Origin of the sequence: Treponema bryantii NK4A124, from assembly GCF_000421345.1 — a bacterium.
Taxonomy (GTDB): domain Bacteria; phylum Spirochaetota; class Spirochaetia; order Treponematales; family Treponemataceae; genus Treponema_D; species Treponema_D bryantii_B.
Genome location: NZ_ATWV01000004.1, coordinates 1 through 57671 on the forward strand (window position 1 = coordinate 1; position 57671 = coordinate 57671).

At 42.2% G+C, this 57671-nt stretch carries 48 protein-coding genes, 2 tRNA genes and 1 rRNA gene (1 of these 51 running past the window's edge); 22 read left to right on the plus strand and 29 right to left on the minus strand.

Features of this window, described 5'->3' with window-relative positions; genetic code table 11:
* Positions 1-64, minus strand: a 16S ribosomal RNA gene (locus G626_RS0104650); the annotation flags it as partial.
* 332 nt (positions 65-396) lie between these two features.
* Here G626_RS0104650 and G626_RS0104655 point away from each other — a divergent pair.
* Positions 397-2979, plus strand: coding sequence for a homocysteine S-methyltransferase family protein (locus G626_RS0104655; protein ID WP_022931625.1), 2583 nt, complete (start codon positions 397-399; stop codon positions 2977-2979).
* 58 nt (positions 2980-3037) lie between these two features.
* Here the strand turns inward: G626_RS0104655 and G626_RS15425 are convergent, their stop codons facing one another.
* Positions 3038-4342, minus strand: a complete 1305-nt coding sequence (locus G626_RS15425; RefSeq protein ID WP_022931626.1) for an ABC transporter substrate-binding protein — start codon at positions 4340-4342, stop codon at positions 3038-3040.
* A complete protein-coding gene (locus tag G626_RS0104665; protein WP_022931627.1) occupies positions 4332-5621 on the minus strand; it encodes an aminotransferase class I/II-fold pyridoxal phosphate-dependent enzyme in 1290 nt (429 codons plus the stop codon). The genes G626_RS15425 and G626_RS0104665 overlap by 11 nt, the downstream gene beginning before the upstream one ends.
* A gap of 107 nt (positions 5622-5728) precedes the next feature.
* On the opposite strand from G626_RS0104665, the gene G626_RS0104670 reads away from it, so the two are divergent.
* The 6 genes from G626_RS0104670 to G626_RS0104695 are packed head-to-tail and all read left to right on the plus strand — an operon-like array spanning position 5729 to position 12965.
* Entirely contained in the window at positions 5729-6724 is a 996-nt protein-coding gene (locus G626_RS0104670) for an AAA family ATPase (protein WP_022931628.1), read from the plus strand.
* A gap of 46 nt (positions 6725-6770) precedes the next feature.
* The gene (locus G626_RS0104675) at positions 6771-7673 is read left to right on the plus strand and encodes a DUF58 domain-containing protein (RefSeq protein WP_022931629.1); all 903 of its coding nucleotides are present in this window, start codon (positions 6771-6773) and stop codon (positions 7671-7673) included.
* A gap of 10 nt (positions 7674-7683) precedes the next feature.
* Entirely contained in the window at positions 7684-8577 is an 894-nt protein-coding gene (locus tag G626_RS0104680; RefSeq protein ID WP_022931630.1) for a hypothetical protein, read from the plus strand.
* Positions 8570-11050, plus strand: coding sequence for a VWA domain-containing protein (locus tag G626_RS17835; RefSeq protein ID WP_022931631.1), 2481 nt, complete (start codon positions 8570-8572; stop codon positions 11048-11050). Before G626_RS0104680 ends, G626_RS17835 begins: the two co-directional genes overlap by 8 nt.
* The gene (locus G626_RS0104690; RefSeq protein WP_022931632.1) at positions 10999-12390 is read left to right on the plus strand and encodes an SH3 domain-containing protein; all 1392 of its coding nucleotides are present in this window, start codon (positions 10999-11001) and stop codon (positions 12388-12390) included. Before G626_RS17835 ends, G626_RS0104690 begins: the two co-directional genes overlap by 52 nt.
* Before the next feature lie 11 nt (positions 12391-12401).
* Positions 12402-12965 carry a Smr/MutS family protein gene (locus G626_RS0104695; protein WP_022931633.1) on the plus strand — a complete coding sequence of 188 codons (564 nt, stop codon included), beginning with the start codon at positions 12402-12404 and terminating at the stop codon, positions 12963-12965.
* Positions 12966-12978: 13 nt separating this feature from the next.
* On the opposite strand, the gene G626_RS0104700 is transcribed toward G626_RS0104695, so the two are convergent.
* The 3 genes from G626_RS0104700 to aroA all read right to left on the minus strand — a co-directional run bounded on the left by G626_RS0104700 (position 12979) and on the right by aroA (position 16634).
* A complete protein-coding gene (locus G626_RS0104700; RefSeq protein WP_022931634.1) occupies positions 12979-14007 on the minus strand; it encodes an endonuclease/exonuclease/phosphatase family protein in 1029 nt (342 codons plus the stop codon).
* Between the two features lie 115 nt (positions 14008-14122).
* Entirely contained in the window at positions 14123-15295 is a 1173-nt protein-coding gene (locus tag G626_RS0104705; protein WP_231365104.1) for a DNA adenine methylase, read from the minus strand.
* Positions 15288-16634 (minus strand): 3-phosphoshikimate 1-carboxyvinyltransferase, encoded by a 1347-nt coding sequence (gene aroA, locus G626_RS0104710; protein ID WP_022931636.1) that lies wholly within the window; start codon positions 16632-16634, stop codon positions 15288-15290. Before aroA ends, G626_RS0104705 begins: the two co-directional genes overlap by 8 nt.
* Positions 16635-16674: 40 nt before the next feature.
* On the opposite strand from aroA, the gene G626_RS0104715 reads away from it, so the two are divergent.
* Together G626_RS0104715 and G626_RS0104720 are read left to right on the plus strand one after the other, a co-directional pair.
* Entirely contained in the window at positions 16675-18333 is a 1659-nt protein-coding gene (locus G626_RS0104715; protein WP_022931637.1) for a hypothetical protein, read from the plus strand.
* A 21-nt stretch (positions 18334-18354) separates the two neighbouring features.
* The gene (locus tag G626_RS0104720) at positions 18355-19431 is read left to right on the plus strand and encodes an MraY family glycosyltransferase (RefSeq protein ID WP_022931638.1); all 1077 of its coding nucleotides are present in this window, start codon (positions 18355-18357) and stop codon (positions 19429-19431) included.
* A 78-nt stretch (positions 19432-19509) separates the two neighbouring features.
* Here the strand turns inward: G626_RS0104720 and G626_RS0104725 are convergent, their stop codons facing one another.
* From G626_RS0104725 to G626_RS0104735, 3 genes are read right to left on the minus strand one after another with little or no spacing between them, the layout of a single operon-like run.
* Positions 19510-20739, minus strand: coding sequence for a M20 family metallo-hydrolase (locus G626_RS0104725; RefSeq protein ID WP_022931639.1), 1230 nt, complete (start codon positions 20737-20739; stop codon positions 19510-19512).
* Positions 20739-21701 carry a UDP-glucose 4-epimerase GalE gene (gene galE / locus G626_RS0104730; RefSeq protein ID WP_022931640.1) on the minus strand — a complete coding sequence of 321 codons (963 nt, stop codon included), beginning with the start codon at positions 21699-21701 and terminating at the stop codon, positions 20739-20741. The genes G626_RS0104725 and galE overlap by 1 nt, the downstream gene beginning before the upstream one ends.
* Before the next feature lie 8 nt (positions 21702-21709).
* The gene (locus G626_RS0104735; protein ID WP_156003177.1) at positions 21710-22111 is read right to left on the minus strand and encodes a hypothetical protein; all 402 of its coding nucleotides are present in this window, start codon (positions 22109-22111) and stop codon (positions 21710-21712) included.
* 107 nt (positions 22112-22218) lie between these two features.
* Here G626_RS0104735 and G626_RS0104740 point away from each other — a divergent pair, with 107 nt between their 5' ends.
* Positions 22219-22638, plus strand: coding sequence for an outer membrane protein assembly factor BamD (locus tag G626_RS0104740; protein ID WP_022931642.1), 420 nt, complete (start codon positions 22219-22221; stop codon positions 22636-22638).
* Position 22639: 1 nt separating this feature from the next.
* Here the strand turns inward: G626_RS0104740 and G626_RS0104745 are convergent, their stop codons facing one another.
* On the minus strand, positions 22640-23953 hold the full coding sequence (locus tag G626_RS0104745) for a vWA domain-containing protein (RefSeq protein ID WP_022931643.1): 1314 nt from the start codon (positions 23951-23953) through the stop codon (positions 22640-22642).
* 121 nt (positions 23954-24074) lie between these two features.
* Between G626_RS0104745 and G626_RS0104750 the strand changes: the two genes are divergently transcribed.
* The 4 genes from G626_RS0104750 to G626_RS0104765 all read left to right on the plus strand — a co-directional run bounded on the left by G626_RS0104750 (position 24075) and on the right by G626_RS0104765 (position 28221).
* Positions 24075-25148 carry a hypothetical protein gene (locus G626_RS0104750; protein WP_022931644.1) on the plus strand — a complete coding sequence of 358 codons (1074 nt, stop codon included), beginning with the start codon at positions 24075-24077 and terminating at the stop codon, positions 25146-25148.
* Entirely contained in the window at positions 25126-25743 is a 618-nt protein-coding gene (locus tag G626_RS0104755) for a helix-turn-helix domain-containing protein (RefSeq protein ID WP_022931645.1), read from the plus strand. Before G626_RS0104750 ends, G626_RS0104755 begins: the two co-directional genes overlap by 23 nt.
* A 309-nt stretch (positions 25744-26052) precedes the next feature.
* Positions 26053-27414 (plus strand): citrate/2-methylcitrate synthase, encoded by a 1362-nt coding sequence (locus G626_RS0104760; protein WP_027726984.1) that lies wholly within the window; start codon positions 26053-26055, stop codon positions 27412-27414.
* Positions 27415-27477: 63 nt separating this feature from the next.
* Positions 27478-28221, plus strand: a complete 744-nt coding sequence (locus G626_RS0104765; protein ID WP_022931647.1) for a pseudouridine synthase — start codon at positions 27478-27480, stop codon at positions 28219-28221.
* Between the two features lie 25 nt (positions 28222-28246).
* Here the strand turns inward: G626_RS0104765 and G626_RS0104770 are convergent, their stop codons facing one another.
* Complete coding sequence (locus tag G626_RS0104770; RefSeq protein ID WP_022931648.1) at positions 28247-28774, minus strand: hypothetical protein; 528 nt, start codon at positions 28772-28774, stop codon at positions 28247-28249.
* Positions 28775-28935: 161 nt separating this feature from the next.
* On the opposite strand from G626_RS0104770, the gene G626_RS0104775 reads away from it, so the two are divergent.
* Positions 28936-30612 carry a formate--tetrahydrofolate ligase gene (locus G626_RS0104775; RefSeq protein WP_022931649.1) on the plus strand — a complete coding sequence of 559 codons (1677 nt, stop codon included), beginning with the start codon at positions 28936-28938 and terminating at the stop codon, positions 30610-30612.
* A 132-nt stretch (positions 30613-30744) separates the two neighbouring features.
* Here G626_RS0104775 and G626_RS0104780 read toward each other — a convergent pair whose 3' ends face one another.
* From G626_RS0104780 to G626_RS0104815, 8 genes are all read right to left on the minus strand, one after another.
* On the minus strand, positions 30745-32055 hold the full coding sequence (locus G626_RS0104780) for a cyclic nucleotide-binding domain-containing protein (protein ID WP_022931650.1): 1311 nt from the start codon (positions 32053-32055) through the stop codon (positions 30745-30747).
* A gap of 23 nt (positions 32056-32078) precedes the next feature.
* Positions 32079-32152, minus strand: a tRNA-Arg gene (locus G626_RS0104785).
* 7 nt (positions 32153-32159) lie between these two features.
* Positions 32160-33002, minus strand: a complete 843-nt coding sequence (locus G626_RS0104790; RefSeq protein ID WP_022931651.1) for an MBL fold metallo-hydrolase — start codon at positions 33000-33002, stop codon at positions 32160-32162.
* A 9-nt stretch (positions 33003-33011) separates the two neighbouring features.
* A complete protein-coding gene (locus tag G626_RS0104795; protein ID WP_022931652.1) occupies positions 33012-33686 on the minus strand; it encodes an HAD family hydrolase in 675 nt (224 codons plus the stop codon).
* Positions 33673-34755, minus strand: coding sequence for a carbohydrate kinase (xylB) (locus tag G626_RS15435; protein WP_022931653.1), 1083 nt, complete (start codon positions 34753-34755; stop codon positions 33673-33675). Before G626_RS15435 ends, G626_RS0104795 begins: the two co-directional genes overlap by 14 nt.
* A 6-nt stretch (positions 34756-34761) precedes the next feature.
* Entirely contained in the window at positions 34762-36000 is a 1239-nt protein-coding gene (prs, locus tag G626_RS0104805) for a ribose-phosphate diphosphokinase (RefSeq protein ID WP_022931654.1), read from the minus strand.
* A gap of 221 nt (positions 36001-36221) precedes the next feature.
* The gene (locus G626_RS15440) at positions 36222-37241 is read right to left on the minus strand and encodes a glycosyltransferase family 2 protein (RefSeq protein WP_196800460.1); all 1020 of its coding nucleotides are present in this window, start codon (positions 37239-37241) and stop codon (positions 36222-36224) included.
* Positions 37231-39030, minus strand: coding sequence for a hypothetical protein (locus G626_RS0104815; protein WP_022931656.1), 1800 nt, complete (start codon positions 39028-39030; stop codon positions 37231-37233). The genes G626_RS15440 and G626_RS0104815 overlap by 11 nt, the downstream gene beginning before the upstream one ends.
* Positions 39031-39152: 122 nt before the next feature.
* On the opposite strand from G626_RS0104815, the gene G626_RS15445 reads away from it, so the two are divergent.
* On the plus strand, positions 39153-39413 hold the full coding sequence (locus G626_RS15445; RefSeq protein WP_022931657.1) for a hypothetical protein: 261 nt from the start codon (positions 39153-39155) through the stop codon (positions 39411-39413).
* A 69-nt stretch (positions 39414-39482) separates the two neighbouring features.
* Here the strand turns inward: G626_RS15445 and G626_RS0104825 are convergent, their stop codons facing one another.
* The 3 genes from G626_RS0104825 to G626_RS17290 all read right to left on the minus strand — a co-directional run bounded on the left by G626_RS0104825 (position 39483) and on the right by G626_RS17290 (position 41811).
* Positions 39483-40901, minus strand: a complete 1419-nt coding sequence (locus G626_RS0104825; RefSeq protein ID WP_022931658.1) for an alanine/glycine:cation symporter family protein — start codon at positions 40899-40901, stop codon at positions 39483-39485.
* A gap of 190 nt (positions 40902-41091) precedes the next feature.
* Positions 41092-41163, minus strand: a tRNA-Cys gene (locus G626_RS0104830).
* Between the two features lie 48 nt (positions 41164-41211).
* On the minus strand, positions 41212-41811 hold the full coding sequence (locus tag G626_RS17290; RefSeq protein WP_081647489.1) for a TetR family transcriptional regulator: 600 nt from the start codon (positions 41809-41811) through the stop codon (positions 41212-41214).
* Positions 41812-41864: 53 nt separating this feature from the next.
* Between G626_RS17290 and G626_RS0104840 the strand changes: the two genes are divergently transcribed.
* Genes G626_RS0104840 through G626_RS0104855 form a run of 4 tightly spaced genes read left to right on the plus strand, consistent with a single transcriptional unit; the run spans position 41865 to position 48742 of the window.
* Positions 41865-42983 carry an efflux RND transporter periplasmic adaptor subunit gene (locus G626_RS0104840; RefSeq protein ID WP_022931660.1) on the plus strand — a complete coding sequence of 373 codons (1119 nt, stop codon included), beginning with the start codon at positions 41865-41867 and terminating at the stop codon, positions 42981-42983.
* Between the two features lie 3 nt (positions 42984-42986).
* Positions 42987-46175 carry an efflux RND transporter permease subunit gene (locus G626_RS0104845; RefSeq protein WP_022931661.1) on the plus strand — a complete coding sequence of 1063 codons (3189 nt, stop codon included), beginning with the start codon at positions 42987-42989 and terminating at the stop codon, positions 46173-46175.
* Complete coding sequence (locus G626_RS0104850; protein ID WP_022931662.1) at positions 46172-47311, plus strand: hypothetical protein; 1140 nt, start codon at positions 46172-46174, stop codon at positions 47309-47311. Before G626_RS0104845 ends, G626_RS0104850 begins: the two co-directional genes overlap by 4 nt.
* Positions 47312-47329: 18 nt before the next feature.
* Positions 47330-48742 carry a TolC family protein gene (locus G626_RS0104855; RefSeq protein ID WP_022931663.1) on the plus strand — a complete coding sequence of 471 codons (1413 nt, stop codon included), beginning with the start codon at positions 47330-47332 and terminating at the stop codon, positions 48740-48742.
* Here G626_RS0104855 and G626_RS0104860 read toward each other — a convergent pair.
* Genes G626_RS0104860 through G626_RS0104885 form a run of 6 tightly spaced genes read right to left on the minus strand, consistent with a single transcriptional unit; the run spans position 48732 to position 54489 of the window.
* Positions 48732-49220: a hypothetical protein gene (locus G626_RS0104860; protein WP_022931664.1), complete on the minus strand. Its 489-nt coding sequence runs from the start codon at positions 49218-49220 to the stop codon at positions 48732-48734. The genes G626_RS0104855 and G626_RS0104860 overlap by 11 nt on opposite strands.
* 47 nt (positions 49221-49267) lie before the next feature.
* On the minus strand, positions 49268-49837 hold the full coding sequence (locus G626_RS0104865) for an NUDIX hydrolase (protein ID WP_022931665.1): 570 nt from the start codon (positions 49835-49837) through the stop codon (positions 49268-49270).
* Positions 49834-52107 (minus strand): energy-coupling factor transporter ATPase, encoded by a 2274-nt coding sequence (locus tag G626_RS0104870; RefSeq protein WP_022931666.1) that lies wholly within the window; start codon positions 52105-52107, stop codon positions 49834-49836. The genes G626_RS0104865 and G626_RS0104870 overlap by 4 nt, the downstream gene beginning before the upstream one ends.
* A gap of 7 nt (positions 52108-52114) precedes the next feature.
* Positions 52115-52855 carry a FecR family protein gene (locus G626_RS0104875; protein ID WP_022931667.1) on the minus strand — a complete coding sequence of 247 codons (741 nt, stop codon included), beginning with the start codon at positions 52853-52855 and terminating at the stop codon, positions 52115-52117.
* Between the two features lie 18 nt (positions 52856-52873).
* Positions 52874-54010, minus strand: a complete 1137-nt coding sequence (locus G626_RS0104880; protein ID WP_022931668.1) for a hypothetical protein — start codon at positions 54008-54010, stop codon at positions 52874-52876.
* On the minus strand, positions 54007-54489 hold the full coding sequence (locus G626_RS0104885; RefSeq protein WP_022931669.1) for a hypothetical protein: 483 nt from the start codon (positions 54487-54489) through the stop codon (positions 54007-54009). Before G626_RS0104885 ends, G626_RS0104880 begins: the two co-directional genes overlap by 4 nt.
* Positions 54490-54555: 66 nt before the next feature.
* On the opposite strand from G626_RS0104885, the gene G626_RS0104890 reads away from it, so the two are divergent.
* Both G626_RS0104890 and G626_RS0104895 read left to right on the plus strand, forming a co-directional pair.
* Positions 54556-55587, plus strand: coding sequence for a LacI family DNA-binding transcriptional regulator (locus G626_RS0104890; protein WP_022931670.1), 1032 nt, complete (start codon positions 54556-54558; stop codon positions 55585-55587).
* Between the two features lie 79 nt (positions 55588-55666).
* Positions 55667-57019, plus strand: a complete 1353-nt coding sequence (locus G626_RS0104895) for an aminopeptidase (RefSeq protein ID WP_022931671.1) — start codon at positions 55667-55669, stop codon at positions 57017-57019.
* 169 nt (positions 57020-57188) lie between these two features.
* On the opposite strand, the gene G626_RS0104900 is transcribed toward G626_RS0104895, so the two are convergent.
* Positions 57189-57671: the 3' portion of a class I SAM-dependent methyltransferase gene (locus G626_RS0104900; RefSeq protein ID WP_022931672.1), read on the minus strand. It continues 780 nt past the right edge of the window; only the last 483 of its 1263 coding nucleotides appear in the window; the start codon falls outside the window, past its right edge; it ends in the stop codon at positions 57189-57191.

Here is a 57671-nt window from a genome sequence, read left to right on the forward strand (position 1 = left end):
CGACTTGCATGCTTAAGACGCGCCGCCAGCGTTCGTTCTGAGCCAGGATCAAACTCTCCATGATTATTTCAATAGCCCGAAGGCTAATGATTTCATAAACAGTTCAATTCCCAACTATTATATTAATTAAGTTGAAATTGATTTTAGGTCAGTTTTATAAAAACTGATAAAATGTAGTCAATTGCTTACAGAACGAAACCAGCGATTTCTCGCTTATTTCGTTTTTAGAACCTTACTTGTTCTATTCTTTCCTTCCCTGTTATGTCAAAAAACTGTTTTGCTTTTGTCGCTCTGTGTTGCGACGGTGAAAATGAATATATATCTAAAACAAAAACTTGTCAACAGAATTTTTCATTTTTTTTGATTTTTTTTTAAAAATTTTATATAATTTTTTTCATGAAAAAACTTTGTGATATTTTAGGAAAAGAACTTTTATTTTTTGACGGCGGAACAGGTACTGTTTTACAGGGCATGGGCCTAAAGCCAGGTGAACTCCCTGAAACCTGGAACATAAAATACCCGGACCGCATTGTGCAGCTGCATTACAATTATTTTGCAGCCGGCTCTAATATTGTAAACACAAACACCTTTGGAGCCTTTATCACAAAGTTTCCGCTGGAGCTTGAACGCCTTATTACAGCTGCTATTGATAATGCCAATGCAGCCCGCGACAAGATTCTGGCAGAAAACCCGAACGGCAATTACTATATAGCCTTTGACATTGGTTCCTGCGGAAAACTGCTCAAGCCAATGGGCGATCTTGATTTTGAAGACTGTGTAAAACTTTTTAAGAAAACCTTTAAGGCTGCCTTTGATAAAAAAATCGATTGTGTAATGATAGAAACAATGAACGACGGCTATGAATCTAAGGCTGCCGTTCTTGCTGCAAAAGAAACCATGGAAGAACTGGGAATTGCCGAAGGTACTCTCCCAATTATTGTAAGCAACGTTTACGACAAGGAATGCCGTACTCTAAGCGGTTCCTGCCCTGAAACAATGGTTGCCATGCTGGAAGGTCTTGGAGTTTCTGCGGTTGGTGTAAACTGCAGTCTTGGTCCTCTGGAAATGAAGCCGACTGTTGAACGCCTTTGCCGGGCAGCAAGCGTGCCGGTGTTAGTAAAACCTAACGCAGGTCTCCCTAAGGTTGTAGATGGCAAAACCGTTTTTGATGTTAAAGCACCTGAGTTTGTTGAAGCAATGAAGGAGCTTGCTGCCCTGGGACCTATGATTCTTGGCGGCTGCTGCGGAACTACACCGGAGTATATTAAGGGGATTGCGGAAAATGTGGTTTCGATACGGCCTGCGGCCTACTCAACCACCGGTAGTGACGGAGAGGCGGTGGTTGAGTGCCCGCAAAGCGGGTGTATCGAAACCACCGTTACCGGAGGCTGTATCGGCTGCGTATCTTCAAACACAAAAGTCGTATACTTTGGCGGACCTAACAGACCGGTTCTCATTGGTGAACGAATTAACCCGACCGGAAAAAAGAAGTTTAAGGAAGCCCTGCGTGCAGGAGACATTCCTTACATTATTCACCAGGGAATGGAACAGGAAGAAGCCGGAGCCCAGGTACTGGACGTAAACGTAGGTCTTCCTGAAATTGACGAAAAAGAAATGATGCTACGCGTTCTCGAAGAACTGCAGAACGTAACTACCCTGCCCCTTCAGATTGATACAACCAAGCCGGATGTTATGGAGGCAGCTCTGCGCCGATACAACGGAAAGGCAATGATAAACTCTGTAAACGGCAAGCAGGAAATTATGGATACTGTATTCCCGCTTGTAAAAAAATACGGTGGCCTTGTAGTTGCCCTTACTCTGGATGAAGACGGTATTCCTGAAGACAGTGCCCGCCGTGTAGAGATTGCTAAAAAGATTTACAAAGAAGCAGAAAAATACGGAATTAAAAAATCTGACATCATCATAGACCCTCTTGCCATGGCTGTTAGCTCAGACTCACGAGCCGGCATTGCAACAATGGAAACTGTCCGTGCCATTCACGAAATGGGAGGACTTACAAGTCTTGGTATTTCAAATGTTAGCTTTGGCTTACCACTCCGCGAATTTGTAACTGCAAGTTTCTTTACGCTTTGTATGGGGGCGGGACTTTCTGCCGCAATTATGAATCCTCTTCAGGGAGAAATGATTAAGGCATGGAGGTGTTACAACCTGCTTTCGGGCCGCGATGAAAACTGTACGGATTATATTGAGTGGAGCACGGTGGAAGCAGAACGTCTTGCCAACATGGTGGTTTCGACAGGCTCAACCACCGGCGGAAATGCCGGGGGCGTTGCGGGGGTGTCCCCCGCTGGAGGGGGTAGCGAGCAACGAAGTGCGAGCGAGGGGGAGGCTTCCCCCACCTCTAGTTTAAGCAATGCAATTATCCACGGACTTAAGACAGATGCCGCTGCCGCCACCCGTGAACTTCTCAAAAGCACCGAATCGCTGACAATTATCAACGAACACCTTATTCCGGGACTGGACTACGTTGGAAAGCGATTTGAGAAAAAGACCATGTACCTGCCCCAGCTTTTAATGGCGGCAGAGGCGGCTAAGGCGGCTTTCGGCGAGATCCGTGAGTTTATGGAGAAGTCGGGAAAGAAGGGTGCACCTAAGGGAAAGATTATTATCGCAACTGTAAAGGGCGACATTCACGACATTGGCAAAAACATTGTGAAGGTTCTGCTGGAAAATTATGACTTTGAGGTAATTGATCTGGGCAAGGACGTGCCGCCGGAAGTTGTTGTTGAGGCCTGCAAGAAGGACCACGTTATGCTGGTAGGCTTGTCGGCTCTTATGACCACGACGGTTGCCGCAATGGAAGAAACAATCAAGCTACTGCGAAAGGAATGCCCATGGGCTAAAACCTGCGTTGGCGGCGCTGTAATGACTCAGGAATATGCCGACCAGATTGGCGCAGACTTTTACGGTAAGGATGCTATGGATACCGTGAGATTTGCGCTGGAGATGTTTAAGTAGATTGCAAACATGTTACACTGGTGGTTTCGATACGACCTGCGGCCTACTCAACCACCAGTTAATCAAAGACTTTTTTACGCCATTCCTTTTCAAAATCCTGAAGGGATGGTGTTGTCTCTCCATCTGCCATTGTGATAACTGCTTTTATATAAGGCTCAACAACTAAGGTACGGTAACTTTCCCAGCGGGCAGGCAGCATCTGTGGCACTGTAAGCATTTGAGACGGCGGCAGATTTGTAAGCAGCTGATTATAATAAACCGGCAGAACATGTTCGGTAACATCGCGCAGTGAAGAAAAACCACCCGCAATTCCAAACAAATCCGTTTCCAGATGCATGCCCTCTTTTGTTTCAAGAATGTTTTTCTGATTTTCTGACTGGAAGAACCAGGAAATGAATTCCGTTGCTCCAACCTGATTTCTGGAATCCTTATAAATTCCAAGCATGGTCAGGGAGTCTTCGATATAGATTGAATTATCTTCAACTACCCATCGGTAGTCTATGGACAAATCCTGTTCTTTAAGAATCTTAAAAAGATTGTCGCTTGTGGTATAGGCATATAAGGTTCTACCCGAAGAAACCTGACGGTAATAAGGCATGAAAAGATATTTGAAAGAAAAATCCTCTTCTATCTGCGGGGATGTATTTTCTTTGTAAACCCAGTCGCGCAGCATTGTCGACGCATTTAAAAGAGACTGATTGTTACAGACAATTTCTCCCTTACCTTCCCGAAAATCGGTTCCTTTCATTTTTGCAACAAGATATAAAAACTCATCATTGCCTAAAGGTGTAAAACCAATTTTTGTATAGGCGTCTTTTTTATTTTTCTCATTAAAAGCAGATGCCGTCTGCCGGATCTCTTCGAGTGAAAGTGTATAATTTTCCGGAATGAGATCTTTGTTATCAGTTGAAAAAACAACTGCCGGAAGGTTAAAGCTTACCGGCAAAAGATATTGAACTTTTTTACGTTTTCCGGAATCCAGCAGTTGGGGATAAAAAACTTCTGAAGTAAGTCTTTTTGTATCAAAAAGATAATCAAGTGACTTAAAGCTTTTTTGAGGAGATTCAGTTCGAAGCCAGGAACCGACAATTATATCCGGCGGATTTTCATCTTTTGCAGGAGGCAGGGACAAGGCCGGATTTTCTTTATATACAAGAATGGCACAGTTATCGCTATGCTGGCGGTTAAAAAGCTCTATATATTGGGCAAATTCCCGGCAGCTGGTCCATATTACAATTCGTTCCTGCTGATATACAGTACGGGCATTCTGCCGGCCGTTTTTTGAACAGCCGGTCAGCATGACGCCAGCGCAAAGAAATATAGTAAGAATAAAAACAGAAGGCTTCAATTTTTTACAATGCATCAGCTACATTATAAATGCTTGTGTAAACTGAATCAATCTTATCTTCATCAATACTTGAGAAAGCTACACGAAGTGTGTGAGGGTCAATCTGAATAATTCCGATACCGTCTTTCTTGAGAAGTTCTTTACGGATTTCTTCAGCCTTGCCTGTACTTACGTGGAAACTCATGAAATATCCTGAGTTGAAAGGAAGCGGCTCAAGAACTTTTGAAGTATGTGTATTTACAAATTTGCGTACAAGGTCGTAACGGCGCTTGAGCATTTTGCGGCATTCAATCTTCTGTTTGTTGTGGGCATCATCCTTAAGAGCATGCATTACAAGGCTCTGAGATGGAGTTGAAGAGCAGGAAACTGAAGAACGGATAGCAGCCATAAACTTTGTTACAAGTGCTGTGTACTGGGCATCTGTGAGGCCTTTTGAAGCAAAGGTTACAAAGCCTGCGCGGAAGCCCCAGGCGAAGTCTTCTTTTGTAGGACCATCAGCCTTGATTGCAAGTACATTTTCGTGAAGGTCTGCCATATAAGCAAAGAGTGACTGAGGTTCAATATCATCTTCGTAGTTGAGTCCGAAGTAAGCATCATCAGAAAGAACAAGAACCTTTTTACCAGATTCTGCAATTTCACGAACAATGCGTACAATTTCTTTTGCTTCATCCTTTGTAGGACTGTAGCCTGAAGGATTCTGAGGGAAGTTGAGGATTACGCGAACTGAACCGTATTTTTCTGCGTCTGCCTTCATTTTTGCTTCAAGATCTTTAATATTAAACTTTCCGTTTTCAAAGCACTTGAACTGATGGAACTCAGCACCACGGCGGGCAGCTGCAATCAGTTCGTAGTTATCCCAGCAAGGGTCTGCTGCGAGAAGCGGCTTATCTACATCAACAAAAAGATCGCTTACATAAGAAAGAACAGCAGTAAGTCCTGGTACCAGAATAGGCAGTGAGAACTGCTTGTTCTTAAGCGATGGATTTTTTTCTATGATTTTTTCTTTCCATAAAGCACGAAGATCCGGATTACCGGCAGTTTTTGCATAAGCAACAGTTTCGCGCGGAGTGAGTGAAGGCATGTTCTTTTTATAAGAATCAAGCTCGATTGGTGTGCCCTGTGCAACTGCCATACCGATTGTACCGTTTGCGAAGTGAGCATCTTTTGCGGCTTCTCCACCCTGAGAAATAATTCCGTTTGGGAAATAAAGGCGCTTTCCCATATCCGACATGAGGGCGTCTACTACTGAACCTGAGAGGGTATCATTCAATTCTTTTGCTAATGGATTAATCATAATGCCCTAATTATGCGAATTTGTTCATTCTTAGTCAATGATTATGCATTTTTTTTGTATATTTATGCATTTGTAACGTAGGCAAGTTTTTGATATAATCTAGGGCTATGAATAATGAAATTGTACATATAATAGAAAACTGTCACTCAGAGGCAGCAAAGCGCCTTGTTGGACAGGAACAGCTTGTTGATGATATTTTAACTGCTTTTATCGCAGGAGGTCATGTTCTTCTGGAAGGTGTTCCTGGACTTGCAAAAACTCTTGCAATTAAAACTGTGGCAGAAATTCTTGGTCTTGATTTTAAGCGTATTCAGTTTACTCCGGATTTACTTCCTGCTGATGTTACAGGAACTTTAATTTATGAACAGAACACCGGAAGCTTCAGCGTAAGAAAAGGACCTGTTTTTGCAAATGTAATTCTTGCTGATGAAATTAACCGTGCACCTGCAAAAGTTCAGTCTGCCATGCTGGAAGCAATGGAAGAAAAGCAGATTACAATCGGAGAAGAAACCTATAAGCTTCCGGATCCATTCTTTGTTCTTGCTACCCAAAATCCGGTTGAACAGGAAGGAACCTATAATTTGCCTGAAGCCGAGCTGGACCGTTTCTTAATGAAGCTTGTAATCTCTTACCCTGCTGCAGACAACGAAATTAAAATTGTACAGACTGCAGGCAAAGCAGCTTATGTACCGGTTAAAAGAATTGTTCAGCCGGCTGATATTACTACACTTAAGGCTGCAGCAGAAAAAGTTACCTGCGATGAAAAACTTGTTGAATACATAGTTTCTATTTTGACTGTTACACGTCCGGAAAACTCCAAGCGTCAGCAGGCCGGCCGAACTCTTGTAAATACTGCAAACACAAACGACATTACACGTTACATTCATTTTGGTGCTTCGCCTCGTGCGGGTATTGCCATGCTGCAGTGTGCAAAAGTTCATGCAATGTTTGCAGGCCGCGACTTTGTTTTACCGGAAGACATTAAGGCTGTTGCCCTCAATGTTCTGCGCCATCGCCTTGTTCTTTCTTACGAAGCTGCAGCAGACAATGTTACAGCTGATGATATTATCACAAGAATTCTGGACTTTATTCCGGTTCCGTAAGAGATGCTGAAACAAGTTCAGCATGACGCTTTTTGAGAAAAAAAACATGTCTAAACGATATCTTGCAAACAATGAATCTCTCATAAAAAAAGCTCTTTACCTGAGGCTTATGGCAGAAGATATTGCCGACGGTATGAAAAGCGGCAACTTCCGCTCGCTTTACCGTGGACAGGGAGTTGAGTTTGCTGGTGTTCGTGATTATATTCGCGGAGACGACATACGTTCTATCGACTGGAACGTAACAGCCAGAATGGGGCGGCCTTACATCAAAGTTTTCGAAGAAGAACGCGAATTACAGATTTTTCTCATTGTAGACTCCTCGCGATCCATGCAACTTGAAAGTTCTGCAGACCGCCGCACAAAATACGCCGCAGCGGCAGAGGCGGCCGCCCTCGTGACCATAGCCGCAGAACTAAACGCCTGCCCGGCCGGAGCCGTAATTTTCGACGGCTCAATTCATTTTTCCTGCGAACCTTCTCTCGGTAAAGAAAAGGCAATGCAGATACTGAACCATCTGGACAGGCTGCCGGCAGCTCCTGCAAGCGGTTCAGTGCTTCCAAATGCAATCACCGCAGCGGCTAAAGTACTCCGCAAACGAACTCTCGTTTTCCTCCTTTCGGATTTCCGCAGCGGCGGCTGGGAAAAGCCACTTATCAACCTGGCCCAGAAAAACGATGTAATTGCCATAAACCTTCACGACGCCAGCGACGAGGAGCTTCCTTCTCTTGGAACAGTTACCTTCCAGGATGCCGAAAGCGGACTTAAAATGTCTCTTCCTTCTTCATCACCTGCCTTCAAAAAAGAATGGCGGAACTATAACGAAATGAACCAGAACCGCTGGCAGGACTTCTGCATTAAGCACGGAGTTATGCCGGTAGTACTCGATACCAAAACAGAACCTGTTCAGGTGCTGAATCAGATTTTTGCGCGCAAGGCCCGCATAAGGTAAGGAGAAAGTAATGCCTACAATTTCACCACAGCAGATTCTCATGCCTAAAAAAGTTTACATCGGCGACACAGCAGAATTACGCTGCACCTTTAACAGCCCCAATCAAACTCTTAAAGACCTTACCTCGCAAGGCACTGCCAGACTACCGTTAGTTAGTCAATCTTCTTCAGAAGAATACGTAATAAAAGACATTACCCTGGCCCCTGCCGGTATAGATTTTTATCAGCTTACAATTACATTTGTACCCTGGAAAACCGGAGAACTCCTTTTTCCTCCAATGGAAATTGAAGGAAGTGAAACAATTCTTGAATTTCAGCCCATACAGATTGTCTCTTTAATAACTGCAGAAAATGTTTCTACCACAAGTCTGCACGATACGGCAGCACCACTTCTTTTGCCGGGCACTGCATACAAACTTTACGGCAGCCTTGCTGCAATCATCCTTATTCTGATTATTCTTATCAGGCTTTTTGTAAAACGTAAAAGCCTGATCTTTTACATAAACAATAAACGTCTGCTTAGAAAATATAAGAAAAATAAAAAGCAGACAAAAAGAGCTTTGTTCAAACTTGCTGACACTGCAGCCGATTCAGACTTCACTGCAAAAAACGCAGCAGAAAGCCTGCAGAAACTTTTACGAAATTATCTGGAAGTACGCTTTGATTATCCTTTTACCCGTACTGTTACTTCTGAAATTATGGCCGGCTGGCAAAGTGTTACAGGTGGTCTTGCATCAGGAAAAAAGGAAGAAGCCTTTGAAGAAATTGCCGCCTGTTTTATCCGCACAGATTTCATTCGTTACAGCAAGGACGGCACTTTTGAAAAAGATGAATTAGTAAATCTTATTGAAAAACTTATCATAAACATTGAAATTCTTGAGTCAGAGGAGGAAACTCATGCCTAGTTTTGAAAATCCTGCAGCCTTTTTTCTCCTGATTCTTATTCCAGCCCTTTTTATTTTGAGGCATTTTAAAATTTTTAACCGCATCTCTTTCCCTGCAGTTCTTGCAGACTGGGAAGGAAGGCATTTTGAGTGGAAGGGTAAAACTCAGAAATTTCTTTCTGTAATTTCCAGCATATTTTACATTCTTGCTTTTTTAATTTCTGTATGTGCACTGGCTGCTCCCGTTATCTCAAATCAGGAAAAGTTTTACACATCTCTTGGAACTGACATTATTTTTGTTCTTGATACAAGCCCCTCTATGTCTGCAAAAGATGTAGACGGAGGTCAGCGTCTTGAAGCTGCAAAAAATGCAATTTATATGCTGACTAATAAAAATGACGGCAGCCGCTATGGTCTCGTTGGGCTTGGCAGCAGTGCCGCCGTTCTGGTTCCTCCGACCAGTGACCAGACTTTCTTTTCTGCAAGACTTTCCCAGATTACTGCCGGTGCCTTTGGAAACGGTTCTGCTATAGGCGACGGCTTAAGCACTGCTGTATGCCACCTGGTTTCTTCAAGTGCCCAGAAAAAGTGTATTGTTCTTCTCACAGATGGTGAAAATAATGCCGGGGAGATTCATCCGGAAACTGCAGCCCAGTTAGCCGCAGATAACAAGATTACAATTTATGTAGTGGGAATCGGTTCTAAGGGCAAAGTTCCAATTGAATACACAGACCCGATAACAGGTCGTCTTTATTCAGGTTATCTTGATTCAAACTTTAATCCTGCATCCCTAAAAAAAATATCAGCCATTGCAAACGGAAGATATTTTGAAGCCCTTACATTAAATGAACTTTCAGATATTTTGACTACAGTTTCAAAAACCGAGGCTGTTTCTCAGACCTTTACCTACCGCACTGTAAACAATCTGTATTATAAACAGTTTCTCTCTTTAGCAATTCTGTTATTTGTAATGGCCTGGTTTATAAAGCGGGTCATCTTAAAAGAAATGAGCTGCTTCCGTTATAAAAAGATTTTATTTGTACGCTCGGGCTGTCTTGCCTTGGCCTTTATCTTCCTTCTGCTTGCCCGTGCCGGCCTTACCTGGGGCACCTACCTTGTTCCGGTCCAGAAATCCGGACACTCTGTTGCAATGGTATTTGATATTTCCAACAGCATGCTGGCAAAGGATTGTCCAGGTAATACCAGCCGTCTTGAAGCATCTGCTCTTTATGCAAAAAAACTTCTTTCAAAAATGGAAGAAATCCCAGTTTCTGTTGTAATTGCAAAGGGAGACGGAATTGCAGCCATTCCTCTTACAGATGATTCTGCCATGGTTGAATCTTTACTTGATGTTATGTCTCCGGGCCTTATGACGGTTCCCGGCACAAGTATTGGTAAAGGCATTTTAAAAGCAAAAGAATCCTTTAATACAAACTTCTCTTCTGCCGGAAGAATCTGGGTATTCACAGATGGTGAAGAAACAGACGGTCAGCTTTCCTCTGCCCTGCTCGAATGTCAGAAAGCTGGTATTCCGGTAACACTTATCGGCTTTGGTTCTGAAGCTGAAACTCCGGTTTTAACAGGTGACGGAAAAACTCAGGTTATGACAGCCCTGCGCCGGGACCGTCTTGAAAAAGCAATTTCTGAGGCTTCTATCCGCTTCCGTTTTTTCAACAACCACGAGAATCTTTTATACATCAATTCTCAGGAAAAGGGCTCTGCCCTTAAACTGCTTTCGCAGCTTCGCTTTGCTACAACAGAAAACCTTATAACATCTTATGAAGTAAAGCCCGTTCCCCGCTATAAACTATTTCTTTCTTTAGCAGCAATCTTTTTAATTCTCAGCTACGTAGCAACTGAATTTAATTTTGCCCGTTTCTTTGTAGCTAAGAACCTTAAGCCGGCAGCAGCCACCTTCACTCTTATCACTCTGATTTTTACCGGCTGTTCTTCTGAAACTGCTAACATTCTCAAGGGCACAATTTCATATCAGCAGAAAAAATACAGACATTCTGTTTCATGCTTTATGGAAGCCTCAGAAAGTGCAGCTGCAGATTCAGATCGTCTTACTCAAAGCTATGCTCTTTATGATCTTGGAACCGCTTACATTATGCTTGGTGAAGATGACGCAGCCCTTGAACATTTTAAATCAATTGCGGAAGATGCACCTGACGCAGTACGCTACTCTGCTTTTTATAATGCCGGTATTCTTGCCTGGCGTAATTCTGATTTTGAAGAAGCAAGAGATTATTTCAGAAAGGCTCTGGAAATAGACAGCAGCAAAATGGATGCAAAAATCAATTTTGAACTTTCCATGCAGCAGAGCCAGGCAAAAGGTAAACAGAATCAGAGCAATCAGATTCAGGCCTCTCAGGAGGAAGCTTCACCTCAGAATCTTGAACAGGCAGTATTCCAGCATATAAAGGAGAATGACCAGAAACAATGGAAAAACAGCGAAACCAGCGACTCATCAAATCTGTCAGAAGATTTCTAATTACTCTCTTTATTTTATTCTGTACTACTGCTGCTTTTGCACAAACACTTACACTTGAGCAGATAAGGCAGCTGAGATTTGTCCCGGAAGAGGGGCAGAATCTTTTTTCAAAAACAGACTTAAAGTTTACAGTAACAATTCCAAATGTAAGAGCATCTCAGGTTCAGGTACTCGCAGCTACACAAGAGCAGGACATTACCTTCCGTACAATCCGTAAAACCGAAGACTATAAGCAAAATGGAACAACAATCGAAGTATGGTATAATTTTGCTAAAGAAGGACACTATACACCTTCCCCTCTTCCCGTGATGATTCAAAACCGCAGAAGAACAATTTCCTTTGAGCCGGTTACTGTAACTCCAGATCCGTCAACTATGAATCCTAGAATTGTTGTAGAGTTCGAAGACGGCACAAAAATTTATTCGGATGATTTATATAACACAAATCCTGTTTTACAAATTCCTACAGGAAAAAAAATAAGATTGACCGTAAACCTCCAGTATGCAACTCAGCTGACTCAATTCAGCTGGGACCTTCCAAAGAATTCAATTTTTACCTGTATTGATGAATATGAATTTACAGAAGCCCGCATACGTGAACGTGTTTACTCTCACACCCTTATTCCTGTAGCATCTTTTGAATGGACAGGCCTTATTGCCGGTACACAGAAAATACCAACATTTCGACTTTTTGCTGTCGGCTACAAAGGTTCAAGAATTGAACTGCGTATGCCGGGCTTTTTGATTGAATTTACAGAAAGCGATGAAAGTCTGGAATCAGAAAATGAGGATGACATTTTTTCTGCAGCCTTTTTCCAGGAGGAAGATGAAAAGAAAAATCCAGAAGTTACTCCACTCACAAAAGCAGAATGTCAGACTCTTGCTGATTATTATACAAGAGAGCATAACGAATTCCTGCTTTATCCTAAAGCCAGACAAAACCGTATAAATTATGAAGAATCCTGCGGACTTGTAGTTTCTCACAATCCGATTTTTCCTTCGGTTCTTCTTTATATCGCTATAATCATCATTATTACTTCTATTGTTTTTATGATTATTGCTATCAAAAACAAACATAAAATCCGTACTCTTATGTTTATTGTTCTTCTTGTCATTGGAATTGCAGTTATGATTTACTGCGCTGCGCGAAAGAACGAACGCTATGGAATCTGTAAAGGCTGTAAAATCTATTCCATTCCTCAATTAAACGCAGAATCAATTTCTGAAATCTCAGCCGGCAGCAGGGTCCGGATTCTTGAAAGTACAGGCAAATGGTATTACATTGAAGTTGGAGAAACAGGCGGCTGGTGTAATACAGACGATATTTGCGTTATACGTTAAGGGGCAACAATATGGACATGGGCGACATTCTCAATCAATGGGATAATTACCAGAAAAATCAGGTAAAAAAACAAAAGGAAAGCGGCAAAAATCAGGTATCTCACAAAAAGGCAAATGCACCCACCGCAGAAGAAAAAGCCCGTGCTGCTGAAAAAGATTTTGAAGCAAAGCTTAAAGCAGATAATTCAAAACAGATTAATCCTATGGAACTCTGGCTCCGCCGTTACGGAACAATTGATAAAGACAAGCTGGCAGAAGAACAGGAAAGCCGTTCAAAGCTATATGACAGAAATTACCTTCTTAACATGCAGCCGGAAGCAAGACTTGATCTTCACGGGCTGCATCAGGACCAGGCCCGGGAAAGTCTTGACCGTTTTATCACAGACTGCAAGGCCAGGGGCTTACGAAAGGTTTTGATTATCCACGGCAAAGGCATTCATTCTCACGGCTCAGATCCTGTACTTGGTGAACTCGTCCGCCGTTTTATTGAGCAGGACAAACGCTGCGGCACTTCCGGCCATCCTAAAACAAAGGCAGAAGGCGGAAGTGGAGCTACCTGGGTTTTACTCAAATAAATTTATATATCAGCTAAAGACTTATTACACATTTTAACGGCAGATGATCGGAACAACCTTCTCCGGTAAATATTTTGTAGGCAGCAGGTATTCCTTCTTCATCTGCCACAGGGGAATCTGTAACAGTCGAAAACGAAGAAAAATCTGCCTGCCCGGCAAGCATTATATTATCAATTCTTTCCCAGCTATCATTATAATAATAGCTGCCGCCTTCGCTTGCAAACTTTCCATCAGACCGAAACCAGGGAGAATATACTTCGACATTACCAGAGGCACCCCTTAATACAACATTTGTTTTCTTTCTGTCTTTTGTAAAAAGAATAAAATCTTCTGCGCTTCTGTTAAAATCTCCGCACATAAGCGCCGGCCTTCCAGAGTCCTGATTAAGCAGCAGGTTCTCTGCCAGCGTAAGTTCCTGCCAGTCGCGCCAGATTTCACTTTCATCCTGGCCTCCCGATTTAGACTTCCAGTGATTAACAAAAAGTTCTAACTCATGATTCCCCGCAATTACCGTAAGCTGCATTACAGGTCTTGCAGAAGGCTGGGCTTCTGTCTGAGTACGTATATCCAGACTATGACATCTTAATTTTACAAGTTCATATCTTGAAAAAACAGCACAGCCTATTGCACTTCCGCTTTCTTTTGCAAAACAGGTGTACTGCCAGTTTTTCTTTCTTTCCCAGGATCCGTCTGCAAGAAAATTTGCAATGTCCTGAACTACATCCGCATTTTCGATTTCTTCCATCACAAAAATATCAGGATTTAGCGAAGTCATTACATCACACAGTTTATTAAGTCTTTGTATGTATTTTTCCTTTGTCCAGCGTTCAGAGTTTTTAAAATCCTTATATTCACATCCGCTTGTAACTGCATCAAAAAATGTCTGAACATTCCAGCAGACAAGAGAGATATTTAATTTTCCTGCAAGTGCCGCATCTGTCTGACCGCTTCTCTTAAATGATGAATCTTTTACAAACTGATTTTTACAGCTGCAGGAGAAAAAGCTTGCGGCCGCCAGCAATAACAAAATCCACTTTCTCATAGAAAACCTCCTTTATAGTTCCCTATGTTAAAATAGATTTGATATGTCATTTTTGACACTTTTTTGAGAAAAATCTTTTATATTTTTGATTTTTACAAGGATTTATTAATGATTTTTACAAGGTCTTTTCTACAAGGAAAAGAAATTCCTTAACATGGATTTCGCGGCCACTTAAATTACGGGAACCTCTGAAGGCATTATAATCAGCTTCCAGAACTTGAACCTTACCGCAGGAGCTAAGTAATTCAATCATTTCTTCTTTAGAAATAAAGCCTTCTGAGTTAAAGGAAACAAGAACATAACGGGCTTTTACATTGCGGACAAGCTCTGCAAAAACTTCTGCTACACGACGTTTTTTATTGTAGTCGGAACGATTCCAGTCTTTTGGAATTCCTGAAACACGACTGATATTATCTGAGTCCGGTCTTTTATAATCTGCAATCAGATTGAGCATAAAATAATTTGAACCGTAAGGATGCTGATTATATGGCGGATCAAAGTAAGCTAAATCAAATAGTCCGTCTCTGGTAAAAGCCTTATCATAAAGGGCCGGGTCTTCAACCAGACTATTTGCATCACTGCTGAAAACCCGTGACTTACATTCAAATTCAGAAAAGACAGGAAAAGGCAGTTGTATTTTTCCACGGATTCTTGAAAGGGCATTGCGGCCATTTCCCCCGAACTGACCGGTACCTGTTTTTGAGTTTTTATAAAAGCCCTTGAAAATGCCTGCTGTATTTGCATGAATAGAAGCTTCGGAAAGTAGGGGTGCAATAAAAAAATCCCGGAGCTCAGGGGCCACCTCTTTTTCTATAAGCTGGCGGGAAAGGTCAAGATATGCTGCATTGTAAGGAGTGTAAAAACAGCGTTCCCCTTTTTCAATCTTTTCTTCGCTGGCAGGAGCATAAAGCTCTGAAATAAAGCCAGAGCCCTTAAAACCTGAAGAAGATTTTTCAAGGGCAGCCAGGCGGCGGTCTATTTTTTTGCAAAGATTTTCATGAAGCACATGCAGCTGTTCAATATCAATCTGAGATTTATTACTGAGATAACAGCGGTTGATTATACCTGAATAGTTTTCAAGATCATTCACAGTAATGGCACTGGCAAACTGCTTGAGGTAGCGGCTGACAATGCCGCTCCCCGCAAAAACATCTAAGCAGGTAAGTTTCGATTTTCCAAGCCGGTTCTGCACCTCGCCCACTGCAGTACCTATAAAATCAAGAAGCGCACGTTTGTTGCCAATATAAGTAATGAGCTGACTCTGCAGAAAGTCAGGATTTTCACTCAACTTCAAAGCCGGCTCCAATATCATTCATAACTTCAAAGAATTTAGGGAAGGTTATGCTGCACCATTCTGCATCGTTTACTGTAACCGACTGCCCGGCCGCCAAACCAAGCCCCAGACAGGCAAGCGACATTACTATACGGTGGTCTTTGTAAGATTCAACTTCTCCGCCATGCAGACTTTTGCCGCCGTCACCATAAACAACAAGGCGGTCGCCCTCATCAACAATCTTTGCACCAAGCTTTGTAAGTTCGCTGGTCATTGCCTTAATGCGGTCCGTCTCTTTTTTGCGGCAGATATCAATATCAGTAAATACTGTTTTTCCTTCGATAAAGCAGGCAATAACTGCAAGGGCGCAGATTGCATCCGGGAAGGCAGACATTTCTACTGTAAGCCGGCCGTCAGGTAAGCCGGCAGTAGTCAAAACTTTTCCGCCCCTCACAAGGAGTTGTCCCTCTTCACGGCGCCATTCAATATCAGCGCCAACCGACTGAAGCACTTCTACAATCTTATCATCACCCTGGCTGCCGGAACCGTCTATATTATCAATAACAATCGAACTGCCGGAAATTAAAGCCGCAATCAAAGGAAAAGCCACTCCCTCCCAGTCGGAAGGAACGGCACGGTCAAAGGCCTTAAATGGAACAGGACCAGTTACGGAGATGTGCTTAAAATCCGGGCTGATTTGAACAGGCACTCCCAGGCTCTCCAGCCAGAGCTTTGTCATTGTAAGATATGGAGTTTCCTTAGGATTTGTAAGCTCCATTTTTAGAGTTCCCTTAAGGCGAGAAGCGGCCATCATAAAACCGCTTATATACTGAGAGAGTGCGCCCTCGGTAACGAGAGTTTTATTTACATCAATTGGACCGCAGAAAGTAAAAGGCGGAGTTGTTCCCTCTGAACCATCAGGGCCTTTATTAAGACTGCGTCCCTTTGCTCCAAACTGGCAGAGGGCATCAATCAGATGATTTACAGGGCGACGGCAGATAGACTCATCGCCGGTAAAGGTACACTGGCCCGGCAGGGTTGAAAGCACTGGGCAGAGAAAATACATAAGAGAGCCCGAGTTTCCTACATCAATCTGGTCTTCCGGCAAGTGAAGATTCTTTCCGGCACCTTTTACAGTCCACACTCCGCTGTTTTCATCACCAAAATCTACATCAGCTCCAACCTTGCGCACAGCGGCCGCAGTTGAAAGACAATCGTTACTTGGAAGTGGATTAGAAATATGTGAAGTGCCGTCTGCCATTGCGGCAAGAATCAGGGCACGTATTGTATGACTTTTTGAACCCGGAACAGTAATATGTCCAGCCAGAAGAGACTTTTTTGATATAGCTTTCATAGGACTTCATTTTACATTATTTTTCTGATAAAATAAAGTTATGACAAAGAGAGCTGTAATTCACGTTGAAAACACAGAAAATCTCGTAGAGTTTGCCGAATTTCTTGTTTCAGATGGCTGGACAATTCTTTCTGCAAACAAAACAGAAGAAATATTAAGAAAGCAGAAAATTCCTGTAACAAAGGAAGCTGCCCTCTCGGAAAACAATATGTTCATGGCCGATACCTCCCGTCTCATACGAAAGGTTATGATGACCAAGTATCATGAAGAGGATGAGCAGTATATTTCACACCCGGATGATGAAGAAAACAATATTTTCATAGTTTGTATGAATGTTCTTCCAGTAATTAATCCTTCTATAGTTTCAAAGCAATTCGACAATCAGCTGTGTCCAAAAAACTTTTTTGTAACATCACTTCTTCGCAATGCTTTCAAGAATTATGAAAATCTTTTAATCCTTACAGATCCGGAAGATTATAAAGAAGCCATGATTCAGCTGAGAACAGGAAGTATTTCCCTGGAGTTCAGAACTTATCTTGCAGCAAAGGCCCTTAATCTTGTTTCTGCTTTTGATGCAGGTCTTTCCGCTTCTATTTTGCAGAGCCCGCAGTATAATCAGCCTTTTATGAATTATATGATGCTGCCTTTTAAACGTGAGCTTCAGCTTCACAGCGGAATGAATGCCCAGCAGGCTGCCTTTCTTTATAAATCACCTGGAGAAGAAGGCTCTCTCGGAAACTTCTTAAAATATCAGAATAAAGATTTATCTTACACTCTGGTAAATGATATTTCTTATGCCTGGCGCCAGATAAACACTCTTTTTGCCCTGCTTAAAGACCAGCTTACTGTAAAGAGTACAAACAGCGACGGTTATGAATTTACAACTCAGTTTACTCCGCTTACCGGAACTGTATTTTCACTGGCTGTAAAGTTTGGAACCATTCTTGGTGCCTCTCATGCAACAAATGTCCTTGATTCCTTTAAGTCTACCTTTACTTACGACGCCATCAGTACAAGAGATGTTGTATTTGCCTGTTCTGCCGTAATTAACGGAGAGGCCGCCGAAGAAATTCTTAAGGGAGATTTTGCCGCCATTGTAGCACCAAGCTTTACTACTGAGGCAAAACAGATTCTTTCCAGAAATAAAAAGACAAAGCTTGTTCCTTCAGCAAAAATTACAAATATTAATCTTGAAGCCCGCTTTATAAACGGCGGTATACTGGTTCAGACAAAAGACACTACTCTATTTAATCAGTGGAAGGTTCGTACAAAAAACAGACCTTCTCAGATTCAGACTGATGAAATGGTTTTCGGTATGCTTCTTGCAATGGGAGCCCGTTCTTATTCTGCAATTCTTTTAAAACAGAATTCTATCTGCGGAATAGCCCAGGGCTGTACATCCGTAAAGAGGGCAATAGACGGTGTCTGGTTTGAAGCCCTTAAACACACGGAGCGTGCCAGCGGACTTCCCGGCGACGACTTCCGTCTGAACCATGATATTGATAAAAGTAACCTGGGAGAGGTTCTGGTTTGCGATGCAGCAATTCCTTTTGGAGAATCTGTAAAAATGCTGATAGACAGCGGTGTAAAAGCGATTCTTCAGACAGGCGGTACTTCTTCCGATGATGAGTTTATAGATTATTGTAACGAGCATGGTGTTGTCATGGTTTTTACAGGTATGACACATCTTTCATTTTAACAGTATTTATCGAGGTTTTTTATGCTTTACCATCTTGGTCAGTTTCTTCAGCAGTATTGGGGTCCTGCACGACTCCTTACATCTTACGCAGTACTTATTACCCTTGCACTTTATCTGGGCTTTATTCTCGCCTATAAACTGATTCCAAAATTCTACAATGTACTGCCTCATGACAGAGGCCGCGAATTCACTCTCAAGGATAATGCAGAGGCTGCTAAAGGAAAGCCAACCGGAACAGGTGTGGTTTTCATTTCTATTTTTGTTGTATTATGCTTTTTGATTTGTCCTATGACCTGGACCCGTGCTTCAATTGTTCTGCTTACCTGGATTACAATGCTCACAGGTTATCTGGACGACCGTTCTACCGACAGCTGGGGTGAATATCTCAAGGGTGCCCTGGATTTAATCATCAGTGTAGTAACAGCCTTTATTCTGTATTTTTCTTTCAAACAGCTTTCACCTGATGGAATTGTCCGCTTCTGGCTTCCTTTCTTTGCAAATGAAATTGCAGTGAACCCGATTGTTTATATCGTAATCTGTACAATCATGCTCTGGGCTTCCATTAATACAACAAACTGTACAGATGGTGTTGACGGGCTTTCTTCTACCCTCGTTCTGATTGCACTTTTAACACTTGGAATTTTCTTCTACTTTGTTCTTGGCCACAAGGATATTGCAGCCTACCTTCTGATTCAGCACCTTCCTTCCGGAGCAAACTGGGCTGTTATGCTTATGGCAATGGCCGGAGTTGTAATGGGTTACCTCTGGCACAATGCCTTCCCTTCTCACTGTCTTATGGGAGATGCAGGAAGCCGCGCCCTTGGTTACTTTATCGGCGTTGGTGTAATGGTAAGCGGAAACCCATTTATTATTCTTGCAACCTCATCAATCATTCTGATTAACGGCGGTATGGGTCTTCTTAAGGTTTTCCTGCTCCGCTTCTTTAAGATTAAGATTTTTGAAAATATCAGATTCCCTCTGCACGACCACATGAGAAAGAACCGCGGCTGGTCACCAACCCAGGTTCTCCTCAAGTTTATGATTCTTCAGCTGCTTATCACCTGCACAATTATGGGTGTATTCCTGAAGGTAAGGTGATTTCGATACGCCCGCTTCGCGGGCACTCAATCACCGGTGGTTGAGTAGGCCGAAGGCCGTATCGAAACCACCATTAAATTAGTTCGCAAAGAATTCGATCAAAGTTTCAGCATCTTTAATAAGATTCTCTATTACGCAGTATTCATTCGGCTGATGGGCCTGGTCATCGAGCGTGCTCCATACAACAGCATCAATTCCTTCGCGTCGCAACTCAGCGCCAACGGTACCACCGCCGATTCCGATGAACTCGGCGTCAATGTTATGAACCTTTTTAATTGCAGCGGCCAGCTTCTGGGCAACAGGTGCAGTTACCGGAGTTGCAGGGCTTTCTGATTTCTGTGGAGTTGTATACTCAACCTTTACACCATATTCAGCTTCTACCTCGCGGCAGCACTTATCTACTTCTTTTAGAACATCATCCAGCTTGTAGCAAGGTAAAATGCGGCAGTCCATGCAGAAAGTATCTTCACCAGGAATGATGTTTATACTGTCTACGTTCTTTTCCCGCTTTGTCGGCTGGAAGGTTGAATAGTCAGGCTCAAAGAGTGAATCGTGTTTGTTGAAAACTTTTTCCAGACCGTTGAGTTTAAGAGAGAGAGCAGACGCTGCAAGGCAGGCATTGGCACCGCTGTCCGGGCGGCTTCCGTGAGTCTGCTTGCCCATTACGTGAACTCGCAGCCACAAAAGATTTTTTTCTGCAATTTCGATTGTGCGGCCTTCGCTGTCTCCCCCATCAGGAATCAAAACCAGATCACTCTTTCGGAACAGTGAAGTATTGTGAATGAGCCAGATTGCTCCATACTCACTGCCGTTTTCTTCATCAGCAACAAAAAGCAACTTTACTGTATGGGCCGGTACCAGGCCGTTTTTTATGTAATAAAGAGCCGCAAAGGCAGCAGAACAAAGGCCCTGCTGATTATCCTCTACACCGCGCCCGTAAAGGCGGCCGTCTTTTTCTACAACTTTCCATGGGTCTGTATTCCAGAGCTTTGGGTCGCCTACAGGAACTACATCCATGTGAGCCATTACCCAGATTCGCTGACTGTCATCTGTACCAGGAATTGTTACAACAAGACTTGGTCTTACCCCTGCACTTACACGGCTGTCCGGAGCTTCAAAGCGTTCTATTGTGCAGCCAAGGCTGCCACCTTCAAAGCCCTTATCACGAAGCCAGGCCTCAAGAGCAGCTGCCTTTTTCGATTCTCCATCTCCACCGCCCTCAGGAGCAATGGCAGGAATAGAAGTAAGAAGAGTTTCAAGAGCAACGATTTCACGCTCGTTAGTTTTCAAAAAATCGTGTGAATTCATTAGCGGTATACTTCCCAGGTAGTTTTTACGAGTGTGTCTACATCAGAATATTTTGGCTCCCAGCCGAGAAGTTCCTTTGCGCGCTTAGAAGTTGCATAAAGGCATGCAGGGTCACCAGGGCGGCGCTCTACATCTTCTGCAGGAATTGCCTTGCCGGTAATTCTGCGTGAAGCTTCAATAATTTCTTTAACAGTAGTTCCCTTTTCTGTTCCAAGGTTTACTGTAAGGCTCTTATCGTTCTTTGTAATATAATCCAGAGCCATTACGTGAGCGCGGGCAAGGTCTGTTACGTGTACATAATCGCGGATACAGGTTCCGTCGCGTGTATCATAATCAGTTCCAAAAACCTTCATTCCCTCTTTCATGCCGGCTGCAACTTCCATTACACGTGGCAAAAGGTTCTGAGGATTCTGCTCCAGTCCGCGGATTTCTCCCTCAGGATCATAACCGGCAGCATTGAAATAGCGGAGGGCTGCAAAGCGCATTCCTCTAAGCTGATCATACCAGGCCATAAAGCGCTCAATTTCAAGCTTTGTAAAGCCGTAGTAATTTTCCGGATTTTTTGGATGATCTTCATCAATTGGAAGATATTCAGGTGAACCGAACACAGCCGCAGATGAAGAGAAAATCATTTTCTTACAGCCGTATTTTACTGCTGCATTCATGATATTGATTGTACCTGTGATATTATTAATGCTGTATTTTTCGGGTTCTACCATAGACTCGCCGGCAGCCTTAAATGCAGCAAGGTGAACAAAAGCATCAAAACCGCGGGCAAAAGCCTGCTCCAGGTCGCGTTCAATTAAAATATTACCGTAGATAAAATCATTTTTTGGGAAAAGATTGCAGCGAAGTCCGCTCGAAAGATTATCGAATACAGTTACCTCGTGTCCGGCCTTCATCATTTCTTTTACAACGTGGCTTCCGATATATCCGGCACCACCAATTACTAAAACCTTCATAAAAACTCCTATTTGTAAAATACAGCGAGAGCGACATAATCTCCCGCGCCAATGCTAGCCCAGCATGTTTCATATAATATAAAATCAGAAGAAATTTCTTCCTGCTTGATTTTCAAAACCTTGTCAGCCTGGTCGCTGTTTACGCCATCTCCTCTTAGTATAACAATCTCGCTTTCAGAAAGTTTTACATCAGATTTTTTCACGGCATTAACATCATTTTTATATGCAGCCTCAAACCAGGCAGGCAGAGACTGTCCAAATCCTTTATATTTCCAGTCCTTAAAAAGTAACTTTTTATTGCTTTGTTTTTTTTCTATATTGATATCGCTTTCACCTGCTGATGTACTTACACAGGAAGCGAGCAAAACGATAAGAAGCAGAGGTAAAATCAGATAAAGTCTTTTTTTCATCTCTTCTATTTTATCAGATTCAGGGCGCAATGTTAAGTTATGCATCCTTTTACATTACTGCACAGGTCTTGAATCATAAACTGATTTTGAGGTAAACTTCTAACACTATGAAAAAAATTATTTCTCTTGCTGCACTTATTTCAATTGCATTTACATTTTTCTCTTGCCGAACTCTTAAAGAAATTCCAGAAGATAAAACTGCTGCCCAAATCATTCAGATGGGACAAAATTATGGTGGAGTTTCAGATTATAAATCAGCTGAATTCTGCTATAACACTGTAGTTGAACGCTATGGTTCTGATCCTTCTATTTATGTTGAAGCAAAATATGAACTTGGCCGTGTATATCTTGCACAGCACAAATATGAAAAAGCTTATAACATCTTTACAGAATTACTCGACCTTTACGACTCTTATGGTACTATGCTGCCAGGCTCATACAAAAAGCTCTGCAATATCAGCATAAGCCAGATTCCTGAATTAAGATTACAGGAAATTCAGGCTAAAAACGGTACTGTTTCTGAGTAATTTATTCAGCAGGCAGAAGAATCGAGTGAATCTTGATTTTTCTGCTTTCTGCAATTCCCAATACATAATCTTTTGAATACTTTCTGCTACCCCGGGGTGTCGGGTGCGGTTCTGCATCACCAATCAAAATGATTTCCTTTCGGGCAGTATTTCTCCAGGAATAAAACTCACAGGCTGCATACATGGCCTCGTAAACTGCTTCCGGAATATCGCCGCCCTCTTTTCCATAAATACGAACTGAGTTAAGATTTTTTGAAAAACTTGTAAAATTAGAAGTAAAAGGAAATACCTTTACCGGCAAATCCATATACTTAAAAGTATCACCATAGTCGCGATAGAAAAGAAGCCCTACCCGAGTTCCCGGCGTCTCGCCAAAGAGTTCGGCAAGCAACGGCTGCATATCAGTTTTAAGCTTATCAAGATCATTTTTCATACTGCCGGTTGCATCAATTGCAAAAACAAGATCAAGGTTATCTTTATCAGGAATATCCGCGAGAAGGCCGCGAATATCTTCTATGATTGTTTCCGGTCCCTTTGAATAGATGATATCATCAGACATTTCCTTAAACTTTTCGCTTGCAAGAGGGTTGTAGTCATCTGTAAGGACAGTTTCTGGTTCTTCAACAGGTTCCGGTTCTTCTATAGGCTCTGGTTCCGGAAGTGGAGCAGGTGCCGGCTTTGGTTCCGGCTTTGGAGCAGGCTTTTTTACCACCCGTTTTGTCACCTTAAGATCAAACATAAAAGGACTGTCCATATAGTCGCCGGTATAGTCTGCATAAGGCTTTTCAAAGGAACGGATATTTATAAAAGTGCCCTTACCAATCGTGATTTCCCCATGGCGCGACCACTCGTAGCCGTAAACAATTGTTTCTGGGATATAAATATGAAAAGCTTCTACTTCACCGCCAGCTTTTCCACCAAAAAGGCTTGTTTTTTCAGGTGTTGAATCAACCAGGCTGTATTTTGCACCCTCAGATTCAAGCTTTTTACCATCCAGAAAGCGTATTTCATCACCATTTATTTTATTATACTCTTTGGCTCGGTAGGCATAACTGTCGCTTTTACCTTCCGGGTCCTTTGTAGTCTCTGTAAGAAGAATTGAATTTACATTAGCAGTCTTTTTTACGTAAAGATGATAGCCCCCGTTTTTCTTATCAGCTACAAGGCGGACATCACTGGCCTTTATGCGCAGCTGCTGCTGTTTTGGAGTATACAAGGCTGTTTGTGAGCCTTCAGATTCACCTGAATTCTGGGCAAAAGTAATACCTTTCAGGGCCATCATAAAAATCATCAATACAAATATTTTTTTCTGCATAGGTAAATTATCGGCTAGACAAATAAAAAAATTGATTTATAATAGAAGAACTAAGGTTTAGTATTTATAAAAGCCTTTAGTATTAGTAAAAAAAGTCTCTGATTTCAAGCGACAAAACAAAATGAGTACTCAAGAATTTGAACAGGTAGATATAAATTCCTTTCTCGATCATACAGAAGACGTTAGCCCGGCTGACAATAACGGTGCATTTACCGACCGGCAGAATGAACTTATAAATCAGCTTCTGGATTATACTAAGGAAAACGATAAGGAACATTATCAGACCTTTATGAACCGAATTATGGACTTAAATTCCATTGATTCATCGGTTTCAAAATTTCCTTCTCTTCTGGAACGCTCGGAACTTGCAGGCGGCACCCGTACCCGCACTACCCTTATTGAATCTCTTATTAAGCACCAGGATGCGGGCGACAGAACCCTGCGACTTCCTTCAAAAGCAGTCCTTGGAAAAAGCCTTCTTATTGCTAAGGCCCACACTCTTTCTAATTTTGCAAAATATACAGGCCACCTTGGAAAAGATTTTGAAAAGCTTTCCAAAGCCTTTGACACAGAAACCATTCTTTCTATGTTCTCTCTGCTTGCTGAGGACGTATATCTGAACCTGATTTCTGATACTGAACAGCCTATGGAATTCCGTCGGGAATGGGCCCTTTCTTTGCTGCTTCTTTGGGAACACTGGAATGATGAAACAAGTGAAAATGTAGCGCCTATTCTTCAGTCTGTATGGACTGCACGACGCAAGCTTGCTCCTGCCTTTGGTACTATGATGGGTACAAGTGAGCTTCTGCTTATTTCCATGCAGATGGATGACCAGTGGATCAGCTTTATTAAACAAAAGATGGGAGACGACGGTGTTTCCCATGCCATGGAAGAGTTTTTGTTTGGTATTTCTACCGAGCAGATTCAGTCTCTGCGCCAGATACTTAAAACAAAAGGAATTCCAGCCATTGGGCGTGATGAAGTTTCAAAGTTCCTCGGAGAGCATGTTAAAGCCGATGCCGGTTTGGACTACCGCGACTTCTACTCAATGTATACAATCCGCCGCGATAACGCACGTTCGCGAGCCCGCCTTCATCTGGAAGGCCCAAAAAAGACACTGGAAGATTACTTTATCCAGTTTGTAACCGCAGAAAACAAGGAGAAACAAAATAATGACACCTTCGCAAAATCCTGAAAAAGAAGAAGACACTTCTTCAAAAAAAGTTCCTTACCACTTTGGAGAAAAGCTCCGTCAGGTTCGCGAGCACAGAGGCTACACTCTTAAGGTTGTTGCTCAGCGCGCAGGCGTAAGTGAAAGTCTTGTTTCTCAGATTGAAAGAAATCACGTCTCTCCTGCAATCGACACCCTGCTCGCTCTTGCAGATGTACTCGACATTAACCTTGAATATCTTTTTGAAGAATACCGTAAAAAGCGCCCGGTTCACATTATCCGTGCTGAATCCCGCGCCAGCGTAAAAGAAGACGAAGTTGTCTACGAAGAGCTGGCCCGCCCTGAATCCCCAACCGGCGAAGAATCTACCGAATCCTACATCATTAAGATTCCGGCAGGCTCCCACACCCACCACGGCTCCTTCGGCCACATAGGCCGCGAAATAGGCCTCGTGTTGAAGGGCCGCGCCAAGTTCACCTACGCCGGTCAGGAATACATCCTCGAAGAAGGCGACAGCGTTTCCTTCTCCTCAGGCTCCCCTCACGTCCTCGAAAACGACGGCGACACCACCATGGAAGCCGTGTGGTTCGTTACTCCGGCGGAAAGATTCGCGAAATAAGCAGGCTGTGCTTGCCACCCCCCCCCTCTCTTTTAGTATATAAAGAAATACATAATTCACGACTGTGAATATAAATACTATTGACCAAATTAATACAATTTGTGTCAGAAAGTCTGCGGAATAGAAAAAGGTCCCTAAAAACATCATCCCGTTTTTAGGGACCTTTTTCTATGGGAGCAGATTTTCTGACAAGATTTCTATAATTTTATATTGAATTTATTTTTTCTAGTCTGTATAATTATGTAATTTTATTGCATAATTATGCAAAAACCCGCGTAATTATATGCATTTCTTTATATTACGGAGGCAATGATGTCTAACAAATCTGAAGCAGCAATTCTTAAGAATCTGGAAAAACTGGCTGTCCACAATGACCCTATCGATCAGAAGCTCTACTCGCAATATGATGTAAAACGAGGCCTCCGTAATGCAAACGGAACTGGTGTACTTGTTGGCCTTACCCGCATTGGTGATGTAGTTGGTTACGAATTAAAGGATGGTCAGAAAATCGCAATTCCTGGCCGCCTTGTTTACCGAGGCTACAATGTAGAAGACCTCATTAAAGACGCAGAAAAAAACAAGCAGTTCGGTTACGAGCAGTGCGCTTACCTGCTTCTTTTCGGAGAGCTTCCTAATAAGGCAAAACTCGAAGCCTTCTCTAACTATCTTGGCGAGTGCCGTGTTCTTCCTGCAAACTTTACAGAAGACATGATTATGAAGGCTCCTTCAAATGATATCATGAATAAAATTGCCCGCGGTGTTCTTGCAAGTTATTCTTATGATGAAGATCCTGAGAACCGCAGCGTAAGCAATGTAATCAAGCAGTGTATTCAGCTGATTGCCCGCTTCTCTACACTCGCCGCTTACGGCTATCAGGCAAAGCGCCGCTACTACGACAACAAATCTCTTTTCATTCATAACCCGAAACCTGAGCTTTCTACCGCAGAAAACTTCCTCCGCCTTATCCGCTCAGACAAGCAGTACACACGCCTCGAGGCAGAAATCCTCGATCTGGCTTTGATTCTTCATGCTGAACACGGTGGTGGTAACAACTCTTCTCTTACAGTTCACGTTGTTTCTTCTGCAGATACAGATACCTACTCTGCAATGGCTGCAGCTGTTGGTTCTCTTAAGGGACGCCGCCATGGTGGTGCAAACATCAAGGTTATGGAAATGATGGATGACATCAAGGCCAACGTAAAGGACTGGACAAGCGAAAAAGAAGTCGGCAACTACCTGAGAAAGATTGCAACAAAAGAAGCCGGCGACCGCTCTGGTTTGATTTACGGTATGGGCCACGCAATTTATACAATCAGCGACCCTCGTGAAGTGCTGCTCAAAGCTAAGGCTAAAAAGCTTGCAAAAGAAAAGGGCTGTCTCGAAGAGTTTGCTCTTTATGATTTGATTGAAAAGCTTGCTCCGGCCATCATTCAGGATGTTCACCAGTCAGATAAAAAAATTTGTGCAAACGTTGATATGTACTCTGGTCTTGTTTATTCTATGCTCAACATTCCACGAGAACTCTTTACACCAATCTTTGCAATTTCCCGAATTGCCGGATGGTCTGCTCACCGCCTTGAGGAAATTGTCAGCGGCGGCCGTATTTATCGTCCTGCTTACAAGAACATCTCAAAAGAGCGCGAGTTTGTTCCGCTGATGGATAGAAAATAAACGTAAAGTACGGTGGTTGAGTGCTCGCGAAGCGAGCGTATCGAAACCACCGCAGAACTCACTATGGCAAAAGAACGCTTAGACAAATTACTTGCTCACGAAGGCTTTGGTTCCCGCAAAGACATCCGTAAACTTTTACGAAGCTGCGAAGTCCTCGTGAACGGCAAGCAGATTTACGACCCGGGCTTTGCCGTAGACGCAGAAAAAGACAACATCAGTGTAGACGGCGAAGAAGTAAACCTTCACAAAAACCTCTACCTGATGATGAATAAGCCCCAGCACTATGTCTGCTCCACAAAAGAAGGCGACCACGAAACTGTTTTCGACCTTCTGGACGACAGCCTGCGCACTCCCTACTTACAGGAAAAGCTTCACCTTGTCGGCCGCCTGGACATGGACACAGAAGGTCTTCTGCTTTTTACAACTGATGGAGAACTCACTCACCGTCTCATATCCCCAAAATCACATATCAGTAAAACTTACTTGTGTGGTCTTGAACATGCTGAGACAGCAGAGCATCAGGCAGAAATCACAAAGCAGTTTGAAGCCGGCATCGAAGTTGGCCCCGAAGACAACGAACAGGGCTTCACCGCCCAACCCGCCCAAATCACCTGGCTGAACGACACCACCGCCCAGCTCACAATTTACGAAGGCAAATACCATCAGGTAAAGAGAATGTTCGCGGCCGTGGGAAATAAGATTGTTTATTTGAAGAGAATTTCAATGGGGCAGTTAAAGCTCGACAAAGAACTTGAACTTGGAAAATATAAAGAGCTCACAGATAAAGACCTGGAGCTCATAGTATAAGCTGAATTAAAAATTTATAACTTTTTTAGAAAGTATAATTTACACCGGTCAATATATTAAAGCCCCAGAAATCGCAAATAATAAGTTCTGTTTTGAATATACCTTCCAGATGCTCAAGGAACTGATATTTTAATCCGCCACCAAGGGGCATTGTGAATTCAAAAGCTGTTCCCGAACTATATTTACCTTTCTCCTTGGCAGAAATAAAACCAAGTCCACCATATACGAATGCATTCATTTTTGGCAGCGCGCTGAAAGCTTTAAAATCATAAAAATACTTTGTTGACATTCCCCAATATGAAGTTTTTAATGAATAACCGCCATAATCATGTGTAGCTGGAAATGAAATATGCAATCCAAGTTCAAAGCCCATATTCTTCAATGGTAAAGGTCTTATTCCAAAAACAGGCTCCATTCCGAAGCTAGCAATATTTTCACCACCATATCCATAAGTATCCAGTCCAATAACTCCGCCTGCATACATAGGTGGTCTTTCCGCGAACGCAAAAGAGCCAATCAGCATTGCGAATACAATAATCAATATTTTTTTCATTTTTCTCACCTTTTAGACTTTAGTTATACTTAATATATTAATTTCTGCTAATAGAATAATCAAGTATTTATTATTCATGCATGTCAGCATATATCAGATACCTTGTTAAAACCCCACTAATCAGATAAAATATCTGTGAAAAAATCACAAGGACGTTTTTAATGACAGATATCGAAATCGCTCAGAAAAATAAGATGATTCCGGTGGCTGATGTTGCCGCTAAAATTGGAATCACTGCAGACAAGCTTGAAAACTACGGGCCTTATAAGGCAAAGATAACATTTGAAGAACTCCGTGCACTTCAGGAAAAGGCTGCCAGCAAGCCTGGTAAACTGATTCTTGTAACAGCTGTTACACCTACTCCAGCCGGAGAAGGTAAATCCACTGTAAGCATTGGTCTTGCAGACGGTCTCAACCGCATTGGAAAGAAAACTGTTGTTGCCCTGCGCGAGCCTAGCCTTGGACCTTGCTTTGGAGTAAAGGGAGGAGCCTGTGGCGGCGGATATGCTCAGATTGTTCCAATGGAAGATATCAATCTTCATTTTACAGGCGATATTCACGCAATCTCTATTGCAAACAACCTGATTGCAGCCCTTATTGATAACCACCTGCAGCAGGGAAATGAACTTGGAATTGACCCGCGCACAATCAGCTGGAAGCGCTGCGTAGACTTGAACGACCGAGCCCTCCGTAATATCACAATCGGACTTGGAGGACGCCTTCAGGGAGTGCCTCGCGAGGATCACTTCAGCATCGCAGTTGCAAGCGAAATTATGGCGATTGTCTGCCTTAGCCGCACAATCAGTGAGCTTAAAGAGCGCATTGACCGCATTGTAATCGGCCAGAATTATGCCCGCGAAAACGTAACCTTTGGTCAGCTCAAATGCACAGGCGCTATTGCGGCTCTCTTAAAAGATGTAATTAAACCAAACCTTGTACAGACTCTGGAAAAAAATCCGGCCTTTGTTCACGGCGGACCTTTTGCAAATATTGCTCACGGTTGCAACAGTGTAAACGCTACTTTGTGTGCACTTGCAACCGGCGACTATGTTGTAACAGAAGCGGGCTTTGCCGCAGACCTGGGAGCTGAAAAGTTCTTAGACATTAAGTGCCGCGCTGCAGGTCTCAAACCTAGTGCTGTAGTAATCGTAGCAACAATCCGCGCCCTTAAGATGCACGGTGGCGTTGCAAAGGCAGACCTTGCAAAACCGGACACAGCAGCCCTAGAAAAAGGCTTTGCTAACCTCAAGACCCATATCGAAAACGTTGCAAAGTTCGGACTCCCTGCCGTAGTTGCCGTTAATAAATTTATAACTGATACTGATGAAGAAATCGCTCTTCTCGAAAAACTCTGCCGCGACAACGGCTCAACAGCTGTTCTCTCTGAAGGCTGGGGAAAAGGCGGCGAAGGTGCCGCAGACCTCGCCCGCACTGTTGCAGAAATTGCAGACAGCGGAAAGGCAGACTATCATCCGCTTTACGAACTGGATCTTCCTCTCGCAGACAAAATCCGCACAATCGCAAAAGAGATTTACCGCGCCGCAGACGTTGAGTTTGACCCTGCCGCCCTCAAAAAGCTCAAGACCTTTGAGGACAATGGCTACGGAAAGCTCCCTGTTTGTATCGCAAAAACCCAGAACTCAATCAGCCACGATCCAAAGCTGATTGGCGCCCCAAGCGGCTATACCTTCCCGGTTCGCGACGTTCAATTGTATGCGGGAGCAGGCTTTGTAGTTGCCCTTGCCGGCGACATTATGACAATGCCAGGCCTTCCAAAGGCTCCTGCCGCTTTGGATATTGATGTTGATGATAATGGAGTAATTTCAGGATTGTTCTAATAATATGCGTCATGCTGAACTTGTTTCAGCATCTCTTTTAATATGGTTTCGATACGGCCTTCGGCCTACTCAACCACCGGCGATGTAACGGTGGTTGAGTGCTTCGCGAAGCGAAGTGTATCGAAACCACTTTTATTTTTGTGCCTTCAACTGAAGCAGCTCGCTTGTACACTTTATGATTCTCTTATTCTGGCGAACAAGGCGCTGTGCAAGAAGCTTAGAAAGGAAGAGACCATAGTGAGGATTTTTTCTGATAAGGTTTAAGAACTGTGTTTTTGGAATGCGGATGAGTTTTCCATCCTCGGCAGCCATGATTGTTGCAGAGCGGCGGTCGTTCAAAAGGAAGGCCATTTCACCAATGAACATATCCTTTGGAGACAGAACAGAAATCAGTTTGCGGTTTGCATAAACACCATAGCGGCCCGAAACAATAAAGTACAAATCGTTAGAAGGTTCGTTCTGGCGGCAGACAATATCAAACTTCTTGTATTCAACAGCTTTAAATGGAATCATGATTCCAGGAACTGTATTCGAAACGTTTACAATATTGTGAATATCAAAAGAAACTTCATTACCCTTATCATTATAGCGCAGGCCGGATACCAGAGATTTAGAAAGGGCAATTCCGCGGCCATGAGCCTCTTCTAGACCAGGTGCATCATCAGTCATGCGAGACTTCCAGTCAAAGCCCTCGCCGTCATCTTTAATGGTAAATGTAGATTTATCTTTTCCAATTGTGTAGTCAATGTGAATCTTGCGCTCTGAATATTCAGGCATACGCAGCTTCTTATCAATCAAATCAAGAATAATACCGCCATTATTCAGCCATTCAGATTTTTCGTCATAGGTAATTCCACAGTTACCGTGCTCAAGAGCATTTGTAAGCAGCTCCATTAAAGTAGACTGAAGGGCAAAACGCCCGTCATCATCAATACGGTTTGTACAGTAAAGATAGTTTACAAGGAAGGCAGTATAAAGCCGGATATCCATAGGATTGTTATCGCAGACAAACTGGCCGATTTCCTCAGAACCCATGCGGTCCTGCATACCACGGTTAAAAAGGAACTGCTGATTGCGGATAAGACTGCGCAAAAGGCCATCCAGATTCTGCTTAAAAGTATAGAGAGTCTGAACAATCAGAATGTTAGGATCCTTAAGATCTTCAATTTTCTGAGCCGCAGAAGGACTTTCTGCAATGGCAATAATTCCACCGTTATGGAGCCATGGGTCTGAACGGATTGCTTCGAGAATCGCATGACAATCAATATCTGTAGAAGTAAAATCCAGAATCTTAATTTCAGGGAGTTCATAATCAACAAAACTGAGAGCTTCATCTGTTTCAGGACAAAAAATAGGTTCAAGATAATTTGAATAACTCAAAGAAGCATTCTTTACAACACTAAGAACTTCCTGATTAGAAGAAGCCACCAGCAACTTTTTCATATAAATCTCCGTATATTTAAATTTGACTCTGATGCGACTCGAACGCACTACCTGTTGCTTAGGAGGCAACCGCTCTATCCAGATGAGCTACAGAGCCTAATAAATTATTCAAAATCGTAGTACACCCAGTGCTTTGCGAGACCGCCAAAACCGTCAACAAGTGCGTCAATGGTATTTACCGCCTCTGAATAATGACAGAGATAAGTCTTAGCTTTTATTTCTGCAGGCAGAGTAACGAGTTCATCATAAGCCGCGTGAACGCCACGGGAATAGCCCATAACATCACAGTCGTGGAAAATTACTTCTATCTTCGGATAATTATCCAGCAGGAACTTAAGCTGCGGTCTGTTAAACTGAGTGTCGGCTGTAAATAATATCCTATCATCAATAATCAGTCCATAGGAAAGCTGCGAATGTTTTAAAGAATCTTTTCTTGTAGTTACATGACGGGTTCTAAAAAGCTTGATATTAATTCCTTCAATATCAGCTTCATACATCTCAAAAGGTTTTTTCTGAATCTTAACCGGCTTAATCTGATTAAAATAATCATCAAAAGTCATTTTACCTTCTTCGCTGTACTGAATACCTCCACGAAGAGATTCATTCCACAAAGCTTTTTTAAATACATCAGTAATAACTATATTCAGTTTACGCTTATTGATATATTTTCCTGCAAGTGCCAGCTCTTCAACACCACCAATATGATCTGCATGAGGATGAGTCAAAAGCAGATTTTTTATATCGTTGATTTTTCCCCCGTAAACATTTTCAAAGGCATAAGAGCACAAGGTTCCACAATCAACTAAAAGATGGTGCTTACCTTTTATGATAAGCAGATTTGTCTGAAACGCAGTTTTAGTAAAAGCGTTGCCAGTACCAATAAAAAAGAGAGAAAGATGGCCGTCAGTGGTCAATTCAATGTTAGAAATGAATGGACGCGTTTTCATTGTCTTCTATTATAACACACTTTTATGAATTTGGTATACTTCTTCTACACCACTTACCAAAATACCACCCATGCCCATTTCCAGGGGTAATTTGATGTCCATATCGTAGCGGTCGCCCACGGCAAGGCAGTTTTCGGCGGAAATCCCCTCCAGCCCCCTTTCGCAGGCTGATTTTGACAGGCGTTCAACCGCAGTCTCAAAAGGCTCCAGAGCGGGCTTAGACTTAAAGCAGGTATCAAGGCCGACAATTTCGGGGAAAAAATCCGAAACGCCAATAGCCTCAAGAGTTTTTCGCGCCGGCAATACCGGATTATTCGTAACACAAATCAGCTGATATTTTTCCTGCAGAATCCCGAGCTCCGCAATAAGAGTTTCATCCCGGCCAAGAAAATCAGCAGGCTCAAGAAGTTCCCGCCGCCACTGCACGCTTTGTTCAATCGGAACTCCAAAGGCAAGCAGGGTATTTCCAAGGCTCACTTTACTGCCCTCGTGCTCTGCCGCAAACTTCTTACGGTAATCTGCAACCATGCGGCGGGCCTCATCAGCAGAAATCCCCCGCTCCTTAGCAAACTGGCGTACCTGACAATCCACCTGCTCAAAGGCATAAGCCTGATTTGTATACAAGGTTGAGTCTATATCAAAAATGAAGGCACGAAGGTCGGAAGGAATTTTATAGATTTTCATAAGCTCTCATCCTTACAATTTTTTCTGCCGCAGCAGGCAAAGATTCATAAGTTCCAAGCCCAGACCAGCCGGCACAGGCATCGCCTAAAAGTTCACTGTGAACAAAATGGTTATCTACCGGGCGAAGAATTTTCATTCCAAGCCTCTGCTCTTTTTCGCGTAAAAGTAATTCATCATTTGTCTGGCCGCCGGTAACTGCCATTTCAGAAGGAAAAGAAAGCCCTGCCGAGCCAGCCGCAGCCTTAAGAGCATTTACGCCCTTCTCTACCGCCGCCAGGCGCTCATTTTCAGAAAGCTCGCCGCTATCCGGAATAAGATAAGATACATTCCATAGTCCAGGCACAACAGAAGGCAGGGTACGCAAGCCCTGGCCGGTAACAGGACGGTCTGTACAAAGGTTCAAACCTTCCGAGCTTCCGCAACGGTCGCAAAGCCGCCCGCTCACAAGAGTACCGGTTCCAATCAAGGCCACGACAAAATCAGGACCACCCGCAAAAACAGGACAGTTTTCATAAAGGCCACACATAGCCCCAGTTTTTACAAAAGCAGGAAAAAGCTTTTTATTGATTTTGCAGGCCGCAAGCATTTCATCATTCCAGTAGGCTTTTTCAAAACGCTCTTCCGGAAGAATTGTTACAGCCTTTCCGGTAAGTACGTAAATCAGATACTCAGGACCCGAAAAAAGAAGCTTTGTTTTTTTCCAGACCTGGGGAAATTGATTTTTAATGGAAAGAATTTTCGGAATAAAAAGAGAAGTTCGGGCCGCCTCAGGAATATCAGCAGCCACAGCTGAAGTATCTTCATTCCATCTGAAGGTAAGGCCACAATCAGTTACCACAGTAGGCCCGTTACCGGAAATACAGATGCCACTGATCTGCACATCTTCCAGGCCGCGGGTAACCTCTTCTTTTGCCTGTAAAAAAGCATTATACCAGGAGCAGGCAACAAAGCGGTCGTGAGGTTCTTCAAATGGAACAGCGCAAAAAGAAACGACCTCGCCCACCGCCGTAATCAAACCGGCTTTAAGCGAAGTCGTCCCAATGTCCACGCATAAAATTGCGTCAACCATTATTCTTTACTCGTGCTTCACAACCTTCTCAATAATATTTCTATTATCAAGCAGTTCGCTCAGCGACTGGTTGTAGTGAATGCGGGTAATAACGTTTGCAAAAAGGCCGCTTACATCTGTACTGATGTACCATTCGCGCTTTAAAAGCTCTTCGTGGTAAACAGCGTTAGTACCAATAATGCGGTAGAAGAGGCCCTTTTCGTAAGCTTCATCAAAGTTCTTAATTGCATCGCCGGTAAAGAAAGGAAGCGAAATGGCACAAATAACCTTTGTCGCACCCTGTCCCTTAAGGAACTCCATAGCTTTAAGAAGAGTTCCACCAGTTCCAAGCATATCATCAGCAAGGAAGGCAACCTTGCCCTTAACGTCACCGAGGAGCTTAACAGACTTAATGTTAGTAGAATGAGCATCCTGAGTTACAATAGAGTAATCGCGCTCCTTGTAAATCATAGCGAGCGGCAGCTTGAGACCGCTTGCGTAGAATTTATTTCTATCAATAGCGCCAGTATCAGGAGAAACAATAACGAGATCTTCTGTTTTTCCGGTCAAATCTACGATCTTAGAAAGCTCGCGGATAATCTGATAGCTGGCATGAAGGTTATCAAGATTACAGGTAGAGAATGCATTAACGATTTCTCGTGAGTGAAGATCCAGAGTAATAATTCGGTCAACACCCTGCATTTCATAAATGTGGCCAAGCAGACTTGCAGTAAGTCCCTCGCGGCCCTTGCGTTTGTGCTGTCTTGCATAAGGATAAGCCGGAACAACCAGAGTGATTTTTTCGGCACCTGCAATTCGTACAGCATCAATAGTTACAAGCAGTGAAACAAGATGATCATTAACAGTCATCTTAATTTTGTTAGCACCGCCGTTGAGAGAAAGCACCTCGTGGTTTTCAACATCCTGGAAAATAAAAACATCTTTTCCGCGGACTGTTTCCAACAACTCAGTTTTCACCTCACCATTGGCAAAATAAGTAAAGCGCGCATTTACCTTGAAAACAGGCGGGCGGTACTTATCGGTTGCACCTCTTATGCACAGATCAGACGTCTGCAAATCGTTCTGCAGATTGATTCTGTTCACAAGCTCTTCTTTAGTCAGCTCATAACGCTTAGACAATACATCGTTCTTCAAGGTGAAGCGGTGTTTGTACATGTGTTTAAGGTGCGTTATGACTTCATTGGCGAAAGCTTCGCCACCAGGACACGCAACAATCGCTAGACTTGTTGGTTCTGTATAAGGCATATCAAACCTCTTTATATAGTGGGATGCTTAGAATATATCAGATTGTTGGCTTTTTAGGAAGTGGGGCAAGACTTTCAAAATGTGGGGAGGAGCCCCTCCCCTCGCTCCCAAGCAAGTCGCTCCACGAAGCGCCCCTGCAAGCAGGGCCGCTTCTCTCCGCTTTGTTGCTTGTCCGCTACCCCACCCAGCGGGGCTCAGTCGCCGCCCCGCAACGCCCGGCTTTATTTACTTTTTTGTAAAGCTTCTTCAATTCTATTTACGAAAGACTCGCCCCAGTATTCACAGAGCCTTTCGCGTGCCTGCGGCTGAAGTTCGGGGATAACCGATTCTTTCAATTGTTTAATATTATTTGCAAGATAAGAACAGCTTTGCAATTGCAGGGCTTCTTTTTGTGTTTGAGAATAACGATCAAGCGGAAGTTCTTTTACTGCCTGAAATAGAATTGTAAATACATTTGCTGTTGAACAGATTTTTTGCCAGCGATCCAGACTTGAAATTTTCTGGAACGAAGAAATTCCAGCATCTACATAATAGCGGTAAACTGGTTGTTTTATTCCTGCATATTTTTTTGCTTCATATGAAATAAAAAAGTATTGGAGAAAATCTTCTGCAAAAACACAGTTCGAAAAAGGAATATGAGAAAGTGCTTCAAGATAAGTTTCTCGCCTGATAAGTTTAGCCCATAAAAAGCCAGTATGATTTTTCTGTACCAGAAAACCATCAAAAACTGCCTGCTCTGTAAGTACACCCTCATAGATCTTATTTGCGTTTTTCTGCATTTGAGAAACGCGTTTTTGAATTATAGTATCAGAGATATTTTCTGTTGCAACAACCTCTGCTCCACCATGAACAATATCAGCCCCTGTACTAATTGCAGTTTCATAAAGGGCCTTTAGTGAATCTGGTAAAAGTTCATCGTCACTATCCAGAATGATGATATAGGGACTGACTGCAGCTTCTATTGCCGTACGTCGTGCTTCCAGAAGTCCAATATTTGTTTTGTGCTCGCGATAAATTATACGGGCACGTGGGATTTTATGTTTTTTTCGAAACTGTTTTATAATTTTATAACAATCTCTGCCAGTCTCGTCAGTACCAGAACTTCCATCGTTTACAACAATAATTTCCCATTCTGTGAACGTCTGAACTGCTACAGATTCCAGTGCCCGAAGCAGCGTACGTTCTGCGTTGAAAACAGGAATACAGACAGAGACTTCAGGGAGTTTTCTTTTAGTCGCCAATTCCAAAATAAGTACCAGTAACAGCTGTAGCGTAAAAACTTACATTAACATCTACTGCTGAAATAGATTCATCAAGTAGATTTACAGTAACAACTCGATTCTTATTTTCACAGGTATTTGGATCTTTTGTAATTGGCGCATCAAGATCAATATAAACTCCGTCATCAACAACAACAAGAATATTATCATCAGGCCTTCTGGCAATAAACTTTCTTGCACCATAGAAATACTGATTTTCCTGATCTTTTGGTGGTGTTATAGGAGAAGATTCCAAGAGCTCCCCGTTAGAGTTATAGGTATTTCCCAAGTACATTCCCAGATAATAGCTTCCATTTGTCCATGTAGATAATGAAAAACCACTACTCAAATCTATTTTCGCAATACCACCTGCACTTACAATATTATAAATCGTTTTTTCAGAATTTAAGTAATTATTAGGTGAGTCAGTATTATTTTGATATTTATAACATGCTATATACAATGTGTTTCCAAATAGTTGAAGATCAGATGCCTGATAAGCTAGAGAACAAGTCTCTTCTTCATTTAAAGTAATTGTTCCATCAGATTCAGAAAGTCTGTATTTTGTTAGTACAGAACCTTGAAGTTTAATCAAATAATCATTACCACCAATTGAAGTAACAATCAGAGATCTCCAATTACTCACATAAAAATTTTGATTAGAATAATATGAAATTTCATTTGTAGAAAGATTCAATTTCACAAAATATTCACCATGTGCTGAATAACCACCTGTTCTTGCTATCTGTAATGGGAAATAAAGAGAGTTGTTATAATAAGTAAGACAATCAATTTTTATTATAGAACCTGCGTAATTTCCTTCAAAATCTCCCGGAAATTTCGCATGTATTAAATTGCTCAAACCTAGCCCCTGTGGTATACCTTCAGTTTTCGCTAATTTATAAATTTCTTCATTTTCAAAATAATAAATACAATCATCAGCAAAACAAAATGTATTTGAAGAAAACATCGGGCTTGTAATAGACTCTCCTCCTGAAATACTAGAAAACAAACTTGCTCCTGTTGTAAATGAAACAGATTTTGTTGTATCAATTACAAGTTTAGATTGTGCATTCTCCTGATATTTCAATACATTCTCAGCATCTCTTCCATTAAACAGTATAATTGGATGATTACTGTCTGGAGATAAAAATTGTTCCACAAAGAACTCTCTGCCATCCAGGCGGATTGTAACATTATTTGAGCCGCTTTTTACAACGAACTCGTCGGAGTAGCCTTCTACAGTTTCTGAAAAAGTGCCAAGTCTTTCGTGCATGTGTTCCATCATTTCTGAGTATTCATCATCGGACATCTGAGAATATACTTCTCTAAATGCGTCTTCATCTATTTCTTCGCCAAACGTAAGAGCAACTTTTATCTTGATTTTACTACCAACGGGTATATTTTCAATTGAAATTGGAGTACCCACAGAAGTATCGAAAAAACTTTGAAGAGCAGCACAATACTCGTCTTCGGAATCAGCATTAACGATTGATTTTGAGAAATCTTTTTGTACACTTGTTTCAAAATTTCCAAGAGTAGAAACTTTAATACTCATTTTGTAAACCATGAAGTTATCAAAATCGCTACCGCTTGTATGTCTGATAGTTCGTGATACACTTCGATTTTTTGAAAGATTCTGTCCAAGATATCTTGCGACGCGGCCTGCATCTAAAGTAACTGAACCTTCCCCTTTCTGAGAAATACCGTTGCTGCATGAAAGAAAAAAAACAGAAAGAGTTATAAAAATCAAAGAGAGACGTATTTTCATAAAAATCTCCTACATAGGTAATTGTTCATATAATTATACCTTATGTTTTTATAATCCGTCAAACTCTCGTGTTTTTTTTATGCTAGAAAACTATTACATCATAAGATGACAAAAACATTAAGGTGATTTATAATGCAAGTACTTTTACAAGAGAAGAAAATGAAAAATTCAGGAGTGATTATTTAGCCGTGAATTTACATGATTATGATATAAGATACGAGGCTCTCCAGGAAGGTGCAGCAATTGGCGAACAGAAAAAAGCCATAGAAAGTGCAATGAACTTTCTGAACGAAGGCGATTCTCCTGAAAAAGTAGCTCGTTGCATTGGTTTACCTTTGGAAGAAGTAAAACAACTTGCTGAAAAAATTGAAAAAAAACAATAACAACACATAATGAATAAGGGCTGGTCTAAAAGACCAGCCCTTATTCATATATTTCTATATTATTTTCGACTAGAGTTTTGGATACTTATCAAAGTATGCCTTAGTCTCTTTAGCAACTAATCCGCTCAAAACAAGCAGAGAGATACAGTTTGGAATTGCCATGAGACCGTTTGTAATATCAGCAATTGTCCATACTGCAGAGATTGTCATGTAAGGTCCGATTGCAACTGCGATGATGTAGAGCCAGCGGTAAACCTTAACTACAGCCATGTTTCCGCCAGTCAAATATTCAAGACATTTTTCTGAGTAGTAGTCCCAGCCAAGAATTGTTGTAAATGCAAAGAATACGAGACAGAGCATAAGAAGGAACTGAACAGAAATATTGTCACCACCAAGAATTGCAGAGAAAGCTTGAGAAGTAAGAGCCGCACCAGTTGCGCCAGAATTCCATACATCTCCACCAGCAAGTACGATAGAAAGACCAGTCATTGTACAGATGATAAGAGTATCAATTACAGTACCAGTCATGTTTACCATACCCTGCTCAACAGGTTCATCAGTCTGAACGGCAGCAGCAGCGATTGGAGCAGAACCAAGACCTGCCTCGTTAGAGAAGATACCGCGGGCAATACCCTTCTGCATAGCCATGCGGATGATTGTTCCGGCAGCAGCACCTGCAATTGCCTTAACACCAGTGTCTACACCAAAAGCACCCTTGAAAATCAGAGCGAAGGCAGCTGGAACTCGAGTAGCATTCATAATGATTACAGAAACACCAAGGAATACATAAATAATAGCCATTACAGGAACAACCTTTTCTGCAACCTTAGAAATACGCTTAAGACCGCCAATTACAACAAGTGCAGTTGCGATTGTGATGATTGCGCCACCAATTACTGTAGCCCATGTATAATCATTTCCAAAAAGAGTGAAAGCAATGTGTTCTTTATTTGCATCGAATGCGTTCTGAACAGCACCACAAATACCGTTTACCTGAGTAAATGTACCGATTCCAAAAAGACCTACGAGAGTTCCGAAAATTGCAAAGAGAATTGCAAGCCACTTCCAGTTCTTACCCATACCCTTTTCAATTACATAGAAAGGTCCACCAAGAACGTGACCGTCTTCCTTAACCTCGCGGTACTTAATAGAAAGCATACATTCTGCATACTTTGTTGCAGTTCCAAGAAGGGCAGCAACCCACATCCAGAAGAGGGCACCAGGACCACCGGCAAGAATAGCAGTAGCAACACCTACGATGTTACCAGTACCAATTGTTGCAGAAAGGGCTGTACAAAGTGCAGAGAAGCCTGAAAGCTCTCCTTTTCCTTCGTTTTCTTTGAAGATGCTCTTAAAAGCACGTCCGAGCTTTGTAAACTGAATACCGCGTGTCGCAATTGTCATTACGATACCAGTAACAAGAATGAGGGCGATTGTTGGGATTCCCCATACAATGTCGTCGATAGTGTTTAGGATTTGTTCAAACATGTTGTTTGTCCCCTTTAAAAAAATTAAGAGCTGGCTCTCAAAAACCAGCTCCCTAAAGAGTAAACAGAACGTATATATTTTATATTGCTCCGTCCCTTATGCCTGAGATATCAGAAACTTCTTACAGAAATATGCAGGAAGATTTCCTAACCCTTCGGCGTCCTGCGGGAATGCAGGAACTCTCCAGAGAAGGTGTGGATAGGAGTCGAACCTACCAATGATGGTTTTGCAGACCAGTCCCTTACCGCTTGGGTACCACACCAAAAAAAATGTATGTTTAATATATAGAAGATAGAGGGGATTGTCAATACTACATACCTTTTTTCCAGGCTTCTTCCAGAACAGATTTTAGGGAGGCAGTGAAGAAGGTTTGCAGGCACTGGCGGAAGATTTCTTTGTCCAGGTCTACGCTGTGGCGGATGTACCAGATAATCTGGGAACTTAAGAGATTTGAATAGCTGTAGCCTACAAAGGATTTTAAGTCTTCAGAAAATGTAACTTTGTTCTGGCTGCCATAATATTCAATTGTTGCCCTTACAAAATCAAGCAGATCTTTTTCAAAAATGATTTTGAGCTGCTGTTCTCCCAGCGACTCGTAAGCACACTGGCAGAAAGCCTGATTTTTATCAATATAATCGAGAACGAAATCCATTGCCTGAGGAATTGTCGCATTAGCATTATGAAAAGAATCTACAATATTCTGCACTTCGCGCGAGTAGGTATAAGAAAGCAGATCATAGTTATTTTCAAAATGATAATAGAATGTATTGCGGTTGATATTGCAGGCCGCAACAATATCCTGCACGGTAATTTTTGAGAAAGGTCTGTCTTTTATCAGCTTTTTGAGTGCCTCAGCCATCTGATTTTTTGTTTCTGAAGGAGTTTCGCTCATACATTCATTATTAGACATTCTCTAAAATTTGTCTATTGTCTTAGAACTTTGATTTTATTAAATTTGTTAGTATGGTCAAACAACTTCGAAAGAATAAATTTCTCCGTTATGCCGTATTTGCTGCTGCGGCTGTTTTTTTTGTATTTATCACTATTCTCGTAACACGTAAAAAGCCTTTGCCGGAAAAGGAAGATGCCCTGCCGGCAGTTGTCATTCAAAAACCTGTTAACGGAAATCTTGTAGAAGCCGTTACCATTTCCGGCTATGTAGAAGCAAATGCTATGATTCCGGTTGTTCCCTTTGTTTCAGGAACAATTATTGACTACCCTGCCCGTGCCGGAGACTTTGTAGAAAAAGATACCCTTCTTGCTAAGATTGATGATGCACCTTTCCGCCAGCAGTTAAAACAGGCAGAGGCTGCTTACTTTGCTGCCAGAAGTACTTTTGACAGAATTGAAAAACTTTTTAAGGCAGGTTCCACAAGTCAGCAGAATTATGATTCTGCTAAGGCCCAGGCAGATGCATCTAAAGCCCAGTACGACCTTGCAAAACTTCAGGTTGATTACACGGAGGTTCGTGCCCCTGTAGACGGAACAATTCTGATTGCAGACCAGGCTGTAGGTGACATTGGAAATCAGAGTCAACCGATTGCTGTTCTTGCAGACCTTTCAAATCAGGTTGTACGCCTTAAGGTACCTGAAAAATATTACGACCTTTTTACCCTCGAACGCGAAAATCTTTCTGTAAAGGTAACCCGCCCTGCAGAAAAGAATATGTTTGAAGATGCAGTTACTACAGCTACTATAGAAAACATTGCTCCCTACGTTTCTCCGGAAAGCAAAAACTTTATGGTTGTCTGTAAGCTTGACCAGGCAGCAGAACGCTTTCGTCCCGGAATGTTTGTAAAGGTTCAGGTTGCTTATAAGACTTATGAAAATGTTCCGCTTATAGCTCTTAAAGCCCGCAAGATGGATGGTTCTTTCTATATTTATGATGAAAACACAAAGACAGTAAAATTTGTTGAAGGTGATAACTTTCCTAACGATGGAGAAAATTTCATTGTACCGGAAGAGTACCGCAATTCTTATATAGTAATGGATGGTCAGAACTTTGTATTCGACGGCCAGAAGGTTCGTCTTTTTGAAGAAGCACTTAAGGAAGCCCAGGCCGGTGCAGTTAGTGGAGAATAACAAATGAAGGTTTCTGAGTTTTCGGTAAAACATCCTGTAATCATCACAATGCTTCTTATTGTACTCGCCGCTTTTGGTTTTTATTCGCTGAGCGGCATGCGTACAGAATTCATGGAAGATATTTCCATGCCTCAGGCAATTGTTTATACAGTATATCCGGGTGCAAGTGCAGAAGATGTTGAAAATGATATTACCAAGGTTCTCGAGGATTCTTTTGTTACCCTGCCCCACTTTAAGGCAATAGATTCAACTTCTTCAAATTCCCTCAGCTGGATTTTAATTACCTATGCGGATGGCTACGATCCTTACGATCAGCTTACAGAGCTGCGCAATAGAATTTCTGAACTCGTAGAACAGCTGCCAGACGGAATTTCCGGAGAGCCTCGTGCCCTCGTCGGCGGAATGTCTATGGTTCCAATCATCAGCTTTTCTGCCAGCTCCGGTCAGGATTCTGCCCGCCTTACCCAGTACCTTCAGGACGAGCTTACACCTCTTCTTACCCAGATTGATGGTGTTTCACAGGTTTCGATAGACGGCGGAAAAGAGCTTGCCGTAAACATAAAGCTGGATGTAGATGCCCTTACTTCAAAAGGAATTGCAGTTTCTACAGTTTATCAGGTTTTGAATTACGGCAATGTTACCCTGCCGCTTGGTAGTGCAAGTTATCAGGACAGGGCAATTCAGGTTCGCTATGCCGGTGGTTTTAATTCTCTTAATGATGTAAGAAATCTTCCGGTTGGAGTAGCAGACGGTTCTACAATAATCCGCCTTAGTGATGTAGCAGATGTTAGTCTCTCCTACCCTGAACAAAACATAACAGTTTCTGACGGCCGCGTTCCACTTACAATTGTAAACGTAACAAAGCGACTCGACGGAGATACGGTAAAAATCTTAAAGAAAGTTAAGAAGGCAATTGCCGACTGCGAAAGAAATACAAACGGTGCAGTTAAATTTCATATCATCAGTGACGACAGCCGTCAGGTTTATGCTTCTCTTAAGGCCGTAATTCAAAGCGGTATTCTCGGTGTAGTTTTTGCTGTTCTTGTAATTCTGCTTTTTATGGCAGACTGGCGCGCAACCCTTACAATCAGTCTTTCAATTCCTCTTTGTATTTTGTTCAGTCTGATTGGACTTCGCATTCTGGATATTTCCCTCAACCTTATGACTCTTTCAGGTCTGGTTATTTCTCTTGGTATGGTAGTTGATGGCTCCACGGTTATGCTGGATCAGATTTACCGCTATTACAAACGCCGCGACCAGGAAACCGGCGAAATGGAATACACAGTTACCCAGAGTATCTACAAGGGCTGGGACGAAGTTTCTGCTTCTATTCTGGCCAGTGCCGCAACAACCATCGTTGTATTTATTCCGATTGCAATGCTGGGCGGACTGATTGGAAGCGTACTTCACGCCGTTGCCGTTACAATCATTCTTGCGATTTTCTCTTCTTTCCTTGTTGCGGTTGTTATTGTTCCATATCTCTTAAAACTCTTTCTTTCTGAAAAGGGGCCAAAGATTCGGGGCAAACCACGAAAGTTCGACCGTGCCATGGACAAGTTCGAACGCATTTACCGCAAGGTACTTGTTATTGCCCTCAACAACCGTGGCTTTGTAGTTCTCGTTGCAGTTTTCCTTTTAGTATTCTCCGGCTTTATTGCCCTGCGTCTTGGCATTGCCTTTATTCCTTCAACAGATTCTGGTGATTTTTATATTTCTACAGAATTCCCTATGGGAACCCAAAAAGAGCAGACTCACGAAAAAATGCTTATTGCCCAGGACCTGCTTTACAGATATGTTCCTGAAATTGATAATGTAGTAATTTATGAAGGCCAGGGAGATTCTTCTAACTTCTCTTCTGTTTCTACTCCTCACTACAGCTACACCCACGTGGTACTTGTACCGGTTGCAGAACGAAAGCGGGATGTTCACGACATTATGCTGCAGGTGCAGGAGGTCTGGTCTGCCGTTCTTCCAGACTCAAAGGTTTCTGTGCAGAATGGTGGTTTTGATAAACTCGTAGGTTATGTTTCTGACGGCGGTGGCTACGGAATCACTTTGATTTCGGAGGACTTGAATGTGCTTTATGAGACGGCCAGCCGTATTAAAGATTTTCTGGAGACAGATCCCGAGGTTGTAACAGCCAAGCTCGATACCGACTTTGATACAAGCACTATGATTATTGATATGAGCCAGGAATATCTGAGCTCTCTTGGTATTACAAGTTATGAGGCAGGAATTACTTCTGCCATTCTCTTTCAGGGAATGGACTGCGGCCGCTACAAGGATCTGGAAAGCGGAAAACGCTACGACCTGAAAATCACTTCGAATATTACAGATAAAAACATTACTGCAGATGATATTTCTAATCTGCACATAGTTACTCAGAATGGGCAGAATGTTTCTTTTGCAAATCTTTCTGATATCCGTGTGGAAAAATCTATTTCGCAGATTAACCATTCAGACCGGGCAAAAAAAATTACGATTACTGCATCTCTGGTTAGCGAAGACACAAGCGGTGTCTCACAGCGTGTAAATCAGTTTATTGCAAATAATCCTCTGCCTAACGGAGTAAAATCTAAGGCCGGTGGTATTATGGCCCTTATCGGCGACATGATTACTCCTATGATTTCTGCTCTCCTTATTGCTGTCTTTCTGGTTTACACCGTTATGGTTATTCAGTTTGAAAGATTTAAGCAGCCGCTTTTGATTATGGTAACAATTCCTTTCTGTTTTATTGGTGTTGTTGCTGGACTTTTGATGTTCGGTTCAACTCTCAACCTGCTCTCCCTTCTTGGTTTGATTTCGCTTGCGGGTGTTGTTGTAAACAACGGAATTATTCTGGTAGATTATATTAATCAGCTGAGAGTACAACGACGTCAGGTTATTGCAAAGACAAAGGGAACTCAAAACCGCGACGGCGAATGGGAAATTGCGCTTACTCCGGAGCAGGAAGAAGAACTCTTAAGAACTTCTGTTCTCGATGGAGCCGCAAGCCGTATCAAACCTATTTTGATTACTACCCTTACTACCCTGCTTGGCGATATTCCAATGGCCGTAGCAAAGGGAGAAGGTTCAGAGCTTTATGCTTCAATGGGTCAGGCAATTGCGGGCGGACTTCTAACTTCCACCCTTATTACATTGATTTTAATTCCAGTTATCTACTATATTTCTGAAAAGAGAGGTCTAAAATGAAAAAAACATTTTTCACAACATTGTCACTTTTAGTAATTCTTAATTTCTTTACAGGCTGCTACTCCGTATTCAATGGAGGAACAGGCGGACTTATTGTTGATGCAGAAAGCACATCATCTCCCAAAAGAGGAATTGCTAATGTTGATATTTATGCTTATACAAGTGAAAGTGATCGTGATTCAGATTTTGAAGACTGGCAGGAAAACACTGTCTTTTCTCCATCAACTTCTTACTACGGACACACCTCTACAGACGCTGAGGGCAGCTTTGTAATTTCCAATATTGTCTGGAAAGAAAGCAGTCCTGATTTCGGAAAGGATGCTGATTACACAACTATTTATCTTTTGTACTATCATGAAAATTACGGGCTTACAAAAGACCAGACCGTAATCACCTCCGACAGTACAAGTGATACCGTTTATGCAGAACTTACAGCCATCAAAAAAACAACTGCCCTTAACATTAGTATTTACGATGTTGCAACTTCAAATCTTACTTCAAACAATGTGCTGGTAAAGGTATCTGTTCCTCAGAACACAGATACAATTGACGCTCCTGCAAAGGTTTATGAACAGATAATCGCAGGAAACGGAAGCATTAATATCAGTTACCCGCGATGGAAAAATGCTGATGACAAAGCTGCAGGCAAAGAAAACACACCTGAAGTTAGTCTTACCTATTCTCAAAGTGCCGACACAATTACCTGGAAGGCCTGCGCAAATAACGAAGCAGCCGGAGATTATGCCTTCCTGACAGACAACTTTAGAATCAATAAAACAATTCAGAACACTTCTTATAATATTTCGCTCTATGGAAAGGCTACAAGAGTGGCTGTACCGACTGTAAGTGGAACATATGGCACAAATGATGGCGTTATCCTGTCTATGAAGGCAAGTGACTCTTCCGGCAATTTCACAATTGATTGCGGAGAAACAACAACTTATGCACAGACCATTGGCACCAGTGGAACTCAAACACACGGTAATTTCAGCGGTCTTGGCAGCGGTTTTTATATTGATGACGCTGCTTACACGGGAAAGTATAAAGAAATTCAAGTTAAATTTATTTCAAGCGGAAGTGACATTTCTCAGAAAACTCTCCGTAGTGACATCGCATCTTACAACTTTACCCTCTAGCAAAAAGGATTTTTACGAATGAAAATCAAAAAACTGATTTTTACATTTGCACTTTTCTCAACCATATTAGTCTCGGCTAACTCACAGACTGAAGAAACTTCATCCGCTTACACACTGGACACTCTCCTTTCTGTAACAAGACAAAATCATCCGGAACTGCTCAAGCTGCAGGAAGAATACCGCCGCAGTCTTTTAGATGTAAAAGATGCCTGGTGGTCTCTTGGTCCAACCGTAGACCTGCAGGCCAGCGGAACTTATATGGTAAATCCTCCGCTTGGAGCAATGTATGTAAATTCAGATGATATAATCAATGCGATTCAATGGAATGGAACAAAACCTAGAAACAGCGGTCAGCGAATAAAAATTTATGACGGCATGGAAAATACCCTTTACAACCTGCAGCTCGACATAACCCAGCCGATTTTTACCTGGGGAAAAATTACGAATGCAATCAAACTTTATAATCAGGTTTCGCAGATTAAACTTAACCAGATTACCCAGCAGCAGGACCAGCTTGAAACAGAATTAAAAACCAGACTCTTAAGCCTTTATTATATGAACAGAATTCTTTCCCTTCTGGATGAAGAAGAAAATTATGCAAACCGCATGGTAGAAGTAAGCGAAAATGCAGAAAAATCTGGAATGGTAATTCACCAGGATGTTGTTGATGCCAAAATTCAGGCAAAGGAACTGGAAATTGCAAAACAGGATTTGGTTGAAAACATCAAGGATCAGCTGCTGGAACTTGAAAGAATTACAGGAATTACAGAACTTAAATTTGAAGAAATAGATTACAGCTTTGTCCCTGCACTTGAAGAAGACTTTAATGTTCTGCTGAACTCAGAGCCTGATGAACTTGAAAATCAGATTCTCTCCGGAAATCAAACTTCCATGAAAATGCTCACCCAGCTGGAAGAAGTAAGCAGAACCGCAGAAAAAATTTCACGAGGCTATGAAAACTGGAAGCCGGACTTTGCCCTGCAGATGAGCGGCGGCTATTCAGGTTCCCGCTTTCCTTTATTTGAACCTAACTGGCGCCGTAAGGATGATTATTCAATAAATATTTCTATAGGTCTGAAAACCACAATCTGGGATGGCGGTAAAAAAATCCGTGATATTTCCAGAAAAATGAGTGAAGTTGAAACTGCCTCTATAAACAAAAATGATGCACGCTCAACTATAAGCAAGACCTTTAATTCCGAATGGAATGCGGCCCAGGCCTGCACAATGAAAATTGAATATCAGGATTTGAAGATTGAATCGGCAGAAGCAAAAATTGACCAGAAACAGCTTATGTATGAATCCGGTTACGGTTCAGAAAGCGATGTTCTTTCTGTAAAAATAGAACGCTGCAATGCCCAGATAGAAAAAGAAAAGCAGACTCTCGCACGGGCAAGAGCCTGCCTTACAATTGAATATCTTAAGAAGTAACTTTAGAAAGCAAAATACTGCGGACCTCTTGAGCTTCGTTTGAGTTATCAAGCTGGAGCTGACGAGGGCCATGCTTTGTAGAAAGCTTAACTACATTTTCAGGCGTACTTCCGTCTGCTTCTAAGACAGCTGTAAGTTCTGAAAATCTGATTATCTCCGAACCATTAATTATCATATTTTCATAAACTCCGTTTACCGGCAGTAGAGTACTTTCTTTTAAGGCGATAAAAAGCCCCAGAACAGCACAGTAAGGAATTACAAAATTCATTTTGCCAAAATCTACTGCAATAGAAAGAACCAGAAGAATGTAGGCCGTTGGAATTGCGATAAAGAGCAGCTTCGATTTTCTTTTTGCAAATGAAAGTTTTTTTTCACCAGCCTCCTTCATCAGATGATTTTTCCAGAAGGGCATACCCACGCAGATTACTGCCATAAGAATAAAAGGAATAATTGCAAAGAAAATAAAATCTAATTTCATTATCAGTCCTCCATAGATTCTGAAACAAGTTCAGAATGACATTTTTATCATTCTTTTGAAATCATTTTTTTTAATGTATATCTTGCGCTTTCAAAAGCGAGTGGAATTTTTTCAATATCCTCCAGACTTTCAACTTTATAAGAAGCAAAGCCTGCAACTTCGCTTTCTTCTGCTTTAAGAGATTTTATAAAATCATCGATTGTTTCAAATTGAGGAGGCAGCTCTGCTGTAAAAAAGATGTCGCAGGTTTTGTATTCAATATTTTTATACTCATAAGTATTTGGAGCCGAACACAAAAACTTTACTTCCTTTACTTCTACACCAATTTCTTCCCGGCATTCCCGGATTGCTGCTTCTTCTGCACTTTCGTCAAAATCTACAAAACCACCCGGAACGGCTGCATAACCTTTTCTCGGCTGCTTGGCACGAATCTCAAAAAGCACGTTATTATAGCGGTCGCGGATTACTACTCCAACTGCAGCCGCTACATTGTTATAAAGATCAAAGCCACATTCAGGGCAGATCCATTTTCTGTTTCCGTGATTTTCTATTTTATTACTGCCGCACATAGGGCAGGTCTTAAAATCATTTTTCAAACCATTTATCTGCTTTGTCATTTAAAGCACCTCATTGTAATTGCATCTGCAAGAGCCTCGGACCTTTTTATAGACTGGATTATAAGCGGAACTATAAGAGGAAGCACTGCCTTCATCTTAGCTATTTTTCCTTTTACCTGGCCCAGGCCACCGCGGATAGTTTGTGTTTTTAAAATTGAAACCGCCTCGTCTACAAGCAGCGGAATGAATCTGAAGATTATTTCAATTACCAGAATTAAGTAACGGACCGGCAGTCTGCAGAGACGGAGCGGAGTAAGTAAAACATTAAGTCCGTCCATAAGAGCATATTCCGGAGTAGATACGAAAAATCCTGATATAAAGGCAAGTGCTGCATCTGTACGGATAATTGCTGCCAGACAGAAAAGCAATTTTGATGGCGTTACCATAAACCATTTCCAGCTGGTATAGCGAACCTCATCTGGTAAAGCCGGATGAAAAATCATCTGGAAGATACTGAAAAATAAAAGGAAGGGAAGAATCTTAAGGCTTGCAATAAGCAGGCGTTTAAGCGAAAAGCCACATAGTATACAGTAAAGCAGACCTGTAAAAAGAGCCGCCACACAAAGCCAGAGTGGTCTTATTGCCAGAGAGCAGACAAAGAGAATTGTGAACAAAAGAATGCGGAGCGCAGGCGGCAGTTTTTCTACCGGGGCTATTTTCTTGCGGCGCGAACGGGACAAACCCAGAGACAACTTTTTTAAGCCCGCAATAAGACTTGCCGAATCAGAAGGAGGCAGTTCTGATAATGCAGGTTTCGGTGGTTTCGGTGGTTTCGATACACGACGCTGCGCGTCGCACTCAACCACCGTAGAGTCGCTCTTAACAACCTGATCTAAAGTATCACTCTCAACTCTTCCGTTTTTAATTACAATTTCACGGTCGGCATAGTCTGCCTCGTCTCGTTTATGAGTAGAAAAGATTACCGTCTTTCCTTCATCTGCAAGCCGGCGCAAAAGCTTCATCACCTCTTGTCTTGCGCTGCTATCCAGACCTGCCGTAGGCTCATCAAACATAATCACATCTGCATCCAGAGCAAGAATTCCTGCAATGGCAAGCCTTCTCTGCTCGCCGCCGGAAAGCTCAAAGGTTCTCCGCTCTCCAAACTGGTCAAAAGGAAGAGCCGCTTGGTTCATGCAAGTCTTTACTCTTTCTATCAGCTGGCTGCCGCTAAGTCCCCGGTTTCTGGCTCCAAAAGCAACATCATCTGCGGCGAATGGTTCAAAAAGAGCCGCCTGTGCATTCTGCTGGGCAAGCACCGGACGGCTATTTTTTTCAGACAAGCCAGCCCCGGCCGCGACTTTTATTTCTCCACTCTGAGGAATCAAAAGTCCTGCACACAATTCCATAAGCGTAGATTTACCGGCCCCGGAAGGTCCTGTAAGTGCCGTAAGACTTCCCTTGTAAAAATCAAGATTAATATCAAAAACGCCGTGTCCACTGGTGGTTGAGTAGTCCGAAGGATGTTTCGAAACCACATCATGAACATACGTAAGCTTTTCAATTTTCAGGCTTGTTTCTAAAGGTGGTTTCGATACATGACGCTGAGCGTCACACTCAACCACCGGAAAGTTTCTTTTATTTTTCGGCAAATCTTCTCCGCATATACGGCGGATATTTTCCCTGTTTTCCAGAAAAGCTTTTTGTGTTCCATAAAAAAACACCCGTCCATCTTCCATACCCAGAACAGTATCTGCATCTTTGAGAGTTTCCAGATCATGAGTAATCTGAATGATTGTATTTCCGCATTTATGCCAGTAGCGGATAAAATCTAAAATCTCTGAACGGGATTCCGGATCCAGCATGGAAACTGCTTCGTCTAAAATCAAAATCTCCGGCCTCAGGGCTATAACTCCGCTAAGGGCGATTTTCTGAGTCTGCCCCAGAGATAAAGCCGAAGTTGAAGAGCCCGCCCTGTCCAGCATATCTACAATGTTCAAAGATTCAATAACACGAAGCTCTACTTCACTTTCGGACAAGCCCAGATTCTGAGGTCCAAAGGCTGTATCCCGGGAAACAAGCCCGCTTACAAGCTGATCTTTAGGAGACTGAAAAACTATTCCTATTCTGTTATTTTCTTTGATTTCTATAGTACCGGAATCAGCTTTTTCAAGACCACAGAGAAGCCGGGCAAGGGTACTTTTACCGCATCCGTTATAACCAACGACAGCAACATAAGAGCCCTTTTCAATGCCAAAAGAAACATCAAAAAGGGCCGCCTTATTACTCTGCGGATATTTAAAGTTTAGATTTTTAACTGTTATTACGCTCAATTATTTATCATTCTTCAGGAATTTCTATCATTACTGTTACAGATGCTGTGGTATCCCCGGCATCAGCAGAATTACCAGCTGCAACATTTCCACCAGACCGGCCGGAAACAACTCCGCCGCCAAGACCTGCACCACCTTCACTTTCCTTTGCTGATGTAGTTGCTACAGTATTTATAACTTCGGTAGCAGACTTTTCAACTGTACTCATAGGCTGTGAAACAGAGCTTGTCTCAGAGACTGTTACTGTCTGATTTTCCTGAACAAGTACTCCTGCAGGCTGTGTAAAAAGTCCTACTTCAACAGTATTTTCAGTAACCTCAACAGTATTTGAATCGTCCATAATCCAGCCGGTACCACGACAAGAAGCAACCGCAACTGCTGTATGAACCTGATAATTTACACGTTTATTATCAATATGTCTGACCTGAGAACGGGCTGTACCAGTTTTAAGATATACGTTTACATTATCATTCTGCTCTGTTGAAGAAAGCTCTTCCAGAGTGATTCTCGTTACAGGTCCAAGATACATTACAGATTCAAGAACTTTGATTTTAGCTTCAGACTGAAAGCCTGTGCTTATTGTTTCTGATTGTAATACTGTATCTCCTTTCTGAAGGGCAATCCATTTACCGTCACGCTGAACTTCTACCTTTCCGCTTACAAAAGTTACTGTTGCATCTGCTGCAAAAGCACTTGTTCCCAAAACTATAAAAAGAGCTGCAAGTAATAAAGTTTTCATTTTTCTCATATTCTTCCTCCTTCTCTTTTAGAAAGCCAGAACAGCTTTTAAGGTAGCATAGAAATTTGTAAATTCGCTGTTTTCCTTACAGATATATGCCCCGGCATCAAGGCCAATCTGAAGATCGCTGAAGATATTATATAAGACATTAATTGTAGTATCAAAACCATCAAGCACAGTTTCATCTTCCATCATACAGATAATCATTCTTTCAGTTGCACCGGCATACACTTTACCTGCTGCATAGAGAACTGCGAACTTTGGAACAATCAGGCCATTAACAAAAGGCGCATTTCCAAATGACCTTGAAGATAAAGTCTGGAAGGGATTAATACTTCCCTGGTCACCTGAAACATATTCAGCACCAGCTGTAAGTCTTACATCAGATCTTAAATAGAAGTTTGCATCAAGCATTAAATCCATCATAAGGCTTTCAAACTTTTCTGTTCCAAAAGTAAATCTTGCATCATAAGAAGCTTTACTGCCAAGGTATCCGTTTGCAATAAGAGTTCCATACAACTTCAAAGTATTCTCATCTGTTACAGGAATATATGCGGCAATCTGGCCGCCGATTGTATGTGATTCAAAAAGTTTCTTATATGAAAAATCAGCAAGAAGAGGAACATACTTAGGACAAAGTGCATAAAGCTGATCTCCATCTTCATACTCGTTTTCTGTCATCGAAACATCAAGTCTGTTAAGCAAGCCTGTATAACCCGCATAAAGAGAAGTTTTGATTTTGAGTGTGTCATATGAAAGATAGAGGCCATCACTAAGCTGTGAAAAAACTGCTCCGGAAAAATCAGAAAACTTAAAACGGCCCAGAGCCAGGCCAAGGTGTCCCTGCCCTATTGTCCAGTCGCCGGAAAGTTTAAGCAAATCTACATCAAGGATATTTGTAAGGCTGCTTTCATCTGCATCAAAGTTACAGTTAAGCTCATACTTATACAGACCTTCTCCTGAAAATCTGAGTGTAGCAGCTTCATTTAAATTAGAATTAATATTCAGATAAATTCCATTAGATTGATTAAGCACAACTGCTGAAAAGTCATTATTGGCAGCAAGCTTTGTATTATCATCAATCATTCCACCCCAGGAAAGAGCAGCTGCAGATGCAAGAATGGAAGCAGTAGTAACGATTATAGAAATTATTTTCTTTTTCATTCTTCACTCTCCATTGAAACTGATTTTATATCAAAGCCGCTGTATTTCTTTACACATGAGGTATAAATACTGAGTGCCTTTGCGCCCGAAATAAAATCGGCAGGATCCTGCTTTCTGCTCAAAATACCATCCGACTGAAACTGCTTAAAAGCGTAGCGCGGAGAGCCTTTTGTGAGCCGGAACATCAGTCCGCCTTCTATCGGCCATAAGCGTGAATAAATATATGCTATATCTACTAAAGGAATAGGAGCCTGAGGATCTTCTGAATTTGGAATTATTCTATTTTCAAACAAGGCCTGAACTGCATCCTCATAGGAAGCATTTTCATCAACATAATTCTGTTGAACAGCAGCCAGATAACAAATCTGTCCAAATGAAGCCTGCTTTGTGTCCAGAAGTTCAGTAATAACATCTGCAGATTGTGCATAAACGACTGCGCTAAACAGCAAACAAAATAAGACTGAAAGTTTCTTTTTCATACCAATATTTTATCGCACAATATGGCAGTTGTCTACCTTTAGTACTATACGCTATAATATGGGTTAATGGTTACACTAAAAGAAATAGCGGAAAAGTGTTCCGTTTCAATAACTACAGTTTCAAACATTCTTAACGGAAAATCGAACGTCTCTCAGGAAACAAAAGAACGCGTTTTGGCTGTAATCAAGGAAACCGGTTACCGTCCAAATTATATGGCCAGGGGACTCCGTGCTTCTAAGACAAATTCTGTCGGCATTATTATTGATGACCTCACTGAATTCTCTTCTACCGGAATTATTGACGGAATCATGTCTTACTTTGAAGAACATCACTACAAGGCTATCCTGGAAAACCTTCGTTTCTATTCTAAATGGGGAACCAAGTGGTATCACAACAAGGGATACGAAGATGCAGTTCAGCAGGCTATAGATGAATTTGAAGCCATTAAGGTTGACGGAATTATTTATGTTGCCGGCCATGCAAGATGTATTTCCTGCATCCCCGACAATTTAAACGCTCCTCTTGTTATTGCCTATGCTTTTACAGAGAATCCAGGTATTTCTTCTGTAGAATTTGATGATATGCAGGCAGCCTGCGACATGACCACAAATCTTATTAAAAACGGTCATAAAAAAATCGCGGTAATTGCCGGTACTCAAAAAAATATCCATACCCAGCGCCGTCTTGAAGGTTATAAAAAAGCAATTAAAGAACAGGGGCTGGAAGACAGCAGGCATTTAAAATATGCAAACTGGGACAGAGAGTCTGGCTACGAAGCTGCAAAAGAACTTCTGGCTGATAATGAATGCACTGCAGTTTTCTGCTTCAATGATCTTATGGCAGCAGGCGTTTATGATTATCTTGATGAAAAAGGTCTGGTACCAGGAAAAGATATTTCTGTAGCAGGTTATGATAACCGCACAATATCTCAATATCTTAAGCCGGCTCTTACAACTGTAGAAATTCCGCTTGTTGATATTGGACGCAAAGCGGCTGAGCTTCTTCTAAATCAGATTAATAATCCTGATAATTTTGAACCCCAGCAGCATTTCGTACAGTGCGGAATCATTGAGCGAAAATCTGTTGGTAAACTTTAAGCGGATTTGATACGATAAACACCGGTGGTTGAGTGCGAGCAAAGCGAGCGTATCGAAACCACATTTTAAGGAGGACACTTTGAACGAACAACTTATCGTCGATTACAAAAACTTTTTGAATAACGGAAAAACTGAGCGCGAATGCGTTGAACAGATTATCAAAATGGCCGGTAAAAAAGGCTATAAGGATATTTCAAAATTCAAAAAACTGAGCCCGGGCGACAAGGTTTACATTACTAAAATGAATAAGGCTGTGGCACTTTTTGAAATTGGTTTTGAACCAATCGAAAAAGGAATGAACATTCTCTGCGCCCACATAGACTCTCCCCGCCTTGACGCAAAGCAGAATCCTCTTTACGAAAAAGACTGCATAACTTATATGAACACCCACTACTATGGCGGAATCAAAAAGTACCAGTGGACAACTATTCCTCTGGCAATTCATGGTGTGGTTGTAAAGAAAGACGGAAAAACTGTAAACGTAGTAATCGGTGAAAATAACGACGAGCCTGTTTTCTGCATTTCTGATATTCTTCCTCACCTTGCCCAGGATCAGATGAAGGAAAAGGCAAGCGATTTTATTAAGGGTGAAGACCTGGATGTAATTATGGGCTCTGTTTCACCTGCCAATACAGAAAATCTTACAAAAGAAGAGAAGAAAGAACTTAAAGAAAAGAGCAAGAAGACTGTACTTGCTCTTTTAAAAGAAATGTATGGAATTGAAGAAAAAGATTTTGAATCTGCAGAGCTGGAAATTGTTCCTGCCGGAAAAGCCCGCGACATGGGACTGGACCGCTCAATGATTCTTGGCTACGGCCAGGACGACCGCTCATGTGCTTACTCTTCTGTTGCCGCAATGCTTGAGATGCATGCCGGTAAACGCACTACCTGCTGTCTCTGTGTAGATAAAGAAGAAATCGGCAGTGTTGGTGCTACTGGTATGGCTTCCAATCTTTTAGAAAATATGACTGCAGAAATCATTGCCCTTACAGAGGCTAACTACAGCGAGCTTACACTGCGCCGCTGTCTTTCAAACTCATATATGCTTTCAAGCGATGTAAATGCAGCCTATGATCCTATGAACGCAGGTCTTTATGATAAGGAAAATGCAAGCCTTTTGGGTGGCGGTGTTACCTTCCAGAAATATACCGGCAGCCGCGGAAAGTCTGGTGCCAGCGATGCAAACCCTGAGTTTATTGCAAAGGTCCGCGCCGCAATGTACGACTCAAATGTAACATATCAGATGGCAGAGCTTGGAAAGGTAGACCAGGGTGGCGGCGGAACAATTGCCTACCACGCTGCAAAATACGGCATGAACGTCCTCGACGGCGGCGTTGCAGTCCTCAGCATGCACGCCCCATGGGAAATCACCAGCAAAGAAGACATCAGCCAGATGTATGAGTGCTGTAAGGCATTTTTGGGGTTGAATTAGAATGTGATTTCGATACGGCCTTTGGCCTACTCAATCACCGGTGGTTGAGTAGCGAAGCGTATCGAAATCACAGCTGCAATTAAAAATCTGGTGGTTGAGTAGGCACGAAGTGCCGTATCGAAACCACCGTGTGTACCGTATACCGGTAACTCCTACTATCACACTGATACTATTTGAAAATCTCCGGCTTTATCCCCAGAGAACTCATAAGTGACGGTGGTTGAGTAGGCTTCGAAGAAGCCGTTTTACACGGTGGTTGAGTAGGCGAAGCCGTATCGAAACCACCATTTTTCTTTACAGCCCTTATCAAAATATTCTTTGGAGTGTGTTCCATATCAATAAACTCAAGCATCTGAACCTTGTAGCCCTGTTGCTCAAGCCATTCGCCGCGGAGTGCGTCTGTTACAAGAGAAGAGAACTTTTCGCGGATGATTCCCCATTTTAGAAGAGGTTCAAAATCTGCTGGTACCTGACCTGTGGCGCCACCGGCTTTGCCGCGGGTTTGTAGCTGGGTGTTTATCTGGTGCTGGCAGCAGGGAACACTTAAGATTGCCCGGGCACCGCGTTCTACTGCGTATTTGAGGGCATAGTCTGTTGCGGTGTCGCAGGCGTGCAGGGTGATTACAATATCCGGGCTGTGGGCGCCTGAATA

Bases quoted from the DNA above. Each gene is read 5' to 3' on its own strand.
- G626_RS0104655 (WP_022931625.1), top strand. From the start codon at position 397: ATGAAAAAACTTTGTGATATTTTAGGAAAAGAACTTTTATTTTTTGAC.
- G626_RS15425 (WP_022931626.1), bottom strand. From the start codon at position 4,342: ATGCATTGTAAAAAATTGAAGCCTTCTGTTTTTATTCTTACTATATTT.
- G626_RS0104665 (WP_022931627.1), bottom strand. From the start codon at position 5,621: ATGATTAATCCATTAGCAAAAGAATTGAATGATACCCTCTCAGGTTCA.
- G626_RS0104670 (WP_022931628.1), top strand. From the start codon at position 5,729: ATGAATAATGAAATTGTACATATAATAGAAAACTGTCACTCAGAGGCA.
- G626_RS0104675 (WP_022931629.1), top strand. From the start codon at position 6,771: ATGTCTAAACGATATCTTGCAAACAATGAATCTCTCATAAAAAAAGCT.
- G626_RS0104680 (WP_022931630.1), top strand. From the start codon at position 7,684: ATGCCTACAATTTCACCACAGCAGATTCTCATGCCTAAAAAAGTTTAC.
- G626_RS17835 (WP_022931631.1), top strand. From the start codon at position 8,570: ATGCCTAGTTTTGAAAATCCTGCAGCCTTTTTTCTCCTGATTCTTATT.
- G626_RS0104690 (WP_022931632.1), top strand. From the start codon at position 10,999: ATGGAAAAACAGCGAAACCAGCGACTCATCAAATCTGTCAGAAGATTT.
- G626_RS0104695 (WP_022931633.1), top strand. From the start codon at position 12,402: ATGGACATGGGCGACATTCTCAATCAATGGGATAATTACCAGAAAAAT.
- G626_RS0104700 (WP_022931634.1), bottom strand. From the start codon at position 14,007: ATGAGAAAGTGGATTTTGTTATTGCTGGCGGCCGCAAGCTTTTTCTCC.
- aroA (WP_022931636.1), bottom strand. From the start codon at position 16,634: ATGAAAGCTATATCAAAAAAGTCTCTTCTGGCTGGACATATTACTGTT.
- G626_RS0104715 (WP_022931637.1), top strand. From the start codon at position 16,675: ATGACAAAGAGAGCTGTAATTCACGTTGAAAACACAGAAAATCTCGTA.
- G626_RS0104720 (WP_022931638.1), top strand. From the start codon at position 18,355: ATGCTTTACCATCTTGGTCAGTTTCTTCAGCAGTATTGGGGTCCTGCA.
- G626_RS0104725 (WP_022931639.1), bottom strand. From the start codon at position 20,739: ATGAATTCACACGATTTTTTGAAAACTAACGAGCGTGAAATCGTTGCT.
- galE (WP_022931640.1), bottom strand. From the start codon at position 21,701: ATGAAGGTTTTAGTAATTGGTGGTGCCGGATATATCGGAAGCCACGTT.
- G626_RS0104735 (WP_156003177.1), bottom strand. From the start codon at position 22,111: ATGAAAAAAAGACTTTATCTGATTTTACCTCTGCTTCTTATCGTTTTG.
- G626_RS0104740 (WP_022931642.1), top strand. From the start codon at position 22,219: ATGAAAAAAATTATTTCTCTTGCTGCACTTATTTCAATTGCATTTACA.
- G626_RS0104745 (WP_022931643.1), bottom strand. From the start codon at position 23,953: ATGCAGAAAAAAATATTTGTATTGATGATTTTTATGATGGCCCTGAAA.
- G626_RS0104750 (WP_022931644.1), top strand. From the start codon at position 24,075: ATGAGTACTCAAGAATTTGAACAGGTAGATATAAATTCCTTTCTCGAT.
- G626_RS0104755 (WP_022931645.1), top strand. From the start codon at position 25,126: ATGACACCTTCGCAAAATCCTGAAAAAGAAGAAGACACTTCTTCAAAA.
- G626_RS0104760 (WP_027726984.1), top strand. From the start codon at position 26,053: ATGATGTCTAACAAATCTGAAGCAGCAATTCTTAAGAATCTGGAAAAA.
- G626_RS0104765 (WP_022931647.1), top strand. From the start codon at position 27,478: ATGGCAAAAGAACGCTTAGACAAATTACTTGCTCACGAAGGCTTTGGT.
- G626_RS0104770 (WP_022931648.1), bottom strand. From the start codon at position 28,774: ATGAAAAAAATATTGATTATTGTATTCGCAATGCTGATTGGCTCTTTT.
- G626_RS0104775 (WP_022931649.1), top strand. From the start codon at position 28,936: ATGACAGATATCGAAATCGCTCAGAAAAATAAGATGATTCCGGTGGCT.
- G626_RS0104780 (WP_022931650.1), bottom strand. From the start codon at position 32,055: ATGAAAAAGTTGCTGGTGGCTTCTTCTAATCAGGAAGTTCTTAGTGTT.
- G626_RS0104790 (WP_022931651.1), bottom strand. From the start codon at position 33,002: ATGAAAACGCGTCCATTCATTTCTAACATTGAATTGACCACTGACGGC.
- G626_RS0104795 (WP_022931652.1), bottom strand. From the start codon at position 33,686: ATGAAAATCTATAAAATTCCTTCCGACCTTCGTGCCTTCATTTTTGAT.
- G626_RS15435 (WP_022931653.1), bottom strand. From the start codon at position 34,755: ATGGTTGACGCAATTTTATGCGTGGACATTGGGACGACTTCGCTTAAA.
- prs (WP_022931654.1), bottom strand. From the start codon at position 36,000: ATGCCTTATACAGAACCAACAAGTCTAGCGATTGTTGCGTGTCCTGGT.
- G626_RS0104815 (WP_022931656.1), bottom strand. From the start codon at position 39,030: ATGAAAATACGTCTCTCTTTGATTTTTATAACTCTTTCTGTTTTTTTT.
- G626_RS0104825 (WP_022931658.1), bottom strand. From the start codon at position 40,901: ATGTTTGAACAAATCCTAAACACTATCGACGACATTGTATGGGGAATC.
- G626_RS17290 (WP_081647489.1), bottom strand. From the start codon at position 41,811: ATGTCTAATAATGAATGTATGAGCGAAACTCCTTCAGAAACAAAAAAT.
- G626_RS0104840 (WP_022931660.1), top strand. From the start codon at position 41,865: ATGGTCAAACAACTTCGAAAGAATAAATTTCTCCGTTATGCCGTATTT.
- G626_RS0104845 (WP_022931661.1), top strand. From the start codon at position 42,987: ATGAAGGTTTCTGAGTTTTCGGTAAAACATCCTGTAATCATCACAATG.
- G626_RS0104850 (WP_022931662.1), top strand. From the start codon at position 46,172: ATGAAAAAAACATTTTTCACAACATTGTCACTTTTAGTAATTCTTAAT.
- G626_RS0104855 (WP_022931663.1), top strand. From the start codon at position 47,330: ATGAAAATCAAAAAACTGATTTTTACATTTGCACTTTTCTCAACCATA.
- G626_RS0104860 (WP_022931664.1), bottom strand. From the start codon at position 49,220: ATGAAATTAGATTTTATTTTCTTTGCAATTATTCCTTTTATTCTTATG.
- G626_RS0104865 (WP_022931665.1), bottom strand. From the start codon at position 49,837: ATGACAAAGCAGATAAATGGTTTGAAAAATGATTTTAAGACCTGCCCT.
- G626_RS0104875 (WP_022931667.1), bottom strand. From the start codon at position 52,855: ATGAGAAAAATGAAAACTTTATTACTTGCAGCTCTTTTTATAGTTTTG.
- G626_RS0104880 (WP_022931668.1), bottom strand. From the start codon at position 54,010: ATGAAAAAGAAAATAATTTCTATAATCGTTACTACTGCTTCCATTCTT.
- G626_RS0104885 (WP_022931669.1), bottom strand. From the start codon at position 54,489: ATGAAAAAGAAACTTTCAGTCTTATTTTGTTTGCTGTTTAGCGCAGTC.
- G626_RS0104890 (WP_022931670.1), top strand. From the start codon at position 54,556: ATGGTTACACTAAAAGAAATAGCGGAAAAGTGTTCCGTTTCAATAACT.